The sequence below is a fragment of the Paracoccus albus genome, assembly GCF_027913035.1.
Taxonomy (GTDB): domain Bacteria; phylum Pseudomonadota; class Alphaproteobacteria; order Rhodobacterales; family Rhodobacteraceae; genus Paracoccus; species Paracoccus albus.
The window spans coordinates 1,014,047-1,069,815 of the sequence record NZ_CP115775.1; the positions used below are offsets into that span (position 1 = coordinate 1,014,047).

Consider the following 55,769-nt stretch of genomic DNA (forward strand, 5'->3'; position numbering starts at 1 on the left):
GCGGCGAAAATACCCATGATGCCGCGGCGGGTGATGTCGATTGTCATTTCAGATCGCCTGTCCTGCTTTTCTTTACTCACCACGCGGAGTGGCCCGTTCCTTGTCTAATCCGGAACTGGTAAAGAATATGTCACTACTTCGCTGCATGCCGAAAGCGTTTCGTTCCCATATGGGCGAAACATTGCCCGATTCGGCAAAAATCCGCCGATCTGTGCTCTTGAAGGCACGATTGCTCAAGGATTTCAGGATATGCGCCCCCCTCACGCGGCTTTGCTGGACGTTAACCAAGGTGAATGGCAAAATAGTTAAAAAGCCCGAGCAGAGGTCAAAACGTGAACGAGTATGCGAATCGGCTGTGGCGTGCAGCCGCTATCGGTGTTGCACTGGCGGCACTACCGTCCCTGGCGGCGGCGTTCCCTGCGCCGAAGCTGGACTTTACCGAATTTGAGATGCAGTTGGCAGAGACAGTTGCCCCTGATCCCGGATTGGCGGCCTTTTACGGTGCCCATGCCTTGCAGCCGGTTTTCCTGGGCCAAGATGCGACGCCCCGCCGGGCCGCGTTGCTGGACGCAGTTGCAACCGCGCCGCAACATGGTCTGCCGCCGCAGCGCTATGAGACCTCTGGCCTCGAACGTGATGCCACTTCGCAGGATGTCGCGACAGAGCTTCGCTATGCGCGCGTGTTATCGCTTTGGGCCAATGATGTGTCCAACGGATTGGTGAATCCGTCGCGCACGGATTCGATGAACAAGCGCGAGGTCGTGCCTGTTGATATGGTCGCGCTGCTGGAAGAGATGACGACCGGCGATCCGGTCCGGGCGCTTGCCGCGCTTCCACCCGGTGATCCCGCATATTTGCGGATGAAAGAGATGCTGGCGAAGCGGGCTTCTCTGGTTGCGCCCGCTGGCACGCCAGAGGTCGCCTCTGGTGTCTATAAGCTTGGCGTTTCAGGACCGGAGGTGGCCAATCTTCGGCAACGGCTGGCCAGCGTCGGATTCCAGACCGCGGCAGCGCCCGTCGATCCGCAGGCATTCGACGAGGGGCTTGCCGCTGCCGTAACAGCCTATCAGCAAGCGGCGGGGATTCCGGATGACGGAATTGCCGGGCCGAAAACGCTGGCACAGTTGAACGGCGCGGATGCCGGCCCACAAACCCGCCGCCTGATGATCGCTATGGAACGGCTGCGTTGGCTGAACGGGCATGACCTGAACACGCGCATGATCTGGGTTAATATTCCCAGCTATATGGCCGAAATCCGGGAAGGCGGGCAGACCACATTTGAAACCCGGGTCGTCGTCGGTAAATCGGATCCGGACTGGGAGACCCCGGAGTTCAGCGAAACGATGGAATTCGTTGTCCCGAATCCACGTTGGAATGTGCCCCGCTCTATCGCCGCGCAGTCCTATCTTTCGAAATTGCGTGCAAACCGCTATGCGGTGGCGCATCTGGATGTCGTTGACAGCAAGGGCCGCGTGATCCCGCGCGAGAATATCGACTTCAATAAGTATTCGGACAGCAACTTCCCGTATTTCCTGCGTCAGAAGCCGTCCCCGGATAACGCGCTTGGTCAGGTCAAGTTCATGTTCCCGAATCCATGGAACATCTATCTGCACGATACGCCGTCGAAGGGGCTGTTCGCCAATGCCAACCGCGCATATTCGCATGGCTGCGTGCGCGTTGGCCGGCCATTCGATCTGGCCTACCAGTTGCTGCGCGGAAACAGCAGCGATCCACAAGGCATGTTCCATAATGTGCTGAGCAAGGGCGACGAACGCTGGATCAAGCTGGAAGAACCTCTGCCGATCCATCTGGTCTATTTCACCACGATCCCGGGTCCGGATGGCCAATTGCGCAACTACCCTGATGTCTATGGACGCGATGCGCGGGTTTGGGACGCGATGCAAAAGGCGGCAGAGGCTTCCAGCTAGGGGCAATTGGCTGTCACCGCGCCGCAGCGGTGGTTGCGAAACCGGAGAGGGGCTGGCAATGGGGCGCGCGGATGTCTAGATCATCCGCAAAAGGAGGCCCCTATGCAGGTCACGATCAAGGATCTCGCCGCTGCACTGAGCGCCCGTGCCTGGGGCGACCTGTCGATGCAGGTGTCGGGCGCTGCTGAACCGGGGCAATCTGAGCCGGATCAGATCGCGCTTGCCATGTCGCCGAAATATGCCGAGGCTTTGCGTCCGGGCGGGGCAGCCATTCTGGCAGAGGGTATGGACCCCGAGACATACGGCCTGAAGGCCGCGATCTTTGCGCCACGGCCGCGGCTTGTCATGGCCGGATTGACGCGCAGCTTCGATCCTGGCCCTGACATCGCGCGTGGTATCCATCCCTCAGCGGTCGTCGATCCCTCGGCAAAGGTTGCCGGGGATGCTGCAATCGGGCCATTTGTTGTGATTGGCGAGGGCGTGGAGATTGGCCCTGGTGCCCGGATAGCCAGCCATGTCTCTGTCGCGCGCGGCACGAAAATCGGCGCAGACGCCCTTATCCTCAACGGCGTACGTATTCAGCATGGCGTCACCATAGGCGAGCGTGTCATCGTGCAGCCAGGTGCCGTCATCGGTGCCGACGGCTTTTCATTCGTTACTCCCGAGGAATCTGGTGTCGAGCAAATGCGCAAAAACCTCGGAAAACGCGACGATTTCACACCTCAGAAGTGGGTCCGCATTCACTCACTTGGTGGGGTGACGATTGGCGATGATGTTGAAATCGGCGCTGCTGCGGCGATTGACCGGGGAACCATCCGCGACACAAAGATCGGCAGTGGCACGAAACTGGATAACCTCGTCCATATTGGCCACAATGCCGTGGTGGGCGAGGATTGCCTGATCTGCGGGCAGGTCGGCATCGCCGGATCGTCGGTGATCGGCAATCGGGTGGTTCTGGCGGGGCAATGCGGTGTTTCCGATAATATAAATGTGGGCGATGACGTGATTGCCGGGGGTGCCACGAAAATCTTCAGCCGCGTGCCAGCCGGACGGATCGTTCTGGGCAGTCCTGCCGTCGAAATGACCACCCGGATGGAGATGGATCGCGCTGCGCGACGCCTGCCGCGTCTTTCTGCCACTGTCGCCAAGCTTCAGAAAACTGTAACAGAATTGTTGGACAAGGCCTGAGTGCACAGTACAACTGCCATCGGAGGATCAGATGAGCGACACACAACAGCGTATCCGGGAAATCATTGCCGAACAGGCAATGCTGGATGTCGGACAGGTCACCGACGACGCGACGCCAGCCGATCTGGGCATTGACAGCCTTGGCCTGGTTGAATCGATTTTTGCGCTTGAGGAGGAGTTCGACATAAATATCCCCTTCAACGCCAATGAGCCCGAAAAATCAGAGTTCGATATTTCGAATATGGGCAACATCATTGCGGCGGTCGAAAAGCTGGTGGCCCAGAAAGCATGATCGGAAGGCGCAGGCGGGTCAGGAAGCGGAACGGTATGCATCGGGTCGTCATCACGGGAATGGGCACGGTCAACGCTCTTGGTGTTGATGTGCCTACAACGCTCGAAGCCTTTCGAGAGGGGCGCTGCGGGATATCCCAGCTCGATTTCCGCGATGTAGAGCGGCTGACGATCCAGATCGGGGCGCAGATCCATGACTGGCAGCCCGAAACATGGTTCAACCGCCAGCAAATCCTTCTTTATGACAAGTTTACCCAGTTTACGCTTCTGGCCGCGAAAGAGGCGGTGACGCAGTCCGGTCTGGAGTTTCAGGGCGAATTGGGCCTGTGTTCAGGCGTCGTGCTGGGAACGGCTGGCGGCGGGCTGAACACATGGGATGAAAACTATCGCGTGGTTTACGAGGAAGGGAAGAACCGGGTTCATCCCTTCGTGGTGCCAAAGCTGATGAACAACGCCGCGGCAAGTCATGTCAGTATGGAGTTCGGCCTGCGCGGACCGTCCTTCACCGTGGCAACGGCCTGCGCCAGTTCGAACCACGCGATGGGGCAGGCCTTTCAGATGGTGCGATCTGGCGCTGCGCAGGTCATGCTGGCCGGCGGGTCTGAAGCGATGCTGTGTTTTGGCGGGGTTAAGGCATGGGAAGGCCTGCGCGTCATGTCCAAGGATGCCTGCCGCCCGTTCTCTGCCAACCGCAACGGCATGGTGCAGGGGGAGGGTGCGGGTGTTTTCGTGTTCGAGGAATATGAACATGCACGTGCACGCGGCGCTGAAATTCTGGCGGAAGTGGTCGGCTTTGCCATGTCCTCGGATGCTCAGGACATCGTCATGCCATCGGCGCAGGGGGCAGAGCGTGCGATTACAGGCGCGATGCGCGATGCCGGTCTGAACCCGGAGGAAATCGGTTATATCAACGCGCATGGCACCGGCACCGCGGCGAATGACAAGACAGAATGTGCAGCCGTCGCCCATGCCTTTGGACATCATGCCGATCGGCTGATGATCTCATCGACGAAATCCATGCATGGTCATATCATCGGCGGCACGGGGGCCGTCGAATTATTGGCCTGTATCATGGCTTTACGCGACGGAGTTATCGCGCCGACAATCGGTTATGAAGAGCCGGACCCCGAATGTGCACTTGATGTCGTCCCGAACGAGGCAAGGGAAGCAAAGGTCGAAGCGGTCCTTTCCAACGCATTTGCTTTTGGTGGTCTGAACGCTGTGATCGCTTTGCGCAGGGCCTAGCGGGACCGCGAAAAGCGTCGCCGCGCCTGCAATCCGCGATGGAGCCAACGCAGACCACCTTCTGTGGATTTGCGTGGTGTATATTCGGCCGAAACCCAGCCCGAATACCCGGATCGTTCGACCTCCTCCATGAATCGCGAATAGTCGATCTCGTTTTCTCGTGGTTCATTCCGGTCGGGCGCGCCGGCAATCTGGATGTGGTGAACCCGCCGCTGGCATCGTTGGAAGGTTCCAATAACGTCGCCAGTGATCATATAGGCTTGGTGCGCATCGAACTGCAGGCCAACATTAGATGCCCCGACGGCTTCGATCACCTGCAAAGCAAGATCGAAGGAGTTCAGGAAATAGCCCGGAACATCGGTGGCGTTCATCGGCTCTATCGTCAGGCTGACATGTGGTGCGCGGCCTGCAGCCCAACGCAAATTATCGACAAAGCAGTCATGGGCTTCCGGACCTTCTGCCTTGCCCGCCATGATGTGGATGTGCCGCGCCGACAGCGCCTGAGCGACGCGAAGCGTCCGCTCAAAATCAAGACGGAAACGGTCCTGCGCCTCTGGCAGAGCGGCGAAACCGCGCGGCCCCCCGGCCCAGTTCGGCGGCGGGCAGTTGATCAGTACGACGTCCAGACCCGCTGTGCGTGCGGCCCGGCGCAGGTCGCGCGCGGGCAGGTCATAAGGAAACAGAATTTCTGCGCCTTGAAAGCCCGCTTGTCTGGCAGCATCGAAACGCTGCAACATGGGCAGTTCATTGAACAGAAGTGTGAGATTTGCGGCGAAACGGGCCATAATGGTTACAACTCCAGTGGGAAGAACTTACCTGCCGAGTTGATTCCTATGCGGCCATCGGGCCCCGGGACGGCGGCTTCGGCAAGCCGGTAAAAGCACTTTCGGGCGATCAGGGCGCGCAGCCCGTGACGAATTTCGACATATGGCCTTGGTTCTTCCGGCGTGCCAGAGATGATCAGCGGATGGTCTTCATCCAGACGCGCCGTATCACCGATATTGGTGGTGAACAACGCGCCCTCTGGCCCGATCTCAACGTCCATCGCGATGAAGGGCGCATCTTCTACCTTGATCCCGATCTTTTCGACCGGGGTCACAAGATAGTGTCGTCCATCCTCAAACTTCAGGATATTGGCGAACATACGCACCATATTTGGCCGCCCAATGGGTGAGCCTTCGTGAAACCAGGTGCCATCGGCGCGGATTTCCATATCCATTTCACCGCAGTATGGCGGATTCCACAAATGGACCGGCGCCGGTCCGCGCAGACCTTCCTTGCGCGCCGCTGCGGTTATGCCTTCGCCGCGGTTTTCTGCTTCCGCGGTCGCTTCCGCCCTATGTGGCCGTTTACCCATTTCACCCAGAAACGATACATGCTTTCTTATGTCATAGAGCAGAATGAGAGAGTTGTCATGACCGAGGATGACAAACTGGTTGACGAGGTTACCCATCTTGGTGGCCGGCTGATGGATGCCCGCGCCAGTATCGAACGCCGTTTCGTCGGGCAGCACGAAGTGGTCGAGCAGGTGCTTGCCGCCATATTGTCCGGCGGTCACGCGCTGCTGGTCGGGCAGCCCGGGCTGGGAAAGACCATGCTGGTCGATACGCTGGCGACTGTGCTGGGAATGGACGATGCGCGAATCCAGTTCACGCCAGACCTGATGCCCGCCGATATTCTCGGCTCTGAGGTGCTGGATGTCGCCTCGGACGGGCGCAGAGAGTTCCGCTTTGTCGAAGGGCCGGTTTTCACGCAGCTTCTGATGGCAGATGAGATCAACCGGGCCAGCCCGCGCACGCAATCCGCGCTGTTGCAGGCCATGCAGGAAGGGCAGGTCACGATAGGTGGCGCACATCGTCCGTTGGGCAAGCCCTTCCATGTTCTGGCCACGCAAAACCCGATCGAGCAGGAGGGGACTTATCCACTGCCCGAGGCGCAGCTTGACCGTTTTCTGCTTCAGGTGGATGTCGACTATCCGGATCGCGACACGGAACGCGCCATTTTGCTGGCCACAACCGGGATAGAGGCTGACATGCCACATGCCGTGCTTGATGCCGAAGGTCTGATTGCTGCACAGGCGCTGATCCGGCGGATGCCCGTGGGTGAGACCGTGGTGAATGCGATCCTCGATCTGGTACGCTCGCTGCGACCGGGGCCGGAAGGTGCGGACTGGGTTGCCGATACGCTTAGCTGGGGTCCGGGTCCGCGTGCGGCACAGGCGCTGATGCTTGTGACCCGTGCCCGCGCCGTGTTGAACGGCCGCTTTGCCCCAAGCCTCGAAGATGTCGATGCGATGGCGGCACCCGTGCTGCGCCACCGCATGGCGCTTAGCTTCGGTGCGCGTGCCCGCGGCGAAACCACGGACGGTGTGATCGGGCGCGTCCGCGATGCTCAGTTCCGGAAGGCGGCGTGAGCGCAGCCGCAAACAGCGATGTTGCCATGTTGCGCGAACGGGCAGAGGTTGCGGCGGCAGCGCTGCCGCCGCTTGTGCTTGCGCGGGGTCCGGTAGCCCCCATCGTGGCGCCCGGCGGGCATGGCTTGCGGCGTCCCGGCCTTGGAGAAGATTTCTGGCAGTATCGCCTTGCGCATGAAGGTGATACGGCTGCGACGATTGACTGGCGCCGGTCCGCGCGAGGGGATTCGCAGTTCGTGCGCGACCGGGAACGCCAGACCGCCCGCACCGCCGTTATCTGGGTCGGTCGTGGGGCGGGGATGGCCTATAGCGGTCAGAAGGGACAAGGGGAAACCAAGTTTGACCGCGCCCGGCTGATCGGTCTGTCGCTGGCCTTGTCCATGATCCGGGGCGGGGAACGGGTTTCTTTGCTGGGTGGCGACGTGGGCGCAGGTGCGGTGCAGGCGGAAAAGATCAGCTTTTCGTTGGGCAACGCCGGTTTGCTGCCGCATGATGGCGACGATCCCGATCCCGCCGCGCTAAGGCCCGGTCAGATTGCTGTGCTGATTGACGATTTTCTGCAACAGGGCGATGCGCTTGACGCTTTCGTGCAGCGCATGGCTGACCTTGGTACGACGGGTGTGATGCTGCAGGTTCTGCATCCGGATGAAGAGGATTTTCCCTTTGCCGGGGCGGTCAGGTTTGAAACCGTCGGCGGTCTTCGCCACGAAACCCGCGATGCGGCCGGAATACGCCGCGCTTATATGGCGCGTCTTGACGCGCGGCGCGATCATCTTGCAGCGTTGGCCGGCCGTTGTGGCTTGGTCTTCGGCACCCATGATCTGGGGCGCCCCCCTTCCGAGGCGTTGATCTGGCTTCATGGAGTCCTGGCGGCACGATGATGGTTCTGGGTCCGATAGGTTTCGGCGCGCCGCTGATGCTGCTGGCGCTTGCCGCTTTGCCGGTTCTGTGGTGGCTGCTGCGGGCCCTGCCGCCGGTGCCGCGGCGCATCCGGTTTCCCGGAACCGTGCTTCTGCGCGGGCTGGAGGACCCGGATCCCATTGCGCGGCGGACGCCGTGGTGGCTGTTGCTGCTGCGCTTGCTTGCCGTCGCCGCCGCGATCCTTGCATTTGCACAGCCCGTCTGGCGACCGCCACCGCCCGTGGCTGACGGTGACGCCTTGCTGATCGTTATGGATGCCGGGGCGACGGCGGCACCCGGATGGAACAGTTCGCGCAGTCGCGCCACACGCGCGGCAGAGGCGGCGATTGCCGATGGTCAGCCCGTTGCCGTGCTGCTGGCGGACGGCCAGAATGACGAGGCTTTGGTCTTTGGCGCGGATGGCAGCGTGCCTGCCCTGCTGCGCGCGGCTGTGCCGCAGCCCTGGGGTGGCGTTTATCCCGCTGATCCTGTGGCGATGCTGGCGAATACACCGGAAGGCACGCTTCGGACGCTGTGGCTCAGCGACGGGTTGGATCACGATGGCCGGGATGCGTGGCTGCAGGAATTGCAAGCCCGCGGGCCGGTGCAAGTCGTCCCATCGCCCGCCGCCGCATTTACCCTGCACATGACCGAAAGCGGTTCTCGCCCGCTGCTGGAGGTGGCGACCATCGGCAAGGATGCGCCTGACATCCGCGCCCTCGGCCCCGATCCGCAGGGCATCCCGCGAGAGCTTGCCCGGCTGACCTCCGCAGCACCGTCGACTCGTGATGGTATCACGACACGTCCGGTGCCGGTCGATCTGCCGCCTGAAATGCTGGGACGGGTCACGCGCTTTCAGGTCGATGGCGTAGAATCTGCGGCTGCCGTGGTGCTGGGTGATGATCGGTTGCGCCGTCCTGTTGTTGCGATGATCGGTGAAGGGCGGGCAACCTCTGAAGGGCAGGTGCTTTTGTCGCCTGCCCATTTCCTGCGCAGCGCGCTGACCGGATCGGCCCGCCTGATCGAGGCGGGGTTGAGCGATGCGCTGTCCGCCAATCCCGATGTCATCGTGATGATGGATCGCGTCGGGCTTCAGCCTGACGGGGCGCTTGCAAACTGGCTGGATGAAGGCGGCTTGCTGATCCGCTTTGCTGGTCCGCGTATGGCCGCCGCACCCGATCTTCAGAATGAGCCGCTTTTGCCGGTTCGCCTGCGTCCGGGTGGCCGGGACATGGGTGGCGCGCTCAGCTGGGGGGAGCCCAGGCCTATCGCGCCCTTCGCGGCCGATGGTCCTTTCGCCGGATTGACGGTTCCCGAGGAGGTGACAATACGCGCCCAGTTGATGGCCGAACCTGCGCCGGAACTGGCAGAGCGCACGATTGCAGCACTCAGCGACGGAACGCCGCTGGTGACGCGGGCGGCGTTCGGTGACGGGCAGATCGTTCTGTTTCACTCTACAGCAAATGCCGATTGGTCGTCGCTGCCGATTTCCGGGCTTTTCGTTGATATGCTGGCGCGGCTTGTCGCCAGTGCCGGACGTAGCGCCGCGGAAACGGATGGGGCGGATGCGCGTGAGGGTATCTGGACAGCCTCGGAGGTTCTGGATGGTTTCGGACGGCTAAGCCCCGCCCGTGATACCCCGCCGATAGAGGGCGAGGTTCTGGCGAATGGTGCCGCGCCAGGTGTCCCTGCGGGGATCTATACCTCTGGCGAGCGTATTGCGGCGGTCAATGCCGGTGGACCGATAGTGGCGGCTGAATGGCCGGGGGCCCTGGTAGAGACGGATCGTCCTGCGGGTTTGCCTCTGCTGGGCTGGTTGCTTCTTGTGGCAGCGGTCACGCTTGTGCTTGACATGCTTGGCAGCATTGTCCTGCGGCGCGGCAGCATGGCGGCAGCGGCTTTGGCCGGGCTTTTGCTGGTGCCGGGCCTTCCGGGGCAGTCCGATGCGCAAGAGATTGACCCGGATCTTGCCCGCGCGGCCTCGGAATTCGCGATGGGCTATGTCCTGACGGGTGATGAAGAACTCGATGAGAGATCGCTGGCCGGGCTGACCGGGCTGTCACAGGTGCTGACCGCGCGCACAACGGTAGAGCCGACGCAGCCCGTTGCGGTTGATCTTGAGAGCGCCGACCTGTCGCTGATGACGTTTCTGTATTGGCCCATCGGTTCTGAACAGCCCGTTCCGTCAGCGCAAGCCTATCTTCAGCTCAACCGCTTTCTGCGCGGCGGCGGCATGATCCTCTTTGACACGCGCGATGCCGATATCGCCGGGACAGCGCCTGACGGATCAGACGATCTGCGTCGGCTGGTGGGACCGCTGGACATGCCACCACTTCAGCCGGTGCCGGATGACCATGTGCTGACGCGCAGCTTCTATCTGCTGCGGGATATGCCCGGACGCTTCACACAGGGCGAAGTCTGGGTCGAGGCGGCGGGCGCCGCAGCGGGAACCGTGAATGACGGGGTGTCGCCCGTGGTTCTTGGCGGCAACAGCTGGGCAGAGGCATGGGCCGTCGATGATCGCGGGTTGCCGATGTTTGCAGTGGGTGTCGGAATTGATGGCGAGCGTCAGCGTGAACTGTCCTATCGCTTCGGCGTCAACCTGATCATGTATGTGCTGACCGGAAATTATAAATCCGATCAGATCCACGTGCCCGAGCTTCTTGAGCGCTTGCGAAGCGAGGATTTGAGATGAAATGGGGGTCTCTGGTTTTCGATCCGATTTTGACCCCGGTGATCGGCTGGCAGGCGGCGCTTTGGCTGGCTGCGGTCGTGGCACTGCTGGCCCTCGTGGTGGTGGCGTTCAGCCTTTGGCGCGGATTGCGGGGCGCGTGGTGGCGGGGTGCCGCGATGGCTTTGATTGCGCTCGCACTTGCCGGCCCGGGACTGGAACGGGGAACCGCACGTCCGCTGTCTGACATCGTGCTGCTGGTCGATGATCGCAGCGCCAGCCAGTCCCTGCCGGGCCGTCGCGAACAGGCCGATGCCGCGCTGACGCAGGCGGAAGAGCAGCTTGCCCAGCTGCCCGGAACGGAAATCCGCCGGATAACGGTCGATGATTCCGAAGACGGCACGTTGCTTGGCGCGGCACTGACCCGGGCTATTGCTGAAGAACCGGCGAACCGTCTGTCAGGCGTTGTGGTGTTCAGCGATGGCCTGGCACATGATGGCAATGCGGTCCCGGTTGATGCGCCTGCACCCGTGCATCTGCTGCAAACCGGTATGCCCGACGATTGGGACCGCCGGATCGTCGTTGACGAAGCCCCGCGCTTTGCCCTGATCGGAGAGCCTGTGACGATCCGCCTTCACATCGCCGACGAAGGTGCCGTGCCGGACGCCGCCAACGGTCCGACCCAGCTTCGCGTCAACCTTGACGGGGAAGAGATCAACAGCATCGCCGTCACGCCCGGCACGCAGGTCGAACTGCCCGTCACCTTCGAGGCCGCCGGACCCAACGTGCTGCAGCTTTCCTTGGACGACCAGCCCGACGAGTTGACGACCATCAACAATCGCATGGCGCTGACCGTGAATGCAGTGCGGGACCGTTTGCGGGTTCTGCTTGTGTCGGGGGAGCCCAATCCGGGTGAAAGAACATGGCGCAACCTGCTGAAATCGGATGCGAATGTTGATCTGATCCACTTCACGATTTTGCGGCCGCCGGAAAAATTCGATGGCGTACCTGTCAATGAGCTTGCCCTGATCCGTTTCCCGACCGAGGAATTGTTCATGGAGCGGATCAGGAATTTCGACCTGATCATCTTCGATCGCTACCGGATGCGCGGTATTCTTTTGCCGCAATATTACGACAATATCCGCCGCTATGTCGAAGAGGGCGGCGCGATCCTTGTGTCTGCGGGGCCCGAATTTGCCGGGGTGGAAAGTATCTCGCGCTCTGCCTTGGGGGAAATTCTGCCGGGTCGGCCAAGCGGTCGGCTGATAGATGCGCCGTTCACGCCGCGGCTGACCGATGATGGCAGGCGCCACCCTGTGACAGAGAGCCTGCCGGGTGCGCCGCCCGAAAGTGGCACGGTCGAGCCGGGCGAAAGCTGGGGTCGCTGGCTGCGCATGGTCGAGGCCTTCCCGACGCCCGACAGCACCATCGCCATGATCGGAGAGGGAAACCGCCCCCTTCTTATGCTGCGCAGGCAGGGCGAGGGGCGCGTGGCACTGATTGCCTCGGACCAGGTTTGGCTGTGGGGTCGGGGCTTCGAAGGTGGCGGGCCGCAGCTTGATCTGATGCGCCGCGTCGCGCATTGGTCGATGAAAGAGCCCGAGCTTGAGGAAGAGGCATTGGAGCTTGGCACCGGACCCGCGCTGACGCTGCATATCGCGCGGCGCAGCCTTGAGGATGTCGACGCGCCGGCAATCGTTATCGGCCCTGATGGCAGCGAAACAGAGGTCGCGTTGCAGGAAGAGCAGCCGGGCCGCTATGCGGCGACGCATAATGTCGGCTCCCCGGGCCTGTATACCGTGCGCCACGGCGAGCTAAGGCGGACAATCGCGATCGGTCCTGCCTCCCCGCGCGAATTTAACCGCACGGTCGCCAATCCTGCGGAACTTGCCGGATTGATTGAATCCAGCGGCGGCTCGGTTCAGCGGCTTTCGGACGGAATCCCGGATCTGCGGATGGTGGATGAAGGCCGCGCGACCGAAGGTCAGGGCATTTCCGGCAATTGGATCGGCATTTTCGCGCGCAATGCCGAGACCGTGACAGGCCTGTCGCGCAGCCCTGTTTTGCCCGGTTGGGCATGGCTGATGCTGATCGCGGGAACCATGCTGACCGGCTGGCTGATCGAGGGGCGCCGCCGGTTCTGATCAATCGCCGCCTTGCCAATCCGCCCACCGCTTTGCTAGCACCGCTACTAACCCTTTCGAAAGGCAGCCCAATGGCCGAGAACCAGACGACCGAAGCCGATATCGGCCTGATCCAGCGGATCATCCCCCACCGCTACCCATTTCTGCTGATCGACAAGGTGCGCGATATCGTGCCGCACAAGTCCGGCGTCGGGATCAAGAACGTCACCTTTAACGAGCCGCATTTTCAAGGCCACTTCCCCAATCAGCCGGTCATGCCGGGTGTGACCATTGTCGAGGCGATGGCCCAAACGGCGGCTGTCGTGGTCGGCGTCAGCCTCGATCTGGCGGATCGGGGGATGCGGACCTACTTCATGGCCATCGACAAGGTGAAGTTCCGCCGCATGGTCGTGCCGGGCGACGTTCTGGAACTGCATGTCACGGTGAAGCGCGGCGGCGGCAAGATCTGGAAATTCGAAGGCAAGGGCATGGTCGACGGCGAAATGGCCTGCGAGGCCGAATTCACCGCCATGATGGACCAGCCCGCGAAAGAGGCCGCGGATGGCTGAGACGCTGATCCACCCATCAGCAATTATCGAATGTGGGGCCGAGATCGGGCAGGGCGTCCGCATCGGGCCGTTCTGCCTGATCGGTTCGGATGTGCGCCTTGGCGACGGGGCAGAACTTAAATCCCATGTCGTCGTGACCGGCGATACCTCTGTCGGGTCCGAGACAGTGATATATCCGTTCGCGTCTATCGGTCACGATCCGCAGGATCTGAAATTCAACGGCGAGCATACACGGCTGGAAATCGGTTCGCGCAACCGCATCCGTGAATATGTGACCATGCAGCCGGGCACCGACGGAGGTGGCGGGGTCACCCGGATCGGCGATGATGGTCTGTTCATGGCGAACAGTCACGTCGCGCATGACTGTCGGATCGGCAACAATGTCATCCTCGTGAACTCTGTCGCCGTCGCCGGACATTGCATTGTCGAGGATGAGGTGATCGTGGGCGGGCTGTCGGGCATTCACCAGTTCGTCCGGCTGGGGCGCGGGTCCATGATCGGTGCGCTGTCCATGGTGACCGCGGACGTGCTGCCCTATGGCCTGGTTCAGGGGCCACGCGCGCATCTGGACGGGCTGAACCTTGTCGGGCTGAAACGCCGCGGCGCGTCTCGGTCTGAAATAGCAGAGCTTCGTGCGACGCTTGCCAAGCTGCATGACGGTTCTTTCCGTGACACCGCGCGTGATCTCGGCGGCAGGCAGAACAGCACGATGGTGACGGAAATGCTGGATTTCATCCTTGGACCATCCGACCGGAGCTTCCTTAAACCGCTATGAGCCGTACAGCCATCATTGCAGGGCAGGGCGCATTGGCACCTGCCGTCGCCGCACAGCTTGACGATCCGGTCATTGCCGCACTGGAAGGATTCGCGCCGCCCTTGCCGCATGAGACCTTCCGGCTTGAACGGCTGGTTCCGTTTTTCGACTGGCTGTCAGCCCAAGGCGTGGACCGTGTGACCTTCGCCGGTGCCGTCCGGCGCCCGCGACTGGATCCCGAGGCGTTCGATCCGCGCACGGCCAGCCTTGTTCCGCGCATTCTTGCGGCGATGCAGTCGGGCGATGATGCCGCGCTGCGTGAGGTGATCGCGCTGTTCGAAGAAGCTGGCTTCTCGGTCGCCGGAACCGCCGATATCTGCCCCGATCTGGTGCCAGAGGCCGGTCTGCTGGTGGGGGAACCCACTGCCGCTGATATCGCCGATACCGACCGTGCCGCGGCGGTTGTCGAAGGGTTGGGGTCGCTGGACCTTGGGCAGGGCGCTGTCGTGGTGCAGGGGCTGTGCATGGCTGTCGAGACCTTGCCCGGAACCGATGCCATGCTGGATTTTGTCGCGACCCATCGCGACATGCGTCCGCGCCCCAACGGCCCGCGCGGCGTCTTCTGGAAGGCGCCCAAGCCCGATCAGGACAGGCGCGTGGATATGCCGACGATCGGGCCTGATACGGTTGATCGGGCGGTGCGCGCAGGGCTGGCGGGTATTGCCTGGCAAGCGGGCGGGGTGATCCTGCTGGATCGCGAAAGCTCTGTGGAACGCGCGCGCGATGCGGGCGTTTTCCTTTGGGCGCGCTGATCCTGCCGCCCGCATGAGAAATCGCGACGGCGAGGTAGAGTGATGAACGTCTTCCTGATCGCTGGCGAGGCTTCGGGCGACAAGCTCGGCGGGGCGCTGATGGCTGGGCTGACGGCGTTGCAGCCAGATATTTCCTTTGCAGGTATTGGCGGGCCGGATATGACGGCGCAGGGTCTCAACAGCCAGTTCCCGATGGATGAGCTGTCGGTGATGGGCATTGCCGAGGTGCTGCCCAAGTACCGCCACCTGAAGCGACGGATCGCGGAAACCGCACGCGCCGTTGCCGAAGGCCAGCCCGACGCGCTGATTACCATCGACAGCCCGGATTTCTGCCTGCGGGTCGCGCGTGCGGCGAAGGAGTTGGGTTATAGCGGACCGGTGATCCACTATGTCGCGCCCTCGGTCTGGGCGTGGCGTCCGGGTCGGGCGGCCAAGATGGCCAAGGTGGTCGATCACGTTCTGGCGCTGCTGCCGTTTGAGCCGCCATATATGGAGGCGGCCGGGATGAGCTGTGATTTTGTCGGCCATCCGGTCGTGGCCGAAGAACGCGCCGATCCCAGCCAGGCCGAGGCATTCAGGACAGCGCACAAGATCGCGCCGGATGCGCCGCTTATTCTGTGTCTGCCCGGATCGCGGCGGGGCGAGGTGTCGCGCCTTGCGCCCCGCTTTGACGAGGCGTTGATCCGTGTGCGCGACAGGATACCCGAATTGCGGGTCGTGATCCCGACCGTACCTGGCGTTTCACGGATGGTGCATGAAATGACCCGCCGCTGGCCAACAGCCCCGATTGTCGTAGAGGACGCGGCCCAGAAACGCGCAGCGTTCATGGCATCCGATCTGGCGCTCGCCGCTTCCGGCACGGTCAGCCTGGAGCTGGCGGCGAATGGCGTGCCGATGGTTATCGCCTACGACATGGCACCCTTGTCGCGCTTGTTGATCGGAATGCTGCTGAAGACGGATACAGTGACTCTGGTGAACCTCGTCAGCGAGACGCGTGCCGTGCCGGAGTTTCTGGGTCGCAACTGCCGCGCAGATGTCATCGCCGAGTCGCTGCTGGATCTGCTTGAGAGCCCCGAAAAACGCGCCGCCCAAACGGAAGCGATGGCCCTGACCATGCAGCGGCTTGGCGCGGGTGGTGCGCCACCCGGTCTGCGGGCGGCGAAATCGGTCGTTGATTTCCTGCGGAAGCGGGCTTAGCGGCGCGGCTGAATCCAGCCGCCACCCAACACGCGCGTACCCCCGGTTTCGTAGAACACACAGGCCTGACCCGGGCTGACACCTTCCTCTGGCTCCAGCAATTCCACCTCTGCGGTGCGTGGTCCGGTCGCACGCAGCATCGCCCCCCGCGGCGGGCGGGTAGAGCGGATGCGCACCGAAATTTCACGCTCTTCGCCGGAATCGAAGCTGCCGCCGCCGATCCAGTTCACTTCTCCGACGGGAACAATCCGCGTGGACAGGGCTTTTCGCGGACCGACGATGACGCGGCGCGCCTCGGGGTCCAGCTTGACGACGTAAAGCGGATCGCCAAGCCCGCCAATGCCAAGGCCGCGTCGTTGGCCGATGGTGTAATGGATCACACCGCGATGTTCGCCCAGAATATTGCCGTCGGTGTCCACGATCTCGCCGGGATCGGCCGCACCGGGACGCAACTTTTCGATGACCGAGGCATAGTTGCCATTCGGCACAAAGCAAATGTCCTGACTGTCCGGCTTGTCAGCCACAGACAGCCCGTATTTCGCGGCCATCTCGCGGGTTTCGGCCTTGCTGGCCAGATGCCCCAATGGAAAACGCAGGAAATTCAACTGCTCCTGCGTTGTGGAAAACAGAAAATAGCTCTGGTCGCGGTTCGGATCGGCAGCCATGTGCAATTCGGCACCGTCCATCCCGTCCCGACGCTGGATGTAGTGGCCTGTGGCCATACAATCCGCATCCAGATCCTTTGCCGTTTCCAGCAGGTCACGAAACTTCACCCGCTCATTGCAGCGGATGCAGGGTACAGGCGTCGCACCGGCCAGATAGGCATCGGCGAATTCGTCGATGACCGATTCACGGAACTTGTTTTCGTAATCGAGAACATAGTGCGGAAAGCCGATGCGTTCCGCCACGCGGCGGGCATCGTGAATATCCTGTCCTGCGCAGCAAGCACCCTTTTTCGCCAATGCAGCGCCATGATCGTAGAGTTGCAGCGTCACACCCACGACATCGTATCCCTGCTCGGCCAGACAGGCCGCCACGACAGAACTGTCGACGCCACCAGACATGGCGACAACGACCCGCGTTTCGGCGGGCGGTTTCGCAAAACCCAGTGAGTTCAGGCCAGCAGATGGCCGGATTGCAGTGGTGACGGTCACGGAATGTCCTTTCGGCGGCGTCTGATCAGCCAGCGTTTGTTGAAAATTATAGGAAGTTTTGCGCCGTTCTCAAGGGGTCAGTTCATGGGCAGTTAATCTTGGTGTGGCAAGAGTGCTGCAGAAAGGAATGCAGCATGTTTTTGCGAAAAGCCAATGGGCCCCGTGCCGTTACACTACCGGATGGTCGCGTCCTGTCCCTTGCAGACCTGCCGCCGCCACAGACCCGATGGGTCGTCAGTCGCAAGGAAATCGTAGTCAATGCCGTGCGTTTCGGGCTGATTACGCGCGATGAGGCGATTCAGCGCTACTGCCTGTCGGATGAGGAGTTTGATCACTGGTGCGCCATGATCGAAAAACACGGTTCCCGGTCCCTGCGGGTCACGGCTATACAAAAAAATAAACAACCATAGGTTGCATAATTTCGGATATTTATGTTCAGTAAGATCATATTAACTAAGTGAATCCACTATAGGGTCCAGAACTCTAATAAACGGGAACCGACATATGCGTATACTCCTGGTTGAAGATGATCCGGCGACGGCACGCGGTATCGAACTGATGCTGACTCATGCCAGCTACAATGTTTTCCGCACCGATTTGGGAGAGGAAGGGATCGATCTGGCCAAGCTGTACGACTATGATCTGATCCTTCTGGATCTGGACCTGCCTGATATGAGCGGAATCGACGTCCTTCGCCAGATCCGGCTGTCCAAGGTTGATACGCCGATCCTGATCCTCACCGGCTCGGACGATACCGAGGTTAAGCTGCGCGGCTTCGGTTTCGGCGCTGACGACTATATGACCAAACCGTTCCACCGCGAAGAGCTGGTGGCGCGGATCGCGGCGATCATCCGGCGTTCCAAGGGGCACAGCCACGCGCTGATCCAGACAGGCGACCTGATCGTCAACCTCGATGCCCGCTCGGTTGAGGTGAATGGAAAGCCTGTCCCGCTGACCGGCAAAGAGTATCAAATTCTTGAACTTCTGAGCCTGCGCAAGGGCACCACGCTGACCAAGGAGATGTTTCTGAACCATCTCTATGGCGGCATGGATGAGCCCGAACTGAAGATTATCGACGTGTTCATCTGCAAGCTTCGCAAGAAACTATCGGCGGCGCTGAATGGAGAGAACCATATCGAGACCGTCTGGGGACGCGGCTATGTTCTGCGAGACCCGCAGCCGGCAGACGAAAGGGTTGCGCTCGGCGCGTGATCGGCGCCAGCATCCGCAATCCCCGCGGCAGGATTTTGTGATCTTGGCTCCGCGCGGGATCGGCGGTGTCTGGCCTAACGCGCGATCCCGGTCTATCACCCTGTGGGGGCAGTTCATTGGAAACCACCCCCGCAGATGCAAACGGGGTGAAACATGGCGGGCACGGGTCGCAGCGGAAAAAGGGATAAGGTTTCTGACCACGAGGCTGACCGGTCCGAAGACCAGTCGGATGTGGTCTTGGCGGAACTGATCGACCTGCCTGACATTTCAAATATGGAACAGGATCAGGCTGCTGATCGTGTCGCTGCCCTTGTCGAACTGCTAGAGCAGGCAAATCTCGACTATCATCAAAAAGACGCGCCGAACATGTCGGATGCCGATTATGATCGGGCGAAACGCGCGCTTTCGACGCTGGAGGAGGCCTTTCCCGAACTCGCCCACCCGGACAGCCCCAGCAATCAGGTCGGTGCAGCGCCCTCAGAAGCGTTTGGCAAAATCACCCATGCGCAGAGGATGATGTCGCTTGCGAATGCGTTTGCCGATAGCGAAATCGACGAATTTGTAAGCCGCGTTCGCAGCTTCCTCGGCCTGAAAACGCAGGATGAGCTGGACTTTACCGCCGAACCCAAGATCGACGGCCTGTCGCTGTCGCTGCGCTATGAATCCGGAAAGCTGGTTCAGGCGGCGACGCGCGGTGATGGAACGGTTGGCGAGAATGTCACCGAAAACGCAAAGACTATTTCCGATATTCCGCAGCGGCTGACCGGCAATCCGCCCGAAATTCTGGAAGTGCGCGGCGAAGTTTACATGTCCCACAAGGATTTCGCAGCGTTGAATGCCAGTGATGGCGCCCGAGTCTTTGCCAACCCCAGGAACGCGGCGGCGGGCTCACTGCGGCAACTCGATCCGGAAATCACCCGCTCTCGACCGCTGCGCTTCTTTGCCTATGCCTGGGGAGAGATCAGTGAGGCTTTTGCCGAAACCCAGTTCGATGCCATCGCGAAACTGAAGGCGTATGGCTTTCAGACAAACCCGCTGACAAAGCTGTGCCACAATGCAGCAGAGATGATCGCGCAATGGCAGGCGATCGAAGAAAAGCGATCAAGCCTTGGCTATGACATCGACGGGGTCGTCTACAAGGTCAACGACCTGTCGCTGCAAAGCCGCCTCGGCTTTCGATCCACCACGCCGCGTTGGGCCATCGCGCATAAATTTCCGGCTGAAACCGCGTGGACACGTTTGCGCGATATTGAAATTCAGGTTGGCAGGACTGGCGCGCTTTCGCCAGTGGCACGGCTTGATCCGGTAACCGTTGGCGGGGTGACCGTGTCCAATGCCACCCTGCATAACGAGGACTATATCGCCGGTATCAACTCCAGCGGCGACCGGATACGTGATACGGATATCCGTATCGGCGACTGGGTGAAGGTCTATCGCGCCGGTGACGTGATCCCGAAGATTTCCGATGTCGATGAGGAAGAGCGCAGCGGCGATGAAACCGTATATCGTTTTCCTGAAACCTGTCCGGAATGCGGCTCGGACGCTATTCGGGAACCCGGCGACGCCGTGCGGCGCTGCACCGGTGGGATGATTTGTCCGGCGCAGGCAATTGAAAAAATGAAGCATTTTGTCAGCCGTGGTGCATTTGATATCGAAGGGTTAGGCGCAAAACAGGTCGAGGCTTTCTACCACGACGAGACTCTGCCGATCCGAGAGCCTGCAGATATCTTCACCCTCCAGGCGCGGGACGAAGCAGCGCTTGGCAAGTTGAAGAACCGCGACGGCTGGGGTGAGACTTCGGCCACGAACCTGTTCGACGCGATCGAGGCAAAGCGCAGCATTCCGCTGGCAAAGCTTATCTACGCGCTTGGCATCCGGCATGTCGGCGAAGGTGCTTCATCCGATCTGGCTCGGCATTTCACAAGCTGGGACAATCTTGCCGCAACCCTTGATGCCGCCATTCCCGCTGCAGAACGCCATGTCGAAGCCGATGAGGCGGTGCTGCATGAAAGGCAAAACGCAGCAGAGCAAGGCCGCCGCGCCCGGATTTCCGCGACCCGCGATGCCGTGTTGTCGCGTGCGCCTGCCTTGTCACAGGAATCGAAGTCGGCCTTTGAAGAGCTGATGTCAATCGACGGAATCGGCGCGGTGGTCGCGCAATCGCTTTGTGCGACCTTCGCGCAGGAGAAAGAGCGGAAGTCGATTGATACACTTGTCACGCAGTTGCGCGTCGAGGATGCAGAAATCGCGAACACTGCCGGCAGCAAGGTCGCAGGCAAGACAATTGTCTTTACCGGAACGCTGGAAAAAATGACCCGGGCAGAGGCGAAGGCGCGGGCAGAGGCGATGGGGGCCAAAGTGTCAGGCTCTGTCTCGGCGAAGACGGATATTCTGGTTGCGGGGCCCGGCGCGGGATCGAAGGCCACGAAGGCCGCCGAATTGGGCGTCGAGGTGATTGACGAGGATACATGGCTGACGCTGATCGGATAGCGCCAAAGGGACGCCCGCCCATCCTGTTTCCGTTGTTCGCGGAAACTGAAACTTTGCCGGGGATCGGGCCGAAAGCCGCGGCGGCTATGGAAACGATGGGGATCACGCGCCCGCGCGATCTTATATTCACATTGCCGACCGGCGGTGTGGCCAGACGGGCCGTCGCATCCATCGCGGATCTTCGCCCGCCAGAGATTGCGACGCTGACTGTCACGGTTTCGCGCCATATTGCGCCAACCGGCAGGGGACGTCCGCATCGGGTGATCTGCAGCGATGGAAAGGGCGATCTGGTGCTCGTTTTCTTCCATGCCCGCAAAGATTGGCTGGAGCGTGAATTGCCTGTCGGGCAACAGCGGATCGTTTCCGGCAAGGTTGAGCTGTTCGACGGCATTGCGCAAATGGTGCATCCCGATCACATCATGAAGGAAGGCGAAGCACCGCCCGCGGCCTATGAGCCGGTCTATCCTCTTTCTGCTGGGCTGACACAGCGTCAGATGTCAAAGGCGACAGAGGCTGCGCTGCTTCGCGCACCGGAATTGCCGGAATGGATCGACCAGTCGCTTCTCAGTCGAGAGGACTGGCCGGATTGGCAAACTGCGCTGAGGCAGGCCCATGCACCGCAAGGGCCTGCCGATCTGGCCGCAACGACGGCTGCGCGGGCAAGGCTGGCCTATGATGAATTGCTGGCCCATCAGGTGACTCTGGCTCTGGCGCGGCGGCAATACAGGCGCGGTCGCGGGCGACCGACGCAGGGCCACGGGAATTTGCGCCAGCATGTTCTGGATAGTCTGCCCTGGCCGCCGACCGCAGCGCAGCGCCGTGCCGTCGATGAGATTGCCGGCGACTTGGCGTCGAATCTGCGCATGAACCGCTTGCTTCAGGGCGATGTCGGCGCGGGTAAAACCCTTGTTGCGATGCTGTCCCTTTTGATCGCGGTCGAGGCTGGCGGGCAGGGTGTGCTGATGGCCCCGACAGAGATCCTCGCCCGGCAGCACCTTCGCGCCCTGATGCCATTGGCCGAAGCCGCCGGGATCAGGATCGAAGCGCTGACCGGCCGTGACAAGGGCGATGCGCGAGCCAATATCCTGACCGATCTGGCCGAGGGGCGCATAAATATCCTCGTCGGGACACATGCTGTCTTTCAGGATGAGGTGCGGTTCCACGATCTGCGCCTTGCGGTGATCGACGAACAGCACCGTTTCGGCGTAGCGCAGCGCGTGAAGCTTGCCGCGAAGGGAGAGGCCGCGCCGCCCGACGTGCTTGTCATGACCGCGACGCCGATCCCGCGGTCGCTGGCGCTGTCTCAATACGGCGATCTGGACCTGTCCGTGCTGGACGAAAAGCCTCCTGGCCGCAAACCTATCACGACGATCATGCTGGATGATCGGCGAATGGATGAGATTGTCGAACGGATCGGCAAGGCGATTGCCAGCGGTGCACGCGCCTATTGGGTCTGCCCTCTGGTCGAGGAATCAGAACTGTCGGACCTGACCGCTGCCGAGGCACGCTTTTCGGCCCTGCGCGCGCGTTTCGGCGAGGTGGTGCGGATGGTGCATGGCCAGATGCCGGCCGAGGAACGTGACGCGGCGATGGCTGACTTTGTGGCGGGGCGGGCGCAGATTCTGGTTGCGACCACGGTGATCGAGGTGGGCGTCGATGTGCCAGAGGCCTCGATCATGGTGATTGAGCGGGCGGAAAGTTTCGGTCTGGCCCAGTTGCATCAGTTGCGTGGTCGGGTGGGACGCGGGCAGGCGGCTTCAAGCTGCGTGCTGATGTATCACGCGCCCTTGTCCGAAACCGGCGCGAAACGGCTGCATACGCTGCGTGAAACAGAGGATGGCTTCCGCATCGCCGAGGTCGATCTGGAGATGCGGGGCGCAGGCGATCTGATCGGAACGGCGCAATCCGGGCTGCCACGCTTTCGAATCGCCGATCTGGAACGGCAGTCGGGCCTGATGCTGACCGCGCAAAGCGATGCGCGCGCATTTCTGGAACGTGACCCGGAGCTGAACAGTGAGCGGGGCCGGGCGATGCGCACGCTTTTATGGCTTATGGAACAAGAGCTTGCGATCGGTCTGATTAAGACTGGTTAAAATGTTCCTAAAAAGTTCTTGCGCGACTCAGTCGAATATGAGAACAAAAGGGCAACTCGAAGGGAGCTTGCCATGACCGACGCCGTGAAATCCGTTCTGTCCGCCGAAAATGCATCCGTTCGCGATCTTGTCGCGGATGCGGTGGGGGTGGTTGCGATTTCTGTCGCGGCGATTGTCATGTTCTGGCTGCCTGCGATTTTGTCTGCCTGACCTGTTCCGTTTCGGTCTTCCCCGGCCTTCGGACCAGTCCTTGCGGGTGGTATGGCATTGCGCCTGCCACCCGTTTTTTTATGCGGCGTTGCAGCATCGCGCCCAAATGGATTAAAAATCCTGCGTAAGAACGAGCAGGATCGGGCATGGAACAGCGGAATATCAATCTGGCGCTGCAGGGCGGCGGGGCGCATGGCGCCTTCACCTGGGGCGTTCTGGACAGGCTCCTGGATGAGCATTGGCTGGATTTCGCAGCGATCAGCGGGACTTCTGCCGGTGCGCTGAACGGTGCGGCGATGCAGGCGGGGCTGGCAGCGGCGCCGGGGCGCAACGGTCGTCGTGCTGCGCGCGAAAACCTGAGCCATGTCTGGTCCGAAATCGGTGAGGTCAGCGATTCGCGCGTGGTCCGCTGGCTGCACTCTTTCTTTCCGGCGCCCCGCAGCATGGAACGGGTGACAGAGCTTTTCTCTCCCTTCGCGTGGTTCGAGAGCCTGACAAGGCTGTTCAGCCCCTACGATTACGGCCCGTTCTACTCTAACCCGCTGAGCACCATTCTGAAAACGCTGCCATATCCCGATCTGGGGGCAGAAGGCTCGACCTGCATCTTTGTGAACGCGACCAATGTGCGCACCGGCTTGCCGCGTGTCTTCAGCGGGTCAGAGGTTACGGTCGATGCGGTGCTGGCCTCTGCCTGTTTGCCGACGATTTACCGGGCGGTGGAAATCTTCGATCCGCGCAGCGGTCAGAATGAGGAATATTGGGACGGCGGTTATTCGGGTAACCCTTCGCTGTGGCCTTTGTACGGGCAGGACTTTCCCCGCGACATCGTGATCGTCAACATCAACCCCATGCGCCGCGAAGAGGTGCCGCATTCGCCGGCGGCAATCGCGGATCGGGTGAACGAGGTCAGCTTCAACGCCGCCTTGCTGTCGGAACTGCGCGCGATCAATTTCGTCAAGCGGCTGCACAACGAAGGTCGGTTGCATGGCGGGCGCGTGATGAAAAACGTGCTTGTTCACATGATCATGGACGACACGCTGATGAACGACCTGTCGGCCCGCAGCAAGATCATGCCTGATCCCGGAATGCTTGATCTGATGTTCTCGGCGGGACAGACGGCAGCGCATCAGTTCATCGAGAACCATGCCGATGATATCGGTCAGCGCGATTCCACCGATTTGTCATCAATATTCTTGCCGCCGGTCGACGTCGGATAAACCAGCCCGCCGGAGATCACGAGCTTCGCGGCCTCTTCCGGTGTCATGTCCAGAATGTGGACATCCTGTTCAGGCACGAAAAGCAGAAAGCCGGAGGTCGGGTTGGGGGTCGTCGGCAGGAACACGGCAAGGAACTTTCCTTGCCCACGGCTGGCGGCTTCTTTGGCGATTTCACCCTTGGCCGGACCGGCGATGAAGCCCAATCCCCAGACGCCACGGCGTGGATATTCGACAAGGCAGGCGCGGTCGAATTTGCCGTCGCCCTGGCTGAGGATGGTTTCGGCAATCTGCTTGATACCGCCGTAAACGGCGCCGATGATGGGCATTCGTGCGAAAAGTGCCTCACCGCCGCCGATCACCAGTTTTCCGAACCAGCCCCGTGCCATCCAGCCGATCAGAAGCGTGACGATCAGGAAGACCACGACGCCCAGTCCGCGCAGGTCGATGCCGATATAGTTTTCGGGCCGCCAACGCAAAGGGATCAGCGGCAGAACCCAGCTGTCCATCCAACCCGTCAGCGTCCAGATCAGCCAGACGGTAATGCCAATGGGTGCGATGACGATCAGCCCGGTCAGAAACGACGCCCGCAATGCCGCTAGCGGCCCGGTACGGCGAATGATGCGGCGTTTGCGCCGGAGCGGGGGCAGGTCTTCGGTCATCGGTGGATTCCTTCGCAGCGATGCTCGTTCCCGCGCCCCGATCCGTCAAGTCCCGACTGCGATTCTAGTCGGTTATCGCGGAAAGTTCAGCGGCGATTTTTGCCCCGAGACGTGCATTGTTCAGCACCAGTTCGATATTGGCTTCCAGCGAGCGCCCCTCAGTCAGCTCAAAGATCCGTTGCAACAGATAGGGCGTGACGGCCTTTGCCGCGATCCGGTGACGCGCGGCATCTGCCAAAGCCTGATCGACGATCGGTGCTATCGTTGCGCGAGGGATCTCTGCCTGCACAGGTATGGGGTTGGTGACAAGCTGTCCGCCCGGAATACCAAGGGTTTTGCGCATCGCGGCCGCACGCGCGATCTCGGCGGCGCTGTCCATACGAAGCGGTGCCTTCAAGCCGGATTCGCGCGACCAGAATGCGGGAAGCTGGTCCTGACCATAGGCGATGACCGGAACCCCCAGGGTTTCCAGCACTTCCAGCGTTTTGGACAGGTCGAGAATGGCTTTCGCGCCCGCGCAGATAACGGTCACCGGGGTCTGGGCAAGCTCCTGCAGGTCGGCAGAGATATCAAAGCTGTTTTCTGCGCCGCGATGGACACCGCCAATGCCGCCCGTCGCAAAGACCTCGATCCCGGCAAGTTTTGCGCAGATCATCGTTGCGGCAACTGTCGTCGCGCCGGTTCGTCCGGTCGCAACGCAGACCGCCAGATCAGCGCGCGACAACTTCATAACCTGAGACTGTGGCGTTTTCGCCAGTGCCTGCATCGCCTCATCGTCAAGGCCCACGCGAATACGACCATCGATCACCGCTATGGTCGCGGGCGCTGCGCCGCCATCGCGGATTTCAGCCTCGACATTGCGGGCCATCTCTAGGTTTTGCGGGAATGGCATACCGTGGGTGATGATCGTCGATTCCAACGCGACGACCGGTGCGCCGTTATCCAGAGCGCGGGCGACTTCTGGGCTCAGTTCAATGGCGTTCATCATGGCATATCCTTTCCGGAAACATGGGCAGCGGCGGCCTGCGTGGCGCGGTGCAGCGATTCTTGACGGTCGGCACCGGCGCGTTCTGCAGCAATATGCGCCGCAAGGAAACTGTCGCCTGCACCTGTCACCCGGGCAATCGTCACCTTGGGCGGACGGGCGGCAATGACGCCATGTCCGGCAAGACCATCGGCCACGGTTTCGCCGCCATCTGTGACGATGACGCGATGCATCCCGCGATCCAGCATCGCCTGAGCCGCCGTCGGCCCGTCTGGCAGAGCATGGCCGCACAATACCTCTGCCTCAAAGCGGTTGAGGTAGAAGCAGCCATGCGCTGCACCTATCAGCGGCGCAAGACGCTCTGCCTTGCCGGGACTGGCCGGAACGATGCGCAGATCGGCCTGCGCCAGGCCCGGCTCTGCGGCAATGCGTGAAAGCTGATCCGTCGTCAGATTGCCGTCGATCACGGCCACGCCCTGCCAGGGATTCTCAGGCGATGACAGGCGTCCATCGCGAATGGGTTCAAGGATCATATCGCCTGCCTCTTCCAGCGAATGAGCATCGGCAATGGCTGCGATCAGCCCGTTCACATCTTCAATCGCCATATAGACATCGGTCGGCCCGCCGTCGCGGCACAGATAATCCGTCAACACACCGCATTTTTCGACGGCAGAAATCAGCGCCTCGCCCTCAGCATCTGGCCCTACCGCGGAAAGTATGGCCGGTGACATGCCCCAACGCGCAACGGCGAGTGCGACATTCAGCGCCACTCCGCCGGGCAGATGCGCGATGCGGCCGGGCTGATCGGCACCCGCCGCCATCTTGCGCGGGCTGCGCCCGATCACATCCCAAAGCATCGCACCGATGCATAGAAGATCTGGTGTCCTGTTCATTTGCCCGTCCCTGATCAGCGGATTGTCATATCAGCATCCGGCCAATGCAAGACCCAGCGGCGCATCAGTCTGCCGGGGGATCACTGTGATTTTCCGCAGGGGTTGAAGCATTGGGATACAGGTGCGTGGTGCCGACGCCAGCGGCCCGCGCAAGCTCCGGATCAAGGGACATGGTGATATATTCGCCACGGCGCCAGCGTACCGCGAGATCGTCATAGTGGCGGGAGAACGGATGTCCTGACTGGCCTGATGCGATGATAAAGACAGAGTTGTCGGGATCGGCAAGATCATAGACGCCACGATATGCCGATGCGCTTGCCGGTTGATAGGGCCTGTCGGGCGATGCAAGCTGCGGCGCCCGCGCCAAAGTCGTGTCACCGCCCGAAAGCGATTGGCGCAGATTGGCAATCCAGCCGAGTCTCGGGATCGGACCAAGGGCGGGGTGAATCTGCACCGCCTCATGCGCGTCGCCCCACCGCCAGCTTGTGACATCCGGCCCATAGCGCTCTGTCAGATCGTAAATCGCCTGATCGAGCGCCTGACGCGCCAGCGTAGGACAGGTCTCCACCGCTGCAGACTGGCGGATATCGCACCACGCCGCAGACCCGTTTCGGTTGCGATAGACGCGTTCGATGAAGCCGGGGCGCAATGCCCGGAAGCGATCGGCCAGCGGGCCAAGATCGTCGCGCACAAGTCGTTCCTGCAATGCGGCCAGCCATGCGGCATAGATCAGCGGTTCGGGCAGGTGCTCGCTCATCGCGCCGTCCCATTCCGCCAGCAGGCGAAGCGCATCCTGTCTTTGCCGTTCGGGTGTGCCGGGTGCTGCGGGTTCGCCGGTGAACCAAAGATCGGCACCGATCAGCGGCAACAGCGTGCGGGCGGCAGGGCTGACCACATCCAGCTGCATATCGATGAAGCTGTCGCGGCTGTGGACTTCACGGCCTTCCAGCAGGCGGCCAAGACGACCCTCCCTCAGCGCCGTGTCGCCATCGAAGCCAAGCGGCAGGTCGCCTTGCAGAGGCGGGAGCACGGCTGCACTCCGTGCGAGGCCGTTTGCCGTCGCGTCCTGCGTCTCTGCCTGTGCGAGCCCTTGCCAGCGGTTCGTCGCGATCCAACCGGGTGTCGGCATCCTTCCCAGGGTTGCGTGCTCGGCCAGACGCTGCGGCAGCAGGCCGACCAGATTCTGCGAAATGCCTCGTCTGTCCGCCAGCGTCAGCCGCATCGCGGGCGCACCCCAGATTGCACCTGCCTGCAGGGCACTGTCACGATCCTGCGCGGACATGATGCCGATCAATGCGCTCATCGTGCGGTCATTGGCAGACAGACCGGTCCAGGACAGCGAAGCCGCATGGCCTGACGGTATCACCGACAGCAGATCATAGCTTGCGCCAGACAGCAGCGGCCCGTTTTCCGTCGCCCGCAAGGTGATGGAACGGTCGGGCGCGTCGCGCACGCGAATGATCTCTCGGCGCGTGACAAGGTCCTGCCAGCCGCTGAGGCCGCGGTAGCGATTTGAATCGCCCGGCTGGATCTCCTCGATATGTATATCCGCGTCGTCGACCTGCGCGGGCACGACACCCCATGCCAGCTGTGCCGAGCGCCCGGACAATATGGCGGGTACGCCTGGAATGGTTGCCCCAATGACATCAGCCGAAGGCATCCGCAGCCGGGCAAGATACCAAAGCGACGGCATGGTCAGCGCGGCCTCTGCATCATTGGCAAGCAGGGCTTGTCCGGCGGTGGTTCGCTGCGCCTCTGCGGCAAAGCCACTGGCCGACATGCCGCTGAACGGCGTCAGGTAACCGGCAAGGTCAAGGGGCCATTCGTTGGCTCCGCCGGACTGCTGGCTGCCAACGCGCACGTTCGGGAACAGGGTCGAATAGACCGGAAGCGCAGGCTCCCCCAGACTGGCGACGATATCCTGACCACGCTCTGGCGCGGCAATAGACAACTGGGCTCGCAGAACCTCGGCCGGGATCTGACGGCTTGTGGCGGCAGCATACAGCTTCAGGATCGCCAGTGAATCGGATGGCTCCCAATAAGATATATCGTCGGGCAGCAAGAAGAATTCGGGCGCACCACGACCAAGCGCCTGCTCATTGACAATGCCGATCCATTGATTGACCCCGTCAGCATAGGCGCGCAGTGCGTCCTTCGTCTGTTCGTCCTGGACCGCATAGGATTCGCGCGCGACGCGCCCAAGTCCCAGCCTTCGGGCAAGATCGTCAAAGGCAACAGCACGCTCGCCATAGATTTCGGCCAGCCGTCCTTTCGCCGCGCGGCGCAATGTCGTCATCTGAAACAGACGATCCTGCGCGTGTGCCAGCCCAAGCGCGAAGAAGGCATCATGATCGCTTTCGGCGAATATATGCGGCACATTGTCGGTAGAGCGGACGATCTCTACCTCTGCCCCGATCCCTCCGACGCGATAGCTGGCGTTGTAGTCCGGCAAAGAGCGCATGGCGAAATACCAGACCAGCACCGCTGCAAGAACCAGCACGATGATCAGACCGATGGTCAGCCGAAGTGTCCAGCGGAACAGGGTCAGCATCTTCGGGAAGGTTCCTTACGAAAGCGGTGCTTGCTTGACCGCGGGCCTTGGTGGTGTTGTCCTGCGCGCTGTGTAGGCCATGCGTAAATGGCTTTCAACGCGGATAAATTAACGACGCAAGGGAAGGGGAAAATCATGGCGAAGCTGGCATTTCTTGGACTTGGGGTAATGGGTTATCCCATGGCCGGGCATCTGGCAAAGGCCGGGCATCAGGTGACGGTCTATAACCGCACCGGGGAAAAGGCCGCCAAATGGGTCAAGGAACATGGCGGCGCGTCGGCAGAAACACCGCGAGAGGCCGCAGTCGGGGCAGAGTTTGTCATGGCCTGCGTCGGCAATGATGACGATCTGCGCAGTGTATGTCTTGGTGATGACGGCGCATTCGCCGGGATGGAAAAGGGCGCGGTCTTTACCGATCATACGACCGTGTCCGCCCGCGTGACCCGTGAATTGGCGGACGCGGCGGCAGAAATCGGCGCGGCCTATGTCGATGCGCCGGTCTCAGGCGGGCAGGCCGGGGCAGAAAACGGCCAGCTTTCCATCATGTGCGGCGGAGAGCAGAAGGATTTCGACCGCGCGCAGCCGATCATGGACAGCTATGCGAAGATATGCCGCCTGATGGGGCCGGTCGGTGCCGGTCAGACCACAAAGATGTGCAATCAGATTGCCATTGCCGGACTGGTGCAGGGCCTGTCCGAATCTCTGCGCTTTGCCGAGGCATCGGGCCTGGACATCGAGAATGTGGTCGAGGTGATCAGCCAGGGCGCCGCCGGAAGCTGGCAGATGGTCAATCGCCACAAGACGATGGCAGCGGGTGAGTTCGAACACGGCTTTGCCGTCGACTGGATGCGCAAGGATCTTGGCATCTGCCTGTCGACCGCGGATGATCTGGAGGTCAGCCTTCCCGTCACAGCCCTTGTCGATCAGTTCTACAAGGATGTGCAGATGATGGGTGGCGGGCGGTGGGATACCTCGTCCCTGATTGCAAGACTACGCAAGTGATCGCTAAACGGGGCGGCCATCGCGACTGCCCCGCAGCGTTTTCTCACGGCACCTCGACGCCATTGCCGAGCTCGTAAAGCTCAAACCATGTCTCACGATCCAGCGTGACCTTTGTCGCGTCTGAAATCCGGCTGATGCGTTCCAGGTTGTTGGTGCCAAGCACGGGGATAATTTTCGCCGGATGATGAAGCAGCCACCCTATCGCGACCGCCGTAACATCCACGCCCTGTTCAGCGCCGATTTCCTTCAACCTGTTCAGGATCGGCTGTTGCGATTGGTCGAACAGCGCACCACCAGCCAGGGGCGACCACGCCATCGGTGAAATGTCGCGTTCCTGCAGGAACGCCACATCGCCGTTTCGGAACGGCTCGCTGTTCATCAGGCTCAGCTCGATCTGGTTGGTCACAAGCGGCGTGCGCATGGCCGATTGCAGCAAGGTCCAGTCGAACAGTCGAAAGTTCGACACGCCAACGGCGCGGACCTTGCCGGTTGTTACCAGCTCATCCAGCACAGCGCCCGTTTCGCGGTGATCCATCAGCGGATCAGGCCGGTGGATCAACAGCAGGTCCAGATAGTCCAGACCCATTTCCGCCAGCGAGGCATCGACCGAGGCCATGATATGCGCGCGGCCCGTATCGTAATGCTTGGTCCGCCGATCCGGAAATTTGTCAGAGATCAGCGCAATGTCCGCCTTGGACACGATTTCGATCCTGTCGCGCAGCTCTGGCGCGGCTTTCAGGGCCTGACCCAGAACACGCTGGCTTTCATAGTCGCCGTAAATATCGGCCTGATCGAAACTGGTGATACCCTGTTCCAAACAGGCTTCGATCTTGGCGCGGACGTTCGCTTCGCTGCGGTCGTTATCATCGGCAAGTCGCCACATGCCGTAAACGATCCGGCTGAGTTCCAGATCACCATTCAGGGCAATACGTTCCATCAGCGGCGTTCCCCGGCGGAAAGTGGGGTGGCGGGTGCTGCGTCCGGGACACGGCCATATTCATGCGGAAGCGAACAGGTTTTCAGATGCGGCATGACGAGGCGACCGAAATACTCGCATTCATCGATATGCGGATAGCCCGAAAAGATGAACGCGCGGATGCCCATCTTCTGATACGCCTCTATCTCGGACAGGATCTGATCGGCGGAACCGACAAGCGCCGCGCCGCAGCCTGAGCGCGCACGTCCGACGCCGGTCCAAAGATGCGGCTCTATAAAGCCATCCATATCCGCCAGTTCCCGGTTTTTCGCCTGATGCGAAACGCCAAGTGATCCGGAATCCAAAGCACGTTCGCGAATGGCGCGGCCCTGTTCGTCATCAAGCTTTGACACCAGTTCACGCGCATATTCACGTGCCTCCGCCTCTGTGTCGCGAACAATCATGTGAACACGCAGCCCGTAATCCAGCGTGCGGCCATAGCGTTCGGCGACGGCATTCACCGCCTTCATGCGACCGGCGAGTTCGTCCTTCGTTTCAGGCCACATCAGATAGGTGTCGCAATGCTGCCCACATAATTCCAATGCGTCAGGGCTGTATCCGCCGAAGTAAAGCAGCGGGCCGCCATTTTGCTGGTAAGGCTTCGCCGGATCGGTGGGGACGCCGTGGAACTGATAGACCTCGCCGTCGTGGTTGATTTCATCCCGTGACCACGCCTGTTTGAGGATCTCGACCACCTCGCGGGAACGTTGATAGCGGAATTTGCTGTCGGCCTTCTCACCCGGAAAATCGCTGCTGATGATATTGATCGTCAATCGACCCTTCAGCATGTGGTCCAGCGTCGCGATTGTGCGGGCCAGCATGATCGGCTGCATCTCACCGCAGCGGACGGCGGCAAGCATATTGATTTTGTCTGTGATGGGCGCACAGCCAGCAACGAAGCTGAGCGTATCTTGTCCCACCTGATAGGAGGATGGGCAAAGAATATTGCGAAAACCCTGCGCCTCTGCCGTCCTGACAATGTCCGAACAATGTTCCCAGCTGGAGCGCAATGCGCCATCGGGTACGCCAAGATAGCGATAATCGTCAGAGCACAGCGCCGAAAACCACGAAACTTCAGCCGCCTGCAGGTCGGGCGAGGTGATCGGAACGATGGTCATGCATTACCTCCTCGCTGAACTTAATTCCTGCTTAGCAGCGTTTATGCGGTGGATCAATGCTGTATCAATTTAAGGATTTTATATACAGTTGTAGGGGGGGCTTACCGGGCCCAAAAGCTGCCAAAGAAACTGCGGCATTTTACGGGTGGGACAAAGCGTTGATGCAAAGCCTATCGCCTGCGTGCAGAGATTTCATGACGGATCAGCAGCACGATTCCGACGGCCACCATCAGCGCAAGGGCGAACCAAGTCAGCGCATATGACAGATGCGTGTTGCGGAAATTGATGACCGTCAATCCGCCGACCGGATAGCCGCCGGGGTTCGGTGTGGCATCGGCGTCGATAAAGAAATCCGCTGGCTGGTCCAGTTGGCGGGCGTTGGCGATTGCGTCGATATCACGGGAATACCAGCGATCCTCTGATGGGTTATTGCTGCGCAGGAATGCACCGCCAGGCTCTGACAGACGTGCGAGGCCAACTATGGTCTGCGGACCGGAAATCTGCCCCTCGGCCCGTTCAGCAGCATTGCGCTTCTCTGGCGGCACGAAGCCACGGTTGACCAGAACGGTCTTGCCAGAGCCTGTCAGCATTGGGGTAAGCACCCAGAAACCCCCGCCAAGTTCTGTCACTGCCTGAACCAGCGTTTCCTTGTCATGATCGAAAATGCCGGTCACTTGCACCCGGCGGTATTCCTGCTGTGCCGGGGGTTGCGTGGTCAATTCTGCCCAGTCGATGGGTGCGGCATGAACCCTTTCATCGACATTGGCGATCAACTGACGTTTCCAGGCCAGCCGATCAACCTGCCAAAAGCCAAGCCACAGGAAGCCAGCCAGCATCAAAAGGCCAAGCGTCAGGACGGTTGCCATCTGCCACAGGGGGCGGATGGAATCTTCGGTGTCGCGACTCAAGGCGTGATCTGCGAGGTACCCGATGTTGGTGCCATGCCGGGCATCATATTCGCGTCCATGTGATACATCACCCACATTGTGCCGACGACGGCGATCATCAGCAGGATAATCGTGAACACAAGCGAGATCAGGGTCCAGCCACCCTCTTGCCGCGGGGTCATGTGCAGGAAATAAATCATATGAACGACCATCTGGGCCACCGCGCAGGCAAGCACCAGAAAGCCGGTCATACGGGCAGAGCCTATACCGCCTGACATGACCACGGCGAAGGGAATGACCGTCAGGATAACCGCTAGCACGAACCCGGTCAGGTAGTCGCGTTTCGTGCCATGCGGAAACTGCGAGGTCTGTTCGTCGTGATGGTCATGCGTGCTCATCAGATCATCCCCATCAGGTAAACGAAGGTAAAGACACCGATCCAGATCACGTCGAGGAAGTGCCAGAACAGCGACAGGCAGTTCAGGCGCCGTTGATTGGCCAGTGTTAGACCGTGCTTGCGGACCTGAACCACCGAAACGGCCAGCCAGATCAGGCCGAAGGTCACATGCAGTCCATGCGTGCCGACAAGCGTAAAGAATGCCGACAGGAACGCCGAACGGCCGGGCCCTGCGCCCTCATGGATCAGATGGCTGAACTCGTACAATTCGATGCAGAGGAAGGCGAGGCCAAAGCCTGCGGTGATACCCAGCCATTTCAGCACGCCCTTCTGATTACCTTCATGCATCGCCAGCATGGCAAAGCCGAAGGTGATAGACGAGATCAGCAGCATCGCCGTGTTCAGCGCGATCAACGGCAGGTCAAACAGATCTTTCGGGCCGGGACCACCGGCAACGCGGTCGCCTAGCACCGCAAAGGTCGCAAACAGGATCGCAAAGATGAGGCAGTCGCTCATCAGATAGATCCAGAAGCCAAGCGGCGTTGAATGGCCTTCGGGGTGATGCGGTTCCTCGGCGGGGTGGTAGACGCGCTCGTCGCCGGGATCTGTCAGGATTTCAGAACTCATTGCTTCGTCACACCGCGTTGCTGAGCGCCCGGGTCCGGGCTTCTTCGGTTTCGGTCACACTCGCCTCGGGGATGTAGAAATCCCGGTTGTAGTCGAAGCTGTGCCAGATCGCTGCTGCGATCAGCGCCACGAAGGACAGGATTGCCAGCCACCAGATATGCCAGACAAGCGCAAAGCCAAGCACCACGCTGATGGCCGCGATGATAACGCCGCTGCCTGTGTTCTTGGGCATATGGATGGGTCTGAAACCCGAAAGCGGGCGTTTGTATCCGTGCTCTTTCATGTCCTGCCAGGCGTCGACGTCATAGACCACCGGGGTGAAGGCGAAGTTATAGGCGGGCGGGGGCGAGGAGGTCGCCCATTCAAGTGTGCGCCCATCCCACGGGTCGCCGGTGACATCGCGCAGTTTTTCGCGGTCACGGATCGACATGGCAATTTGCATGACAAGCGCGAAGATACCGAAGGCAATGACCGCCGCGCCAAGGGCCGCAATCGCGAACCAGATTTGCAGAGACGGATCGTCGAATACGCGCAAGCGGCGCGTGACACCCATCAGGCCCATCACATAAAGCGGCGTGAAAGCCAGCCAGAATCCGACGACCCAGCACCAGAAGCTGACATGTCCCCAGAACTGGTTCATCCTGTAACCGAAAGCCTTCGGCCACCAGAAGTTGATCCCCGCGAAGATGCCATAGACCACGCCGCCGATGATGACGTTGTGGAAATGCGCCACGAGGAAAAGCGAGTTGTGAACGATGAAATCCGCCGGTGGCACAGCCAGCATGACGCCAGTCATCCCGCCAATCACGAAGGTCAGCATGAAGGCAACCGACCACATCATCGGCAACTCATAACGGATCTTGCCCTTATACATGGTGAACAGCCAGTTGAAGATCTTCGCCCCCGTCGGGATCGAGATAATCATCGTGGCAATCCCGAAGAAAGAGTTCACCGAAGCGCCCGAGCCCATCGTGAAGAAATGGTGCAACCAGACGAGGTAGCTGAGGATGGTGATGCACACCGTCGCATAGACCATCGAGTTATAGCCGAACAGCCGCTTGCCGCAGAAGGTCGAGACAACTTCGGAAAAGATGCCGAAGGCGGGCAGGATCAGAATATAGACCTCCGGATGGCCCCAGATCCATATCAGGTTGATATAGAGCATCGGGTTGCCGCCAAGGTCATTGGTGAAGAAGTTCATCCCCAGATAGCGATCGAGGGACAGCAGAACCAGCGTCGCCGTCAGCACCGGGAATGTCGCCACGATCAGGATGTTCGCGCAAAGTGACGTCCATGTGAACACCGGCATCCGCATCAGGGTCATGCCCGGACAACGCATCTTCAGGATCGTCACGATAAGGTTGATCCCCGATAGCGTCGTCCCGACGCCGGCGATCTGCAGACCCCAGATATAGTAGTCGACGCCCTCCCTCGGACTGGCGACGACCCCGGATAATGGCGGGAAAGCCAGCCAGCCGGTCTGCGCGAACTCACCGATGAACAGCGAAACCATCGTCAGAACAGCGCCGCCGACCGTCATCCAGAAGCTGAAATTGTTCAGGAAAGGGAAGGCAACGTCACGCGCGCCGATCTGCAGCGGGACCACGAAATTCATCAGCCCGGTGACGAAGGGCATGGCTACGAAGAAGATCATAATCGTGCCGTGGGCAGTAAAAATCTGATCGTAATGGTGGGCGTTCAGGTATCCCTCGGACCCGTTGAAGGCGATAGCCTGCTGAAGGCGCATCATCACCGCATCGGCAAATCCGCGAAGGAACATGACGAGCCCCAACACCATATACATGACGCCAATTTTCTTATGGTCCACACTGGTGAACCATTCCTTCCAAAGATAGCCCCAGAGCCGGTAATAGGTCACCGCAGCCACAAGCGCCACGCCGAGGACCACGACCACGATGAAGGTGCCGACGACGATTGGGTCAGTGGGCAGTTTGTCCCAGGCGAGACGCCCGAAAAGGAAGGTGGAGTCGGTTACGTTCTGTTCGATAGCCATCTTCTCACCTGTCAATTCGTGGTCGCAGGGGCTTGTTCGGCGGGCGCGTGGTGCGTGCCATCGTGCTGATTGCCGCTATTGTCGGCGGCTTCAGGTGGTTGTTGAAACGCGCCGCCTTCGCCCCAATGCAAGGTCGCGGGGGTATCTGACACGGTTTCATCAGCGGGGGCCGTGCCTTGTTGTGTGGGAGCCTCCACGGGCTGTTCGGGCGCCTGGTGATCCATTCCGCCATGCTCGCCGTGGCCGGTCGCCTCGTGCTCACCCGCCTGATGCCCACCCGCTTCTGAGGCATTGGCTGCACCATGACCGCCTTCGCTGCCGTGATTGCTGGCCATCATCTCATCCATGCAGGTCTGACCCGGCTCTACACAGCGGTTAAGGATGTCGTGATAAAGCGTCTCATCGCCAAGCGCGTAAAAGGCCGCAGGCACATTTTCGCTTGGTTCAAGAAGTTCGCGATATGCGTCGCGGTCCAGCACTTCGCCGGAATTCCGTGCCTTCTCGACCCATGCGGCGAAATCCTCTTCCTCAAGCCCGTGGAAGGGGAAGTTCATGCCTGAAAATCCGGCGCCGCTGTAGTGAGAGGACATGCCCTTATACTCGCCCGCCTCGTTGATGACGGCGTGAAGCTGGGTCTGCATCCCCGGCATGGTATAGATCATTCCGGCCAGAGTGGGGACATAGAAGGCGTTCATCACCTCGGTCGAGGTCAGTTCGAACCGGATTGGGCGGTCCAGCGGCGCGGCGAGGTCGTTGACCGTGGCAATGCCGTATTCGGGATAGAAAAACAGCCATTTCCAGTCCATCGACACGACCTGCACCACCAACGGTTCCGCATCGTCGGCCACACCATGCGTTTCACTGTCCAGCGGACGATACGGGTCCAGCTTATGCGTGCTGACCCATGTCAGCGCCCCAAGCCAGATGATGATGACCAGCGGTGCGGCCCAGATCAGAAGTTCAAGCTGAACGGAATGGTGGAAGCCGGGATCGTATTGTTCGTCGGCATCTTCGCTGCTGCTGCGATAGCGGATAGCGAACCAGACAATGGCAACCAGAACCGGCAAAACGATCACAAGGATCAGCGCCGTGGTGATACCCAGAACATCGCGCGTCTTGGCCGCGACATCGCCATTCGGGGAAAGTACTTCTGATCCGCAGCCAGACAGAAACAGGATCAGACCAATTGAAAGGGAACGAAGCAAATTTCGCATTCTAAAATCCCAAACTCCTGCTGTCGCATTCTGGCGGAATCAAAATTCTATCCCGCCCGATGGTTAGGTGGATTAACCGAGTCTTAAGTATAGGAAATCAAAGCGAGAAGCATTTGTCCATGCATCATCTGACTTGACATGCTACGGCTGCGGCTGCTCCCTAGGGGGAACGCCCGCCCAAAAAATGTAAGGCCAGAAAGGTTTCAGCCATGAATGCCGCCACAGATTCGGTCCCGGCTAGGCAGTCTCATCCGGTCAATCTGACCGATCTTGCCATTGGTGTGATAATTGGTCGCACCTCTGAATTCTTTGATTTCTTCGTCTTCGCGATTGCCGCAGTTCTGGTCTTTCCGCAGTTCATTTTCAGTTTTGCTTCGCCTGCCGACGGGGTGCTGTATGCGTTTCTTGTCCTTGCACTCGGCTTCGTCGCGCGTCCTGTCGGCACCTTCGTCTTTACCGAGATTGACCGGCGTTGGGGCAGGGGAACCAAGCTGACGACGGCACTGTTCCTGCTGGGGCTGTCGACCGTCGCGATTTCCTTCCTGCCCAGCTTTGAGCAAGAAGGCTGGCTGACAGTCGCCAGCCTGTGCTTGTTCCGTATGGGGCAGGGTGCCGCCCTTGGCGGTGCGTGGGACGGCATGTCTTCGCTGTTGGCGATGTATGCGCCTGCGGACCGGAAAGGTCGCTTTGCGACGCTGCCGCAGATCGGTGCGCCGCTGGGACTGATCCTTGCCTGCGGGCTGTTCATCTTCCTGCGCACCTCGCTGTCGGAAGAGGAGTTTCTGGCCTTCGGCTGGCGCTATCCGTTCTTTGTCGCCTTCGCGATCAACGTTGTGGCGCTGTTCGCACGCCTTCGCCTCGCCGTCAGCGAGGAATTCGAGTCGCTGTATGACGAGGCAGCACTGCGCCCGCGCATCAACCCGCGCCTGCTGCGTGAAGAAAGCATGAACATCATCGCCGGAACATTCGTTCCACTGGCCACGCTGGCCCTGTTCCATATGGTCACGGTTTTCCCGCTGGCATGGATTTATCTGAACGCGCCGGAGAACATCACCGGCTTCCTGCTGATCGAAATCGTCGGTGCTCTGATCGGATTGGGCAGCATCATCGCATCCGGCTTCATCGCGGATCGCATTGGCAGGCGGTCGCTGCTGCGCAACTGCGCAATCGCAATTGCCGTCTATGCCGTGATTTCGCCCCTGCTGCTGAGCCTCGGTTTCAGCGGAGAGGCGCTTTATGTCTTTATCGGCTTCGGGTTGCTGGGCCTGTCCTTCGGGCAATCCTCTGGCGCGGTTGCTTCAGGCTTTGCCAAGAAGAACCGCTATACGGCATCCAACCTGACCGCCGATCTGTCATGGATGTTCGGCGCGGGCTTTGCGCCCTTCGTTGCGCTTTATCTGACAGAGACATTCGGTCTTTGGTCAGCAGGGGCCTATCTGCTGTCGGGTGCGCTGTGTACGCTGGCGGCGCTGACGCTGTTCAAGCGAACGATGGATGCGCGCCGGAAAGAGGATAATTCCTGGCGCTGAGCCTCTGCATGACGCGCAAAAAGAAACAGCCGCCCGAACGGGCGGCTGTTCGCATTCATGCCGCGGGGATCATTCGACCTCGTAGATCCTGGCAATGTCATCCAGCATCAGGTTTGCCGAAATGACGCCGCCCGACGTGTTCCAGATTGCATCATCAACCTTGTGGACCCGGCCTTCCTTAACGGCAGACAATGACTGCCACAGCGGATCGGCCAATGCCTCTTCCTCGGCCGCGTTGCCTTCTCCATTGCCGGTGTCATAGGTGAAATAGAATATCCGGTCTCCGTCCATATCAGGGATGCTTTCCTTGCCGGTACGGATCGCGAATTCCTCGACATTCTGGTTCGGCGGGCGCTTAAAACCGATATCCTTCAGGATAACGCCGCTGAAGGTATCAAGCTGATAAATGCGGATCTGCGCGGCAAGGAAACGGATCATAGAGATCTCTTCATCGGTCTTGTCGCCCAGCTTTTCAGCCAGTTCATCGACATGGGCGTCATAGGCGTCAAACACCTCTTGCGCCTTATCTTCCATGCCAAGCGCTTCGGCATAGAGGCGCATATTCACTTTCCAGTCACCGCGCAGGCGCTCTGTCATGACGGTGGGTGCAATGGCGGAAAGCTGGGGATAGATTTCCTCTTGCCGCATCTTGTTGCCAAGGATCAGGTCGGGCTCGAGCGCGGCGATCATTTCAAGGTTCACGGCGGATTCACCACCCAGCGGTTCGACACCCTCCATCTGATCGGCAATGTGATCAAACCACGGGTCGCCATTGGCAGAGTTCACGGCACCAATCGGTTTGACGCCCATCGACAGCAACGCCTCGGTCCCTTCATTCGTCAGGATAACCACCCGCTCGGGCACGTCGGGAACTTCGGTCGTGCCCATCGCATGCGTGACTTCGCGCGCGAAAGATGCGTTGGGCGCGACGACGGCGAAAGCCGCCGCTATGGCGACGCCCAACATCGCGGCGCGGCGCGAGATTATTTTTTTCAACATGAATTCCGTCCTTTTCGAGTCTCGGTCTACCGACTGACCCGGTCGCGTATTGCCGTTTCCGGGTGCTTTAGGTAAATCTGACAGAATTCATAGGTTAACCGGGCCCGGTGTGTCTACCAGATTAAACATCCTGCTTCTGCTGAGCGTGCTGGTCGTGATGGCGATGATCGCGAGCCTGCATCTGGGCATGCGTTTTTACCCGCCGAACGTTGTCTGGGGCGCGTTGAGCGGACGCGAGACCGGTACTGACGCGCTGATCATCGCGACTTTGCGTGTGCCCCGGACCCTGATCGCCGCGTGCTGCGGCGCTGCACTTGGGTTGTCGGGCTTGCTGATGCAGGCTGCGTCGCGCAATCCGCTGGCAGAACCCGGTCTGCTGGGGGTGAATGCAGGCGCAGCACTTTGTGTGGTACTCTCGCTGACGATGTTCGGCCTTGGCAGCATGACCGGCCTTGCCGTCGCGGCCGGCGCGGGGGCTTTGTTTGCGATCACGCTTGTTCTCGTCCTGACCGCATTAGGGGAGGTCAGGGCCGATCCGACCTCGATTCTGCTGGTCGGGGTCACTTCGGCGGCGCTTTTCGGGGCGATCACTCAGGTGATCCTTCTCAGCAATGAGGCCGCATTGGAAACGTTGCTGTTCTGGCTGGCGGGTAGCTTTGCCGATCGTGACACAGCTCTGTTGTGGATCGGCGTCCCGGTCTTGTTGGCGGGGCTTGCAGCGACCTTATGGCTCGGCCCCGCTCTGGACCTGATGCAGACCGATGACGACAGTGCAGCTGCACTTGGCGTGCCGGTACAGCGCATGCGTTATCTGGCCTTCATGGCGGCAGCATTGCTGGCGGGCGGTACGGTCGCGATGGCGGGGCCCGTGGTGTTCCTTGGATTGGTCACACCGCATGTCGCGCGCCGCCTTTGTCCGGGTGCAGGGCATATCTGGCTGGCTTTCGCCTGCGTCCTGACCGGTGCGCTGATTGCGCTGCTGGCCGATATCCTTGCCCGTATCATCGTCGCCCCGGCAGAGGCCCCCATCGGCACAGTGCTGGCACTTGTCGGCGTGCCGGTGCTGATCCTTCAGCTTCGCCGAGGCGATGGCAGGCGGATGGCATGACGGTTGTGGAATTCAATGAGCGCATTCAGACACGTTCTGTCATCCCGGCGGGGCTGCTGGCAGCGATCCTGCTGCTTCTGGCGCTGATCGTGCTGGGGGCCGGGATCGGCTCTAGCTTCATGTCGCCACAACGCGTCATTGCCGCTTTGCTTGGGCAGGGCAGCCGCCCGGACGAGCTGATCTTGTGGAAGATGCGCCTGCCGAGGGTGTTTCTGGCCGCGACGGGCGGCGCGGCACTGGCGCTTGCCGGGGCGATCCTGCAGCGGGTTGCAAGAAACCCACTGGCAACCCCATCTATCCTTGGGATCACCGATGGTGCGGCCGTGGGGGTTGTCGGTTTCCTTTGGCTCTATTCGAACGAATCGAATGCGCTGATCGTCTCTATCCACTGGCTGCCTTTGGCTGCAGTCGCGGGGGCGGCGGCTTTCACGCTTGTCACCGGCTCTCTGACTTTGGCGGACCGGCGTCGGGGGCCGTTGGGTCTGATCCTGTATGGTATTGCCATTGCAGCACTGGCGAAGGCGCTTGTGACCCTGCTGATGATTATGGGGCCGGTCTATCTTGCCGGGCAGGCGATGACGTGGCTGGCCGGATCGGTCGGGGCGGCGCATTGGTCCGATGTCGCCATACTCAGCGCGATACTGGTCCTGAGCGTTCCGCTGATTGCGCTTGCGGCACGGGTGCTTGCGCAGTTGCGGCTGGACCCTGACAGCGCAAGGTCAACCGGGCTTTCACTTGGGCCTGCTCAAATTGCGATGGTCGGGCTGGCAGTGCTGCTGACGGCATCCGCCGTAGCCTTCGTCGGTGCCATCGGTTTCGTCGGCCTGATCGCCCCGCATGCCGCGCGGCGTCTGGTGGGCGAGGGCGGGGCGGCATGGCTTCCCGTCTCGGCATTGATTGGATCGTCGCTTGTCTTGGCGGCGGATATCTTCGCCCGGATCATAGCCCCGCCGATCGAGGTTCCGGCTGGGGCTGTGACCGCCGTATTGGGCGCACCGCTTTTCATTCTGTTGCTGATCCGGGGAAGGACCGTGCGTGGATAAGCCGCTGTTCCAGTTGAAGAAGACAAGCATTGGCTATGGCCGCGCCGCGGTGATTGACGGCATGGACCTCGACCTGCCCGCCGGAAAGGTGATTGCGCTGTGCGGTCCGAATGGAAGCGGTAAGTCGACTGTCTTGCGGGCGCTGCGCAGGCTGCTGGCGCTTCGCGGGGGGGAGATTGCACTGAACGGGCGCGCGTTGAAGGAATGGCCGGAAAAGGAACTGGCGCGAAGCCTGGCCATGCTGGCGCAATCACCCGATGCGCCGGATGAAATGACCGTTGCCGAGCTGGCCATGCTCGGCCGCTATGCCCATCGCAAGGCGCTCGCCGGGCCTTCCATGGCAGATCGCAGGGCCTGTGGCGATGCATTGGCAGCGACCGGGCTGAAGGATCATGCCAACACGCCGCTGGGGTCGCTGTCGGGCGGGCAGCGCCAGCGGGCATGGATCGCTATGGTCCTGGCGCAGGCATCCGGAACCATCCTGCTGGACGAACCGACCAACCATCTTGATGTGTCTCATGCGATGGAGGTGCTGGAGCTGGTCCGCCGTCTGAACCGTACGGCCGGGCGCAGCATCGTCGTGGTGCTGCACGACCTGAACCTCGCTGCCCGTTATGCCGATCATGTGGTGCTGTTCGACAAGGGGCAGGTGATTGCGCAAGGCGATGTTGGCGAGGTGCTGACAGAGGCTCTGCTGTCGCAGGTCTATGGCATAGACGTGCGCATCATGCGCCCCGAAGATCTGGGCTATCCGGTTATCGTTCCGCTGAAAGTGCGAGAGGCTGTGTCAGGGCAGGTCAGCGACTGAGTGCTGCGCTGAAAGCCCTCAAATCCCCAGATAAGCCTCACGGATACGAGGGTCTGCGATCAGTTCGTCAGCGGCGCCGTGCATCGAAATCCGTCCGGTTTCCATGACATAGCCGCGATCCGCGATCTTCAGTGCACCGAATGCGTTCTGTTCAACCAGCAGAACCGTCACATTCAGCGCCTTCAGCCCAGACACAACGTCGAAAATCTGCTGCACCAGGATCGGGGCCAAGCCCATTGAGGGTTCGTCAAGCAACAGGCAGCTTGGCCGTCCCATCAGGGCCCGCGCAATCGCCAGCATCTGCTGCTGCCCGCCGGACAGACCACCTGCCGAGAGATTGCGCTTTTCGCGCAGGATCGGGAACATGGTGAAAGCGTCTTCCATATCCTTTTCGACCCGATCATCCGAGAAGCGGAACGCGCCAAGACGCAGGTTTTCCTCAACCGTCAGATTGGTGAAGATCTGGCGGCCTTCGGGTGATTGGGTGATGCCGCGCGCGATCCTCTTGAAGGCTGGAATCGCTGTGATCGCCTCGCCCCGGAACTGAATGTCACCGCCAGATACAGGTTGAGTGCCCGATATGCAGCGCAGCAGGGTTGTCTTGCCCGCACCATTCGCGCCGACAACCGTGACGATTTCGCCTGATTGGACGTTCAGGTCGATGCCGTGCAGCACCTCTATCCGCCCGTAGCGAGAGCGCAGATCGCGTATCTCAAGCATCGGCATCCTCCGTGGCGTCAGTGCCCAGATAGGCCGCGATCACGGCGGGGTTCCGACTGACCGTGGCGGGGTCGCCCTCGGCAATTTTCTCGCCGTGATCCAGCACCACGATATGGTTCGAAATCCGCATCACCATCTTCATGTCATGTTCCACCAGCAGAATGGCGACACCGGATTTCGCGACCTCGGCGATCATCTGGTCGATCTCTTCGGTCTCGACCGCGTTGCAGCCTGCTGCCGGTTCATCCAGCAAGAGCACCTTCGGGCTCAGCGCCAACGCACGCGCGATTTCCAGACGTTTCAGCCGGCCATAGGACAGGTTGGCGGCTTCCGCTTCTGCCGCCCGTTCAAGGCCCACGCGTTCCAGCAGTTTCATCGCGCCCCTCCGCGCCGCCGCCGCCCGAGAGCGAGAGCCCGGCAGCCGCAGAAGATCTGCCAGAAGGCTGCCGGATTCCGTCAGGTGATAACCGGCAATCGCGTTTTCCAGCACGGTCATGTTCTGAAAAATCTGAAGGTTCTGGAATGTCCGCGACATGCCGCGCCGCGCCAGCAGATCCGGGCGCATCCCGGTGACGTCCTGACCTTCCAGCATGACCTTGCCGGCATCGGGCTGATAGACGCCGGAAATCATGTTGAACAGCGTTGTCTTGCCAGCACCGTTCGGCCCGATCACCGACAGGATTTCGCCCGGCTTGACACTGAAACTGACCTCATTGACGGCGCGCAGTCCACCGAAAGAAATGCCGAGGTTTTCGACTGACAGAAGCGCGCTCATTCGTCTTTCCCCCGGATGCGTTTCATGATCGAGGGCAACAAGCCGTCACGCATGAAGATCATCACCAGCATCATGATTAGGCCCAGCAGAAGCTGTTCATATTCGGCAAACGCGGTCAGCACCTGCGGCAGCGTGGTCAGGATCACCGCGCCGAATATTGCCCCAAGGACCGATCCCGCACCGCCCAGCACGGTCATCGTTACCCATTCGATGGAATGCATGTATCCCGCCACATCAGGCGTGACGAATTCATTTTGCAGCGCCACCATCGACCCTGCGGCAGAGGCATAGACGGCGGAGATCACGAAGGCCTGCAGCTTGTATTTCGCGACATCCACGCCAACGGTGCGCGCGGCGACCTCTGAGCCGTGCACGGCGCGCAGGGCGCGACCTGTCGGGCTGTCTTGCAGGTTCAGTGCCAGCCAGACGCCGACGACCAGAACGATGGCACAAAGCCAGTACCAGAATTGAGAGTTCTTCAGGTCGATCCCCACCGATTCAGCCAGATCGCGCAGGCCGGAATCGGTGACGGTCATGCCGTCGGGACCGCCGGTCAGCCATGTCTCATTGGTCAGGACCATATAGACGAGGATGCCGAAACCCAGTGTCGCCACAGCAAGGTAATAGCCCTTGAGCCGCAGGATCGGACGCCCGACCAGCCATGCCAGCACGGCAGAGATCGCTGCCCCAAGCACCGCCGCCAGGACTGGCGGGATCCCCCAATGCACCGGCATCAATGCGCAGGAATACGCGCCGATCCCCGCGAAACCGGCATGGCCAAGGCTGATCTGTCCGGCATAGCCGATCAGGATCACCATGCCTGTGACGGCAAGCCCGTTGATGAAGATCAGAGAGCCGACGCGGTAATAAAAGCTGGACGGAAAGAAGATCGGCGCCAATACGATCAGCGGTATCAGAACCAGCAAGGTTGCGGATTTATGGGACAGCCGCATCACACACGCTCCGTCTGTTTGGCGCCGAACAGACCTTGCGGCATGACGAACAGAACCAGCAGGATGATGACGAAGGCGGCTGCATCCTTGTATTGCGACGAAAGGTAGCCCGCGGTCATCGCCTCGATGATCCCCAGCAATATGCCGCCGACCAGGGCACCTTTCGGGTTGCCCATGCCGCCCAGCATCGCAGCAGCAAAGCCCTTCAGCGCCAGTGCGATGCCGACATCATAGGATGTGTTGGTGATGGGTGTGATGAGCACACCGGCAAGCGCGCCGATCCCCGCCGACAGCGCGAAGGACAGTGTCATTACCCAGTTGGTGTTGATCCCCACCAGTTGCGCCGCCAGCCGGTTGTTCGAGGTCGCCAGCACCGCCTTGCCGGTCAGTGTTCTGGTGAAGAAAAGGTAGAGGGCGAAGAAGACCGCAATTCCGCCCGCGATCACCCAGAGCGACTGAGGCAGGATCGTCGCCCCGCCGATGCGGAAGGGCGCGTCGCCCGAGAAGGACGGGAATCGGTGGATCTGCTTGCCGAAAAGAACCTGCGCCACACCACGCAGGAAAATGGATGCGCCGATGGTGATGATGATCAGCGACACGACCGGCGCACCGCGGGCAGGCTCAATCGCCAGCTTGTTCAGCGCCACACCGATTGCAGCTGTCGCGACAATCGCGACAAGCGCCGCAAGGGGCAGGGGAAGGCCCGCCGCATAGGTGAAGACGGTGATCATACCGCCCAGCATGACGAATTCGCCCTGCGCGAAGTTCACCACATCCGATGCGTTATAGATGATGGTAAAGCCAAGCGCGACGAGCGCATAGACAGCACCGACCGTCAGCCCCGAGAACAGGAATTGCAGCAGTTCCGACATGGTCCCCTCGCATAGGAAAGGGCGCGGGGTTCAACCCGCGCCCGTGTCAGTCGATTATTCGACGATCGTCCACTCGCCGCCCTTGATCTCTAGCATCTCGAAGGCATCGAGTGTCAGGCCAAGGTGATCTTCGGCGCTGTAATTGACCTCTCCGGCGGTGCCGACGAAGCCTGCCGTCTGCTCGATGGCGTCGCGGATGGCTGCGGGCTCGGTGCTGCCAGCCGTTTCGATTGCGGCCTTCAGAATATACAGCGCGTCAAAGGCATGTCCCCCGAAGGTCGAGACATCCTCTCCGGTTTCCTCTTCATAGGCATCGCGGTAGCCCTGAACGACGGGCTTCTGCGGGTTGTCGTCGCCAAGCTGATCGGCAACCAGCAGGGCGGCTGCTGGCAAGCGGACGCCTTCGGCGGCTTCGGTCCCGGCCAGTTCTATGAACTGCTTCGAAGCCACGCCGTGCGACTGATACAGCGGCGCTTCGATGGCAAGCTGGGTGTGGTTGCGTGTCACGACTGCCGGACCCTGACCCATGCCGGAATTCAGGATCGCTTCCGCGCCCGAACCCTTGATGTTGGTCAGTTGCGGCGTCATGTCGGCATCCTGCGGGCCGTAGACCTCATCTGCCACGATTTCCACGCCAGAGGATTCGGCCACGCCCTTACATTGCGCCTGCATCGACTTGCCGAACCCGTCAGAGCCGGAGATCATGCCGATCTTGGAAAAGCCCTGCGCCTTCATGTCTTCAAAGATTTTCTCGCAGGCCATGCGGTCCGTATGCGGTGTCTTGAACACCCATTCATTCACCGGCTCGATGATTTCGACCGCACCGGCAAGGCTGATGAAGGGCACTTCTGCATCTTCGTAAACCGGAACCATCGCCATTGTCGTGCCGGTTGTCGTGCCGCCGATGACGGCTACGACCTCATCATCCTCGACAAGGCGGGTGGCGAAGGTGCGTGCCTTGTTCGCATCGCCGCCGTCATCATACATGATCAGATTGATCTGTTCGCCATTGATCCCGCCTTCGGCGTTGATCTTTTCGACCTCCATCCGCAGGGTTTTTGCTTCGGGGTCGCCAAGGAACGCGGCTGGACCGGTTTCCGAGATCGAAGCACCGATATTGATGTCGGCCAATGCCGGCATGGCGGCCATTGAACAGGTGGCTGCGGTCATCATCAGGTTGCGAAGAGTCATCCAGCTTTCCTCCCAGTTGCTGAATACGCGGCGCAGGGCGCGGCGTTTTTTGTATTTGCGATTCGGCAAAAGGCGGTCAAACTAGACATGACCTGCCAACCGCCTGCGATGATGCAGATTCGGCTGGTGCCTCCTCCCTTCCTCTCAAATATAATTGACTGACCGGTCGGTTTATGCAACATCTTTTTTCTAGGCCCGCATGGAGGGATAGCGGGCAGGAGGAAACGGCATGAGCGACGAATCGACCGTCCTGGAGGCGCTTGAGCAGGGTGTTCTGCGCCTGACGCTGAACCGGCCCGACAAACTGAACAGTTTTACGCCGGAGATGCATCTGGCGCTGCGCGCCGGGCTGGAACGGGCCGAGAGCGATCCGGACATCCGTGCCGTCCTTCTGACCGGATCGGGACGCGGCTTCTGTGCCGGACAGGATCTGGGCGACCGTGACCCGCGCAAAGGCGGGCCCGCGCCGGATCTTGGTTCAACGCTGGATCAATATTACAATCCGCTGGTGCGGATGATCCGCGGGCTGGACAAGCCGGTCGTCTGCGCGGTGAACGGTGTTGCCGCAGGGGCAGGGGCCAATGTGGCACTTGCGTGCGATATCGTGCTGGCCGCGCGTTCGGCGCGTTTCATTCAGGCATTCTCGAAGATCGGACTGATCCCTGACGCTGGCGGTTCATGGTCGCTTGCACGGATATTGGGGGAGCCAAGGGCCAAGGCGTTGACGCTGTTGGCAGAGCCTGTTGGTGCCGAACAGGCAGAGGCTTGGGGCATGATCTGGAAGGTCGTCGATGACGACGCTTTGCAGGAAGAGGCCATGACGATCGCGCGGAAGCTGGCGGCAGGACCGACCGTGGGGTTGGCGCTGACGAAAAAGCTGATCCAGCAGGCGGCCGATCACGATTTGCCTGCGCATCTTGATGCAGAGCGTGATGCGCAACGCCAAGCGGGACGGACCACAGATTATACTGAAGGCGTGACAGCATTTCTGGAAAAACGCGCGGCGGAGTTCAAAGGCAAATGAGGCGCGCTGCAGACATGACACCCGAAGAAATCGCACGGGCATCGGCTGATGCAATGTGGTCCACCGACCGCGCCAGCCAGCACCTTGGCATGAAGATCGAACATATCGCGCCGGGGCAGGCCACGCTGACAATGACCGTTACAGAGGAAATGACCAACGGCCATGAGAACGCGCATGGCGGCTATATCTTCACACTTGCCGACAGTGCTTTTGCCTTTGCCTGCAACAGCTACAACGCCGTGACAGTCGGCCAGCAGGCCAGCATCAACTATGTGTCGCCCGGAAAGCTGGGCGATGTGCTGACCGCGACTGCGACAGAGGCGTCCCGGACCGGGCGCAGCGGTGTCTATGACGTGAACGTCACCAATCAGGATGGCCGGCTGGTCGCGCATTTTCGCGGCCTGTCACGATCCATCAAGGGCAATTACCTGCCCGAATAACGCTGGAGGAGCGAGAGCATGGAAGACCTGACGCCAGACCCAAAGACGCTCGACCCGGCCGAAACGGCCTCGCGCGATGAAATCCAGTCGATGCAGCTCGAGCGGCTGAAATGGTCGCTGAACCATGCCTATCAGAACTCGCCTTTCTACAAAAAGCGCTTCGATGAGGCAGGCGTTCATCCTGACGATTTGCAGCAGCTATCGGATCTGTCAAAATTTCCCTTCACCTACAAACAGGATCTTCGCGACAACTATCCCTTCGGCATGTTCGCGGTCCCGCGTGAACAGCTTGTGCGTATCCATGCGTCATCCGGAACGACCGGAAAGCCGACCGTGGTCGGCTATACACGCAAGGATATCGACAACTGGGCCGATCTGATTGCGCGTTCCATCCGTGCTTCGGGCGGACGACCCGGCGATATCTGCCATGTCGCCTATGGCTACGGTCTGTTCACCGGTGGGCTTGGTGCGCATTACGGTGCCGAACGGCTGGGCTGCACGGTCGTGCCGATCTCTGGCGGGATGACCGAAAGGCAGGTCACGCTGATCGAGGACTTCAAGCCGCGCATCATCATGGTAACGCCCAGCTATATGCTGTCGATCCTCGATGAATATCGCCGCCGCGGCATGGACCCGCGCGAAAGCTCGCTTCAGGTCGGTGTTTTCGGGGCCGAACCCTGGACAAACAAGATGCGCGAAGAGATTGAACATGTCTTCGACATGCACGCCGTCGATATTTACGGTCTGTCGGAAATCATGGGGCCGGGCGTGGCCAATGAATGTGTCGAGACCAAGGACGGGCTGCATATCTGGGAGGATCATTTCCTGCCCGAGATCATCGACCCCGAGACCGGAGAGGTGCTGCCCGATGGTGAGATGGGCGAGCTGGTCTTCACCACGCTGACCAAGGAGGGCCTGCCGATGGTCCGCTATCGCACCCGCGACCTGACCCGGCTGCTGCCCGGCACGGCGCGCTCGGTCCGGCGGATGGAAAAGATCACCGGGCGCAGCGACGACATGATCATTCTGCGCGGCGTCAACGTCTTCCCGACCCAGATCGAAGAGCAGATCCTGAAAATCGCCTCGCTCGCGCCGCATTTCCAGATCGAACTGAATACGGGAAGCAACAGGATGGACAATATGACCGTCCATTGCGAATGCCTGCCTCAACATGCAGATGACTCGGCACGGGATGCTGCATCGAAAGAATTGGCGCATCATATCAAATCGGTCGTCGGCGTTTCCTCGAAAGTCGTCATTCATGATCCCGAGGGCGTCGCCCGATCGGAGGGTAAGGCAAAGCGCGTCGTCGACAACCGCCCGAAAGAGCGTTAACTAACCCACCTTCGTCTGCGGAGACCATGACGAGGACCAAGTAATGCGGTCGTCATGTCCGCATCAGCACAGGAAGATGCATGGCCCGAACCCGCGCCAGTGATTTTGCCGAGAAGCAGCAGGACCTGCTGCGCTGCGCGGCTGCCGTTATTGCCGAACAGGGCATGGACAAGGCGTCCATGTCGCAGATCGCAGAGCGCGCGGGCGTGTCGAAGGCACTGCTTTATCATTACTATCCCAGCAAGGATGCCCTGATCTTCGCGATCATCGAAACCCATCTGCTGGAGGTTGATGAGGCGGTCGAGGCTGCCGACGATCCGGCGCAGGACGACCGCGACCGATTGCGCAAGCTGGTCGGTGCGGTTCTGGATATCTATCGCGGTGCCGATAACGAGCATGTCGTGCAGTTGAACGCGAAGCGCGCCCTGACAGAGGATCAGCAGCAGGCGCTTGCGCAGATCGAACGGCGGATCGTGCGGCGGTTCTCGGTTGTGATAGATCGTATCAATCCCGAACTTCAGCAGGGCAGGCCGCTGCTGATGCCGGTAACGATGTCGCTGTTCGGTATGATGAACTGGGTTTATATGTGGTTCCGCGATGGTGGACCGATCACGCGCGAAGATTACGCCGATATTGCGACTACGTTGATCCTCGAAGGCGTGAAAGCCGTTCGCTGAGGTCACGTCGCGCAGAGGTGTGTTGCACCTTGGTCTCGGCTGCGGCAAATCCTTGGTCATGTGAGCAGTCAGCGCATTCGGGGGATTCAATGGATATCAGGAAGATTGACGACAGCATTTCAGTTGCACCGCAGATTCAGCCGGATGAGATGGCCGAGCTGGCAAGGCAGGGTTTCCGTGCCGTGATCTGCAATCGCCCGGATGGCGAAGCAGGCGACCAGCCCGAGCAAAGCGTCATGGCAGATGCCGCCGCCAAAGCCGGGCTTGAGTTCCGCTTTCTGCCCCTTGCGCCCGGCCAGCTGACACCGGATCTGATTTCCGACTTCGGCACAGCCGTGGATGAGATGCCCGGCCCTGTGCTTGCCTATTGCCGGTCCGGTACACGCTCGGCAACGCTCTGGGCGCTCAGCCAGTCAGGCAAAAGCACACCGGCAGAGATTCTGCGCAAGGCTGCTGATGCCGGCTATGATCTGGGCAATATCGCAGGCGCGCTTGCCGAACCACGCTGATGGATTCGGTCAGACTGGATAAATTTCTGTGGGCCGCGCGTTTTTACAAGACGCGCGCGCTGTCCCAGCAGATGATCGAAGGCGGCAAGGTCAAGATCGACGGTGAACGGGTGAAACCTGCCCGTGCCATCCGCCCCGGCACGATCATTTCGATCCGTCAGGGCCGCCAACGCCGCGAGATCGAGGTTCTGGCGCTTTCCGAAAAACGCGGATCGGCACCTGAGGCGCAGAAGCTGTATCGCGATCTTGAACAGCCGACAGAGATCGGCGTGTTCGATGATGATATGTAAGCTGCAAAACTGTCGGAATGGTAGGCCCGGAGGGATTTGAACCCCCAACCAAGGCGTTATGAGCGCCCTGCTCTAACCGTTGAGCTACAGGCCCATCCGACTGTGCATCTGACTATTCAGCCTGCGCCCGATGGTCAAGCAGAACTCGACCGCTGCGGTTCTGATCGACGCCGCACTGCAAGATGCTGAGCTTGCGGGATGAATTTTTGCCTCTGCCAGCCGGCAAAAGGCGCGTCTGGATTGCCTGCGGGGCGGGCCTGCGTTATCGGAGGCGGGACTCAGAGAAGGGGACCTCTATGGCCGAGCGCAAGAACGGTTTGTCTTATGCCGATGCGGGCGTCGATATCGATGCGGGTAACGAACTGGTCGAGCGGATCAAGCCTGCCGCAGCGGCGACGAAACGGCCGGGGGTGATGGCCGGTCTCGGCGGGTTCGGGGCGTTGTTTGACGTGAAGGCGGCGGGATATTCCGATCCTGTACTGGTCGCGGCCACGGACGGCGTCGGCACCAAGCTGCGTATCGGGATTGATACCGCAGAACTGGACGGGCTGGGCATCGACCTTGTCGCTATGTGTGTCAACGATCTGGTTTGTCAGGGCGCAGAGCCGTTGTTCTTTCTGGATTACTTCGCCACCGGAAAGCTGTCGGTGGATGAGGCAGCGCGGGTTGTCACAGGTATCGCCAAGGGTTGCCAGCGTTCTGGCTGCGCGCTGATCGGCGGAGAAACGGCGGAAATGCCGGGTATGTATCACGACGGCGATTTCGACCTTGCGGGTTTTGCGGTCGGTGCGATGGAACGTGGCACGGAACTGCCGAAAGCGGTCGCAGAGGGCGATATTCTTCTGGGCCTTGCTTCGGATGGGGTGCATTCGAACGGCTATTCTCTTGTGCGGAAGGTGGTGGAAGCGGCAGGCCTCGATTGGGGCAGCGCGTCGCCATTTTCCGATGAAACGCTGGGCAAGGCGCTGCTGGTGCCGACGCGGCTCTATGTGAAGCCCGCGCTTGCCGCGATCCGGGCGGGCGGTGTCCACGGGCTGGCGCATATAACCGGCGGCGGGCTGACCGAGAACCTGCCGCGCATCCTTCCTGATGTTTTGGGCGCAGAGATTGACCTGTCGGCCTGGTCCATGCCGCCGGTGTTCAAGTGGCTTTCCGATGCGGGCGGAATCGACACGGCAGAGATGCTGAAAACCTTCAATTGCGGCATTGGGATGGTTGTCGTGGCCGATGCTGGCCGCGCCGACACGCTTGTGGCGCTGCTGTCCGATGCCGGTGAACAGGTTGCGCGGATCGGGACGGTCACGGCCGGCAATGGCATACGCTATAGCGGCACCTTGGCGTGAAACGCGTCGCTATTCTGATTTCGGGCGGCGGGTCGAACATGGTCCGGCTTGCCGAAAGCATGACCGGCGATCATCCCGCGCGTGCCGTTATCGTCGGCTCAAACGATCCGGCAGCGGGTGGGTTGACGAAGGCGCGTGACCTGGGTGTCGATACATTCGCCGTCGATCACCGGCCCTTCGGCCGCGACCGCGCCGCATTTGAGGCGGAACTTATCCGTAATCTGGATGCGGCCCGACCCGATATCATCGCGCTTGCCGGATTCATGCGTATCCTCACACCCGATTTCGTGCGCCACTACAGCGGACGGATGTTGAATATCCATCCCTCTCTGCTGCCGAAATATCCCGGCCTGCACACCCATGCGCGCGCGATAGAGGCTGGTGATGCAGAGGCGGGGGCGAGCGTGCATGAAGTCACAGCCGATCTGGATGCCGGGCCGATCCTTGGGCAGGCGCGCGTGTCGATCCTTCCCGATGATGATCCTGCCAGCCTGGCCGCGCGGGTTCTGATTCAGGAGCATCGGCTTTATCCGGCAGTTCTCAAACGCTTTGCCGCGGGCGACCGGACACGCCTCGATCTGTAGCCGCTCCGGGATAAGTTGAACGCGCGTCCGATTTGCGGCAGGGTCGATCCATCCAGCCGAGGACGCCAGATGATCGAGAACCCCCGAGTCGGCCTGTTTGTCACCTGCCTCGTCGATGCGATGCGGCCGCAAATCGGCTTTGCGACCATCAAACTGCTTGAACAGGCCGGTTGCGTGGTCGAGGTGCCGCGCCGCCAGACCTGCTGCGGTCAACCCGCAGGAAACAGCGGCGACAAGGCAGGCGCGGCAGCGCTCGCAAAACAGGTGATCGCGGCGTTTGAGGGCTTTGACTACGTGGTCGGCCCTTCCGGGTCGTGTATCGGGCAGATAAGGTCCTATCCCAAGCTGTTTGCCGATCCCGGCTGGCGGCGCAGGGCAGAGGATCTTGCCGCGAAATCCTATGAGATCCTCAGCTTCCTGCATGACGTCAGGGGCTGGTCGCCGACAGATGTAAGACTGGAAGCCTCTGCCACCTATCATGACAGCTGTTCGGGACTGCGGGAACTGGGCGTGCAGGCCCAGCCCCGTGCCTTGCTGGAGCGGGTAGAAGGGTTGGAACTGGTGCCATTGGAAGGCGCGAATGTGTGCTGTGGCTTCGGCGGCACCTTCTGCGTCAAATACCCTGACATTTCGACCGCCATTCTCAGCGAGAAGACCGCAAATATCGCCGCCACCGGCGCGGACATCCTGCTTGCCGGTGATCTGGGATGCCTGATGAATATGGCTGGTCGACTGCATCGTGAAGGTGCCGCGACACGCTGCTTTCATACGGTCGAGGTGCTTGCCGGTATGTCTGACGGCCCTGCCATTGGCGAGGAGGACAAATGACAGCGCAAGGCAAACAGGACACATTCAAGCAGCGCGCCCACGACGCGCTTGCCGATCCGAACCTGAAAATCGCCATCGACCGCACGACAAATACCGCCCAGACCAAAAGGACGGCGGCCGTCGATGCGTTTCCAGAGTTTCAGGCGGCGAGGGAACGCGGTGCGGCGATCAAGGATCATGTGATCGCCAATCTGGACCACTATCTGATCGAGTTCGAACGCAACGCGACAGATGCCGGGGCGCAGGTGCACTGGGCGCGCGACGCAGCAGAGGCAGCCGACATCGTCACCCGCATCTGCACAGCGGCCGAGGCGAAGATCGTCACGCGATCCAAATCCATGCTGGGCGAAGAGATCGGGCTGCCACACGCGCTTGATGATGCGGGGATAGAGCGGGTGGAGACCGATCTGGCCGAACACATCATCCAGCTCGCCCAGGAGCGACCGAGTCATATCATCTGGCCCGCCATGCACCGCACGCGCGAAGACGTGGCAGAGCTGTTCTTCAAGGATCACCAGCCCCCGCCCGATGCCGATGATCCTGCCTCTATGGTGGCCTCGGCGCGGCGTGTGCTGCGCGAAAAATTCATGTCTGCCGACGTGGGTATATCCGGCGCGAATTTTCTGGTGGCCGATACCGGTGCGACCTGCACCGTCACGAATGAGGGCAATGCAGAGCTATCGACGACCCCGCCGCGCGTCCATATCGTGACAGCAGGGATCGAGAAGCTGGTCCCATCGACCGATCATGCAATGGCACTGCTTCGGCTTCTTGTGCGCTCTGCCACCGGCGGCGAGGTCACGCAATATACCACGTTTCACTGCGGGCCCAAGCGGTCGGGAGATGCCGATGGACCCGAGGAAATGCATATCGTGCTGGTCGATAATGGGCGCTCTCGCATGGTGGGGGACGAATTCCGCCAGATGCTGCGCTGCATCCGTTGCGGGGCCT

54 protein-coding genes and 1 tRNA gene (2 of these 55 running past the window's edge) are annotated in these 55,769 nt (G+C 60.7%); 33 read left to right on the forward strand and 22 right to left on the reverse strand.

Translation table 11 applies throughout. The annotated features are described in order from the left end of the window. Nucleotides 1-47, reverse strand: partial view of a peptidoglycan L,D-endopeptidase MepK gene (gene mepK, locus PAF20_RS05030; protein WP_271072631.1) — the 5' portion only. Its footprint begins 511 nt before the window's first position; the window shows 47 of its 558 coding nt (coding positions 1-47); it begins with the start codon at nt 45-47; the stop codon falls past the left edge of the window. A gap of 285 nt (nt 48-332) precedes the next feature. Between mepK and PAF20_RS05035 the strand changes: the two genes are divergently transcribed. From PAF20_RS05035 to PAF20_RS05050, 4 genes are all read left to right on the forward strand, one after another. Then, on the forward strand, nt 333-1,928 hold the full coding sequence (locus PAF20_RS05035; RefSeq protein ID WP_271072632.1) for a L,D-transpeptidase family protein: 1,596 nt from the start codon (nt 333-335) through the stop codon (nt 1,926-1,928). 102 nt (nt 1,929-2,030) lie between these two features. Further along, nucleotides 2,031-3,116, forward strand: coding sequence for a UDP-3-O-(3-hydroxymyristoyl)glucosamine N-acyltransferase (locus PAF20_RS05040; RefSeq protein ID WP_271072633.1), 1,086 nt, complete (start codon nt 2,031-2,033; stop codon nt 3,114-3,116). Nucleotides 3,117-3,147: 31 nt separating this feature from the next. Next, nucleotides 3,148-3,408, forward strand: a complete 261-nt coding sequence (locus PAF20_RS05045; protein ID WP_271072634.1) for an acyl carrier protein — start codon at nt 3,148-3,150, stop codon at nt 3,406-3,408. A 35-nt stretch (nt 3,409-3,443) separates the two neighbouring features. After that, complete coding sequence (locus PAF20_RS05050; protein WP_271072635.1) at nt 3,444-4,652, forward strand: beta-ketoacyl-[acyl-carrier-protein] synthase family protein; 1,209 nt, start codon at nt 3,444-3,446, stop codon at nt 4,650-4,652. On the opposite strand, the gene PAF20_RS05055 is transcribed toward PAF20_RS05050, so the two are convergent. Together PAF20_RS05055 and PAF20_RS05060 are read right to left on the reverse strand one after the other, a co-directional pair. Next, complete coding sequence (locus tag PAF20_RS05055) at nt 4,649-5,437, reverse strand: hydroxypyruvate isomerase family protein (RefSeq protein ID WP_271072636.1); 789 nt, start codon at nt 5,435-5,437, stop codon at nt 4,649-4,651. The two genes, PAF20_RS05050 and PAF20_RS05055, sit on opposite strands and share 4 nt — an antisense overlap. A 5-nt stretch (nt 5,438-5,442) precedes the next feature. Then, nucleotides 5,443-6,009, reverse strand: a complete 567-nt coding sequence (locus PAF20_RS05060; protein ID WP_271073257.1) for a DUF1285 domain-containing protein — start codon at nt 6,007-6,009, stop codon at nt 5,443-5,445. Between the two features lie 57 nt (nt 6,010-6,066). On the opposite strand from PAF20_RS05060, the gene PAF20_RS05065 reads away from it, so the two are divergent. The 8 genes from PAF20_RS05065 to lpxB all read left to right on the forward strand — a co-directional run bounded on the left by PAF20_RS05065 (nt 6,067) and on the right by lpxB (nt 16,091). Then, nucleotides 6,067-7,065: an AAA family ATPase gene (locus PAF20_RS05065; protein ID WP_271072637.1), complete on the forward strand. Its 999-nt coding sequence runs from the start codon at nt 6,067-6,069 to the stop codon at nt 7,063-7,065. After that, entirely contained in the window at nt 7,062-7,946 is an 885-nt protein-coding gene (locus tag PAF20_RS05070; protein ID WP_271072638.1) for a DUF58 domain-containing protein, read from the forward strand. Before PAF20_RS05065 ends, PAF20_RS05070 begins: the two co-directional genes overlap by 4 nt. Next, nucleotides 7,943-10,660 carry a DUF4159 domain-containing protein gene (locus tag PAF20_RS05075; protein WP_271072639.1) on the forward strand — a complete coding sequence of 906 codons (2,718 nt, stop codon included), beginning with the start codon at nt 7,943-7,945 and terminating at the stop codon, nt 10,658-10,660. Before PAF20_RS05070 ends, PAF20_RS05075 begins: the two co-directional genes overlap by 4 nt. Then, nucleotides 10,657-12,780, forward strand: coding sequence for a hypothetical protein (locus tag PAF20_RS05080; protein WP_271072640.1), 2,124 nt, complete (start codon nt 10,657-10,659; stop codon nt 12,778-12,780). Before PAF20_RS05075 ends, PAF20_RS05080 begins: the two co-directional genes overlap by 4 nt. 71 nt (nt 12,781-12,851) lie before the next feature. Further along, a complete protein-coding gene (fabZ, locus tag PAF20_RS05085; protein WP_271072641.1) occupies nt 12,852-13,328 on the forward strand; it encodes a 3-hydroxyacyl-ACP dehydratase FabZ in 477 nt (158 codons plus the stop codon). After that, nucleotides 13,321-14,103: an acyl-ACP--UDP-N-acetylglucosamine O-acyltransferase gene (gene lpxA / locus PAF20_RS05090; RefSeq protein WP_271072642.1), complete on the forward strand. Its 783-nt coding sequence runs from the start codon at nt 13,321-13,323 to the stop codon at nt 14,101-14,103. The genes fabZ and lpxA overlap by 8 nt, the downstream gene beginning before the upstream one ends. Continuing rightward, on the forward strand, nt 14,100-14,894 hold the full coding sequence (locus PAF20_RS05095) for an LpxI family protein (RefSeq protein ID WP_271072643.1): 795 nt from the start codon (nt 14,100-14,102) through the stop codon (nt 14,892-14,894). The genes lpxA and PAF20_RS05095 overlap by 4 nt, the downstream gene beginning before the upstream one ends. Before the next feature lie 42 nt (nt 14,895-14,936). Then, on the forward strand, nt 14,937-16,091 hold the full coding sequence (gene lpxB, locus PAF20_RS05100) for a lipid-A-disaccharide synthase (protein ID WP_271072644.1): 1,155 nt from the start codon (nt 14,937-14,939) through the stop codon (nt 16,089-16,091). On the opposite strand, the gene mnmA is transcribed toward lpxB, so the two are convergent. Then, a complete protein-coding gene (mnmA, locus tag PAF20_RS05105) occupies nt 16,088-17,227 on the reverse strand; it encodes a tRNA 2-thiouridine(34) synthase MnmA (protein WP_434802949.1) in 1,140 nt (379 codons plus the stop codon). The genes lpxB and mnmA overlap by 4 nt on opposite strands. 152 nt (nt 17,228-17,379) lie before the next feature. Here mnmA and sciP point away from each other — a divergent pair, with 152 nt between their 5' ends. The 6 genes from sciP (at nt 17,380) to PAF20_RS05135 (ending at nt 24,467) form a co-directional block, all read left to right on the forward strand. Further along, the gene (gene sciP, locus PAF20_RS05110) at nt 17,380-17,655 is read left to right on the forward strand and encodes a CtrA inhibitor SciP (protein WP_271072646.1); all 276 of its coding nucleotides are present in this window, start codon (nt 17,380-17,382) and stop codon (nt 17,653-17,655) included. Between the two features lie 94 nt (nt 17,656-17,749). After that, nucleotides 17,750-18,457 (forward strand): response regulator transcription factor CtrA, encoded by a 708-nt coding sequence (ctrA, locus tag PAF20_RS05115; protein ID WP_271072647.1) that lies wholly within the window; start codon nt 17,750-17,752, stop codon nt 18,455-18,457. Nucleotides 18,458-18,730: 273 nt separating this feature from the next. Beyond that, nucleotides 18,731-20,947: an NAD-dependent DNA ligase LigA gene (gene ligA / locus PAF20_RS05120; RefSeq protein WP_271073258.1), complete on the forward strand. Its 2,217-nt coding sequence runs from the start codon at nt 18,731-18,733 to the stop codon at nt 20,945-20,947. Continuing rightward, nucleotides 20,926-23,040 carry an ATP-dependent DNA helicase RecG gene (gene recG, locus PAF20_RS05125; RefSeq protein WP_271072648.1) on the forward strand — a complete coding sequence of 705 codons (2,115 nt, stop codon included), beginning with the start codon at nt 20,926-20,928 and terminating at the stop codon, nt 23,038-23,040. Before ligA ends, recG begins: the two co-directional genes overlap by 22 nt. Nucleotides 23,041-23,112: 72 nt before the next feature. After that, nucleotides 23,113-23,250, forward strand: coding sequence for a hypothetical protein (locus PAF20_RS05130; protein WP_271072649.1), 138 nt, complete (start codon nt 23,113-23,115; stop codon nt 23,248-23,250). A gap of 146 nt (nt 23,251-23,396) precedes the next feature. Beyond that, complete coding sequence (locus PAF20_RS05135; RefSeq protein ID WP_271072650.1) at nt 23,397-24,467, forward strand: patatin-like phospholipase family protein; 1,071 nt, start codon at nt 23,397-23,399, stop codon at nt 24,465-24,467. Here the strand turns inward: PAF20_RS05135 and PAF20_RS05140 are convergent. The 4 genes from PAF20_RS05140 to PAF20_RS05155 all read right to left on the reverse strand — a co-directional run bounded on the left by PAF20_RS05140 (nt 24,410) and on the right by PAF20_RS05155 (nt 29,555). After that, a complete protein-coding gene (locus tag PAF20_RS05140) occupies nt 24,410-25,126 on the reverse strand; it encodes a DUF502 domain-containing protein (protein WP_271072651.1) in 717 nt (238 codons plus the stop codon). The two genes, PAF20_RS05135 and PAF20_RS05140, sit on opposite strands and share 58 nt — an antisense overlap. Before the next feature lie 64 nt (nt 25,127-25,190). After that, nucleotides 25,191-26,111, reverse strand: coding sequence for a pseudouridine-5'-phosphate glycosidase (locus tag PAF20_RS05145; RefSeq protein WP_271073259.1), 921 nt, complete (start codon nt 26,109-26,111; stop codon nt 25,191-25,193). Then, the gene (locus tag PAF20_RS05150; RefSeq protein ID WP_271072652.1) at nt 26,111-27,004 is read right to left on the reverse strand and encodes a PfkB family carbohydrate kinase; all 894 of its coding nucleotides are present in this window, start codon (nt 27,002-27,004) and stop codon (nt 26,111-26,113) included. The genes PAF20_RS05145 and PAF20_RS05150 overlap by 1 nt, the downstream gene beginning before the upstream one ends. Before the next feature lie 64 nt (nt 27,005-27,068). After that, complete coding sequence (locus PAF20_RS05155) at nt 27,069-29,555, reverse strand: penicillin acylase family protein (protein ID WP_271072653.1); 2,487 nt, start codon at nt 29,553-29,555, stop codon at nt 27,069-27,071. A gap of 135 nt (nt 29,556-29,690) precedes the next feature. On the opposite strand from PAF20_RS05155, the gene PAF20_RS05160 reads away from it, so the two are divergent. Further along, nucleotides 29,691-30,557, forward strand: a complete 867-nt coding sequence (locus PAF20_RS05160) for an NAD(P)-dependent oxidoreductase (RefSeq protein ID WP_271072654.1) — start codon at nt 29,691-29,693, stop codon at nt 30,555-30,557. Between the two features lie 43 nt (nt 30,558-30,600). Here the strand turns inward: PAF20_RS05160 and PAF20_RS05165 are convergent, their stop codons facing one another. The 7 genes from PAF20_RS05165 to cyoA all read right to left on the reverse strand — a co-directional run bounded on the left by PAF20_RS05165 (nt 30,601) and on the right by cyoA (nt 37,790). After that, nucleotides 30,601-31,494 (reverse strand): aldo/keto reductase, encoded by an 894-nt coding sequence (locus tag PAF20_RS05165; RefSeq protein ID WP_271072655.1) that lies wholly within the window; start codon nt 31,492-31,494, stop codon nt 30,601-30,603. Then, on the reverse strand, nt 31,494-32,651 hold the full coding sequence (locus PAF20_RS05170) for an LLM class flavin-dependent oxidoreductase (protein ID WP_271072656.1): 1,158 nt from the start codon (nt 32,649-32,651) through the stop codon (nt 31,494-31,496). The genes PAF20_RS05165 and PAF20_RS05170 overlap by 1 nt, the downstream gene beginning before the upstream one ends. A gap of 170 nt (nt 32,652-32,821) precedes the next feature. Beyond that, nucleotides 32,822-33,559, reverse strand: a complete 738-nt coding sequence (locus tag PAF20_RS05175; RefSeq protein WP_271072657.1) for an SURF1 family protein — start codon at nt 33,557-33,559, stop codon at nt 32,822-32,824. Next, on the reverse strand, nt 33,556-33,936 hold the full coding sequence (cyoD, locus tag PAF20_RS05180; protein WP_271072658.1) for a cytochrome o ubiquinol oxidase subunit IV: 381 nt from the start codon (nt 33,934-33,936) through the stop codon (nt 33,556-33,558). The genes PAF20_RS05175 and cyoD overlap by 4 nt, the downstream gene beginning before the upstream one ends. Further along, nucleotides 33,936-34,562, reverse strand: coding sequence for a cytochrome o ubiquinol oxidase subunit III (cyoC, locus tag PAF20_RS05185; RefSeq protein WP_271072659.1), 627 nt, complete (start codon nt 34,560-34,562; stop codon nt 33,936-33,938). Before cyoC ends, cyoD begins: the two co-directional genes overlap by 1 nt. A gap of 7 nt (nt 34,563-34,569) precedes the next feature. Then, entirely contained in the window at nt 34,570-36,576 is a 2,007-nt protein-coding gene (cyoB, locus tag PAF20_RS05190) for a cytochrome o ubiquinol oxidase subunit I (protein WP_271072660.1), read from the reverse strand. Between the two features lie 11 nt (nt 36,577-36,587). Further along, a complete protein-coding gene (cyoA, locus tag PAF20_RS05195; RefSeq protein ID WP_434802941.1) occupies nt 36,588-37,790 on the reverse strand; it encodes a ubiquinol oxidase subunit II in 1,203 nt (400 codons plus the stop codon). A gap of 209 nt (nt 37,791-37,999) precedes the next feature. Here cyoA and PAF20_RS05200 point away from each other — a divergent pair, with 209 nt between their 5' ends. Continuing rightward, nucleotides 38,000-39,319 carry an MFS transporter gene (locus PAF20_RS05200; protein WP_271072662.1) on the forward strand — a complete coding sequence of 440 codons (1,320 nt, stop codon included), beginning with the start codon at nt 38,000-38,002 and terminating at the stop codon, nt 39,317-39,319. Between the two features lie 69 nt (nt 39,320-39,388). Here PAF20_RS05200 and PAF20_RS05205 read toward each other — a convergent pair whose 3' ends face one another. Further along, a complete protein-coding gene (locus PAF20_RS05205; RefSeq protein ID WP_271072663.1) occupies nt 39,389-40,318 on the reverse strand; it encodes an ABC transporter substrate-binding protein in 930 nt (309 codons plus the stop codon). Between the two features lie 109 nt (nt 40,319-40,427). On the opposite strand from PAF20_RS05205, the gene PAF20_RS05210 reads away from it, so the two are divergent. From PAF20_RS05210 to PAF20_RS05220, 3 genes are read left to right on the forward strand one after another with little or no spacing between them, the layout of a single operon-like run. Then, complete coding sequence (locus PAF20_RS05210; protein ID WP_271072664.1) at nt 40,428-41,426, forward strand: FecCD family ABC transporter permease; 999 nt, start codon at nt 40,428-40,430, stop codon at nt 41,424-41,426. Next, nucleotides 41,423-42,469, forward strand: a complete 1,047-nt coding sequence (locus PAF20_RS05215; RefSeq protein WP_271072665.1) for a FecCD family ABC transporter permease — start codon at nt 41,423-41,425, stop codon at nt 42,467-42,469. The genes PAF20_RS05210 and PAF20_RS05215 overlap by 4 nt, the downstream gene beginning before the upstream one ends. Further along, nucleotides 42,462-43,277, forward strand: a complete 816-nt coding sequence (locus tag PAF20_RS05220; RefSeq protein WP_271072666.1) for an ABC transporter ATP-binding protein — start codon at nt 42,462-42,464, stop codon at nt 43,275-43,277. The genes PAF20_RS05215 and PAF20_RS05220 overlap by 8 nt, the downstream gene beginning before the upstream one ends. 18 nt (nt 43,278-43,295) lie before the next feature. Here PAF20_RS05220 and PAF20_RS05225 read toward each other — a convergent pair whose 3' ends face one another. From PAF20_RS05225 to PAF20_RS05245, 5 genes are read right to left on the reverse strand one after another with little or no spacing between them, the layout of a single operon-like run. Next, nucleotides 43,296-43,997, reverse strand: a complete 702-nt coding sequence (locus PAF20_RS05225; protein WP_271072667.1) for an ABC transporter ATP-binding protein — start codon at nt 43,995-43,997, stop codon at nt 43,296-43,298. Continuing rightward, nucleotides 43,990-44,772: an ABC transporter ATP-binding protein gene (locus PAF20_RS05230; RefSeq protein ID WP_271072668.1), complete on the reverse strand. Its 783-nt coding sequence runs from the start codon at nt 44,770-44,772 to the stop codon at nt 43,990-43,992. Before PAF20_RS05230 ends, PAF20_RS05225 begins: the two co-directional genes overlap by 8 nt. After that, entirely contained in the window at nt 44,769-45,725 is a 957-nt protein-coding gene (locus tag PAF20_RS05235) for a branched-chain amino acid ABC transporter permease (RefSeq protein WP_271072669.1), read from the reverse strand. The genes PAF20_RS05230 and PAF20_RS05235 overlap by 4 nt, the downstream gene beginning before the upstream one ends. Continuing rightward, entirely contained in the window at nt 45,725-46,597 is an 873-nt protein-coding gene (locus PAF20_RS05240; RefSeq protein ID WP_271072670.1) for a branched-chain amino acid ABC transporter permease, read from the reverse strand. The genes PAF20_RS05235 and PAF20_RS05240 overlap by 1 nt, the downstream gene beginning before the upstream one ends. Nucleotides 46,598-46,651: 54 nt before the next feature. Next, the gene (locus PAF20_RS05245; RefSeq protein WP_271072671.1) at nt 46,652-47,788 is read right to left on the reverse strand and encodes an ABC transporter substrate-binding protein; all 1,137 of its coding nucleotides are present in this window, start codon (nt 47,786-47,788) and stop codon (nt 46,652-46,654) included. Nucleotides 47,789-48,017: 229 nt separating this feature from the next. Here PAF20_RS05245 and paaG point away from each other — a divergent pair, with 229 nt between their 5' ends. From paaG to PAF20_RS05275, 6 genes are all read left to right on the forward strand, one after another. Further along, a complete protein-coding gene (gene paaG, locus PAF20_RS05250) occupies nt 48,018-48,812 on the forward strand; it encodes a 2-(1,2-epoxy-1,2-dihydrophenyl)acetyl-CoA isomerase PaaG (protein WP_271072672.1) in 795 nt (264 codons plus the stop codon). Between the two features lie 14 nt (nt 48,813-48,826). Next, nucleotides 48,827-49,252: a hydroxyphenylacetyl-CoA thioesterase PaaI gene (gene paaI, locus PAF20_RS05255; protein WP_271073260.1), complete on the forward strand. Its 426-nt coding sequence runs from the start codon at nt 48,827-48,829 to the stop codon at nt 49,250-49,252. Between the two features lie 18 nt (nt 49,253-49,270). Then, entirely contained in the window at nt 49,271-50,587 is a 1,317-nt protein-coding gene (paaK, locus tag PAF20_RS05260; protein ID WP_271072673.1) for a phenylacetate--CoA ligase PaaK, read from the forward strand. Between the two features lie 80 nt (nt 50,588-50,667). Further along, the gene (locus PAF20_RS05265) at nt 50,668-51,264 is read left to right on the forward strand and encodes a TetR/AcrR family transcriptional regulator (RefSeq protein ID WP_271072674.1); all 597 of its coding nucleotides are present in this window, start codon (nt 50,668-50,670) and stop codon (nt 51,262-51,264) included. Nucleotides 51,265-51,353: 89 nt separating this feature from the next. Next, nucleotides 51,354-51,773: a protein tyrosine phosphatase family protein gene (locus PAF20_RS05270; protein WP_271072675.1), complete on the forward strand. Its 420-nt coding sequence runs from the start codon at nt 51,354-51,356 to the stop codon at nt 51,771-51,773. Next, on the forward strand, nt 51,773-52,063 hold the full coding sequence (locus tag PAF20_RS05275) for an RNA-binding S4 domain-containing protein (RefSeq protein WP_271072676.1): 291 nt from the start codon (nt 51,773-51,775) through the stop codon (nt 52,061-52,063). The genes PAF20_RS05270 and PAF20_RS05275 overlap by 1 nt, the downstream gene beginning before the upstream one ends. An 18-nt stretch (nt 52,064-52,081) precedes the next feature. Here PAF20_RS05275 and PAF20_RS05280 read toward each other — a convergent pair. After that, nucleotides 52,082-52,157: transfer RNA gene (locus tag PAF20_RS05280), tRNA-Ile, on the reverse strand. A gap of 202 nt (nt 52,158-52,359) precedes the next feature. Between PAF20_RS05280 and purM the strand changes: the two genes are divergently transcribed. The 4 genes from purM to PAF20_RS05300 form a co-directional block, all read left to right on the forward strand. Then, nucleotides 52,360-53,406 (forward strand): phosphoribosylformylglycinamidine cyclo-ligase, encoded by a 1,047-nt coding sequence (gene purM, locus PAF20_RS05285; protein WP_271072677.1) that lies wholly within the window; start codon nt 52,360-52,362, stop codon nt 53,404-53,406. Then, a complete protein-coding gene (gene purN / locus PAF20_RS05290; RefSeq protein ID WP_271072678.1) occupies nt 53,403-53,990 on the forward strand; it encodes a phosphoribosylglycinamide formyltransferase in 588 nt (195 codons plus the stop codon). Before purM ends, purN begins: the two co-directional genes overlap by 4 nt. A gap of 69 nt (nt 53,991-54,059) precedes the next feature. Then, nucleotides 54,060-54,818, forward strand: coding sequence for a (Fe-S)-binding protein (locus tag PAF20_RS05295; protein WP_271072679.1), 759 nt, complete (start codon nt 54,060-54,062; stop codon nt 54,816-54,818). After that, nucleotides 54,815-55,769, forward strand: the 5' portion of a protein-coding gene (locus tag PAF20_RS05300; protein ID WP_271072680.1) for a LutB/LldF family L-lactate oxidation iron-sulfur protein. The gene runs 467 nt beyond the window's last position; 955 of the gene's 1,422 nt are visible here — the first part of the coding sequence; it begins with the start codon at nt 54,815-54,817; its stop codon lies beyond the right edge, outside the window. Before PAF20_RS05295 ends, PAF20_RS05300 begins: the two co-directional genes overlap by 4 nt.

What these genes read in the sequence shown, in the direction of transcription:
- fabZ (WP_271072641.1), top strand. Translation starts at nt 12,852, where the DNA reads ATGGCCGAGAACCAGACGACCGAAGCCGATATCGGCCTGATCCAGCGG.
- PAF20_RS05040 (WP_271072633.1), top strand. Translation starts at nt 2,031, where the DNA reads ATGCAGGTCACGATCAAGGATCTCGCCGCTGCACTGAGCGCCCGTGCC.
- paaK (WP_271072673.1), top strand. Translation starts at nt 49,271, where the DNA reads ATGGAAGACCTGACGCCAGACCCAAAGACGCTCGACCCGGCCGAAACG.
- PAF20_RS05225 (WP_271072667.1), bottom strand. Translation starts at nt 43,997, where the DNA reads ATGCTTGAGATACGCGATCTGCGCTCTCGCTACGGGCGGATAGAGGTG.
- PAF20_RS05065 (WP_271072637.1), top strand. Translation starts at nt 6,067, where the DNA reads ATGACCGAGGATGACAAACTGGTTGACGAGGTTACCCATCTTGGTGGC.
- PAF20_RS05295 (WP_271072679.1), top strand. Translation starts at nt 54,060, where the DNA reads ATGATCGAGAACCCCCGAGTCGGCCTGTTTGTCACCTGCCTCGTCGAT.
- PAF20_RS05075 (WP_271072639.1), top strand. Translation starts at nt 7,943, where the DNA reads ATGATGGTTCTGGGTCCGATAGGTTTCGGCGCGCCGCTGATGCTGCTG.
- PAF20_RS05245 (WP_271072671.1), bottom strand. Translation starts at nt 47,788, where the DNA reads ATGACTCTTCGCAACCTGATGATGACCGCAGCCACCTGTTCAATGGCC.
- ligA (WP_271073258.1), top strand. Translation starts at nt 18,731, where the DNA reads ATGGAACAGGATCAGGCTGCTGATCGTGTCGCTGCCCTTGTCGAACTG.
- cyoA (WP_434802941.1), bottom strand. Translation starts at nt 37,790, where the DNA reads ATGCGAAATTTGCTTCGTTCCCTTTCAATTGGTCTGATCCTGTTTCTG.
- PAF20_RS05150 (WP_271072652.1), bottom strand. Translation starts at nt 27,004, where the DNA reads ATGAACAGGACACCAGATCTTCTATGCATCGGTGCGATGCTTTGGGAT.
- PAF20_RS05215 (WP_271072665.1), top strand. Translation starts at nt 41,423, where the DNA reads ATGACGGTTGTGGAATTCAATGAGCGCATTCAGACACGTTCTGTCATC.
- PAF20_RS05160 (WP_271072654.1), top strand. Translation starts at nt 29,691, where the DNA reads ATGGCGAAGCTGGCATTTCTTGGACTTGGGGTAATGGGTTATCCCATG.
- PAF20_RS05055 (WP_271072636.1), bottom strand. Translation starts at nt 5,437, where the DNA reads ATGGCCCGTTTCGCCGCAAATCTCACACTTCTGTTCAATGAACTGCCC.
- PAF20_RS05080 (WP_271072640.1), top strand. Translation starts at nt 10,657, where the DNA reads ATGAAATGGGGGTCTCTGGTTTTCGATCCGATTTTGACCCCGGTGATC.
- lpxB (WP_271072644.1), top strand. Translation starts at nt 14,937, where the DNA reads ATGAACGTCTTCCTGATCGCTGGCGAGGCTTCGGGCGACAAGCTCGGC.
- paaG (WP_271072672.1), top strand. Translation starts at nt 48,018, where the DNA reads ATGAGCGACGAATCGACCGTCCTGGAGGCGCTTGAGCAGGGTGTTCTG.
- PAF20_RS05140 (WP_271072651.1), bottom strand. Translation starts at nt 25,126, where the DNA reads ATGACCGAAGACCTGCCCCCGCTCCGGCGCAAACGCCGCATCATTCGC.
- recG (WP_271072648.1), top strand. Translation starts at nt 20,926, where the DNA reads ATGGCTGACGCTGATCGGATAGCGCCAAAGGGACGCCCGCCCATCCTG.
- PAF20_RS05230 (WP_271072668.1), bottom strand. Translation starts at nt 44,772, where the DNA reads ATGAGCGCGCTTCTGTCAGTCGAAAACCTCGGCATTTCTTTCGGTGGA.
- sciP (WP_271072646.1), top strand. Translation starts at nt 17,380, where the DNA reads ATGTTTTTGCGAAAAGCCAATGGGCCCCGTGCCGTTACACTACCGGAT.
- paaI (WP_271073260.1), top strand. Translation starts at nt 48,827, where the DNA reads ATGACACCCGAAGAAATCGCACGGGCATCGGCTGATGCAATGTGGTCC.
- PAF20_RS05155 (WP_271072653.1), bottom strand. Translation starts at nt 29,555, where the DNA reads ATGCTGACCCTGTTCCGCTGGACACTTCGGCTGACCATCGGTCTGATC.
- PAF20_RS05145 (WP_271073259.1), bottom strand. Translation starts at nt 26,111, where the DNA reads ATGAACGCCATTGAACTGAGCCCAGAAGTCGCCCGCGCTCTGGATAAC.
- PAF20_RS05275 (WP_271072676.1), top strand. Translation starts at nt 51,773, where the DNA reads ATGGATTCGGTCAGACTGGATAAATTTCTGTGGGCCGCGCGTTTTTAC.
- PAF20_RS05165 (WP_271072655.1), bottom strand. Translation starts at nt 31,494, where the DNA reads ATGGAACGTATTGCCCTGAATGGTGATCTGGAACTCAGCCGGATCGTT.
- cyoB (WP_271072660.1), bottom strand. Translation starts at nt 36,576, where the DNA reads ATGGCTATCGAACAGAACGTAACCGACTCCACCTTCCTTTTCGGGCGT.
- PAF20_RS05200 (WP_271072662.1), top strand. Translation starts at nt 38,000, where the DNA reads ATGAATGCCGCCACAGATTCGGTCCCGGCTAGGCAGTCTCATCCGGTC.
- PAF20_RS05240 (WP_271072670.1), bottom strand. Translation starts at nt 46,597, where the DNA reads ATGTCGGAACTGCTGCAATTCCTGTTCTCGGGGCTGACGGTCGGTGCT.
- PAF20_RS05270 (WP_271072675.1), top strand. Translation starts at nt 51,354, where the DNA reads ATGGATATCAGGAAGATTGACGACAGCATTTCAGTTGCACCGCAGATT.
- ctrA (WP_271072647.1), top strand. Translation starts at nt 17,750, where the DNA reads ATGCGTATACTCCTGGTTGAAGATGATCCGGCGACGGCACGCGGTATC.
- PAF20_RS05135 (WP_271072650.1), top strand. Translation starts at nt 23,397, where the DNA reads ATGGAACAGCGGAATATCAATCTGGCGCTGCAGGGCGGCGGGGCGCAT.
- cyoC (WP_271072659.1), bottom strand. Translation starts at nt 34,562, where the DNA reads ATGAGTTCTGAAATCCTGACAGATCCCGGCGACGAGCGCGTCTACCAC.
- PAF20_RS05265 (WP_271072674.1), top strand. Translation starts at nt 50,668, where the DNA reads ATGGCCCGAACCCGCGCCAGTGATTTTGCCGAGAAGCAGCAGGACCTG.
- PAF20_RS05170 (WP_271072656.1), bottom strand. Translation starts at nt 32,651, where the DNA reads ATGACCATCGTTCCGATCACCTCGCCCGACCTGCAGGCGGCTGAAGTT.
- cyoD (WP_271072658.1), bottom strand. Translation starts at nt 33,936, where the DNA reads ATGAGCACGCATGACCATCACGACGAACAGACCTCGCAGTTTCCGCAT.
- PAF20_RS05095 (WP_271072643.1), top strand. Translation starts at nt 14,100, where the DNA reads ATGAGCCGTACAGCCATCATTGCAGGGCAGGGCGCATTGGCACCTGCC.
- PAF20_RS05205 (WP_271072663.1), bottom strand. Translation starts at nt 40,318, where the DNA reads ATGTTGAAAAAAATAATCTCGCGCCGCGCCGCGATGTTGGGCGTCGCC.
- PAF20_RS05235 (WP_271072669.1), bottom strand. Translation starts at nt 45,725, where the DNA reads ATGCGGCTGTCCCATAAATCCGCAACCTTGCTGGTTCTGATACCGCTG.
- PAF20_RS05130 (WP_271072649.1), top strand. Translation starts at nt 23,113, where the DNA reads ATGACCGACGCCGTGAAATCCGTTCTGTCCGCCGAAAATGCATCCGTT.
- PAF20_RS05045 (WP_271072634.1), top strand. Translation starts at nt 3,148, where the DNA reads ATGAGCGACACACAACAGCGTATCCGGGAAATCATTGCCGAACAGGCA.
- PAF20_RS05060 (WP_271073257.1), bottom strand. Translation starts at nt 6,009, where the DNA reads ATGGGTAAACGGCCACATAGGGCGGAAGCGACCGCGGAAGCAGAAAAC.
- purM (WP_271072677.1), top strand. Translation starts at nt 52,360, where the DNA reads ATGGCCGAGCGCAAGAACGGTTTGTCTTATGCCGATGCGGGCGTCGAT.
- PAF20_RS05050 (WP_271072635.1), top strand. Translation starts at nt 3,444, where the DNA reads ATGCATCGGGTCGTCATCACGGGAATGGGCACGGTCAACGCTCTTGGT.
- lpxA (WP_271072642.1), top strand. Translation starts at nt 13,321, where the DNA reads ATGGCTGAGACGCTGATCCACCCATCAGCAATTATCGAATGTGGGGCC.